We start from the raw sequence: 57,671 nt of genomic DNA on the forward strand, positions 1-57,671 counted from the left end.
CCCCCCCCCGCCTCGCTATGTATCGCTATGAGAGCAAGCGTTGTCAGTTTTAGGACAGCATGGTGAGGGTGCCGAGCAGACCCAGCAGGCTCAGACCCGAGATGATGTACGCCAGAATGTTGAAGGTCGTCATCTTCGAGGTGTACTTGGTGACGTGACCGGCGTTCACCTTCGCCGAGTAGATGGCAAGCCAAATGGAAACACCGACCGGGATCAGGCCCACGAGCAGCAGAGCAATCACCATGATGTTGGGGCTCAAACCGGAGCTATACGCAGAGGAGCTATAGCCGCGGGAGTTGAGCGTTGCTTCAGAGTGGAGTGCCGCTACCTGAACCCACGCGTAGAGGGTCAGCGCCAGGGCGCCCAGGGAAGCGCCGAACGCGCCGATGGAGTAGAAGTAGCCGGGGCCGCGGAAATCACCGGTGGTCTCGCCGTAGGGGCGGCGGTGCTCAGCCGGCACCCGGTAGATGTCCGGGATGCGCTGGTAGCTGTCGTCGCGGTCGCGCACGTTAGCGGGTGCCACGCCCAGGGCGGGTGCGGGTGCTGCGCCGAGGGGAGCGCCGGGTGCTACGCCAGCAGGTACCGGCTGCGGGGAGTTTGCGTTGTTCTGCTCCGGGAAGGAGGGGGCGGGAATCTGGTTTTCCATGGTGTGTCCTTGAGTGGTCGTCATAGCGGGTATGTAGCTACCGCGTCGTAGCGGTGGCGTCCCTATGACCGGCTATTCTGTGGCTCGTTTGGTGGCTCTGTGGTTGCTCTCGAATGTTGCCGGTGAGATTGAATGAACAATCAACGCCGAACAACGATATTTACCCTTCGATACTACGCCATAGGGTGCGTTTTCGTCTTCTCTGATGACGTTCTCATTACAATGCGGTCACCTGAGCACCCTCCAAGCACGCAGGCACGCCCCGAGTGACACCGAAATTGGGCATAAAAATACCCGGCAGGTGACACCGTGGGGCGTCCTGCCGGGTGGTAGAAACCTACCGCGGTTCTTCCTCTTAGAAACTTCTAAGCGATGTTTTACACACTAGGTCCTTTAGGGGGTCCCTTAGGGAACTTTGAATCACTCTCAATCGTCCTTCTGGCTGCAAAAGTGACCAAAAGACCTCCTAAAATTGCACTTAGAATTGATACTGGATTAAAGAACTCCCCGTCTCTGGCAAATGAGATAATCACCCAGAACACCGGAACAATAGTGAGAAAAAATCCTAGTGTAAATATATTCTTCGTACGCATTGGACCTCTCCCAGGTTAAAGAGTGAGAGTGCAGGACACTGCTGCAACAGCTAGCGCAGCGGCAACTGGACGGCTCCAATTGGTGCCGCTGATTGTGTCGCTGTGGAGGTGCTGGGCGTCGCATCCCGCGTCGAGCAACGCCTCGCGCTGGGTCTCGAGCGGCTGGCCCTGGCGGGCGGTTGAGACGCGGGAGTATCCAATCTTCATGGGTGGTCACCTTACTTCCACGCTGATGAGATGGCTCAGCGTTTCCTTGCTCGTGTCCAAGATGTCCTGCATGTAGGAGTCCATGTAGTCCCAGTCGGGCTTGCCGTCGGAGGTGGCGGGGAGTTGCATCTCATCGTCGACGATTCGCTTCATCGAGATCGAGTCCGACCAGGAGTATTTCTGACGCAGTGATGCCCTGAGCGCCGCGATGAGGAACAGGTGTACACACTCGCTGACCTGTTTCTCGCCTTTGACGTACAGAGCGATGTTGTGGCTATCGTTCGAGCAGAAGTTCTGCTCCTGATAGGTGAAAGTCAGCGTTTTGCCGCCGATCATGATGCACCCGCCCTTGTCGAGCCACTCGGGTGGGCACGAGATGTACGTCAATACGCCGTTGTTCTTCTCAGATGCGGTGACATATGGTGTCGTTCCGCTATCGGGAATGATGTCCCTCTGCACGATGCTCTTTGTGTTCGACATTTCGAACACGTCGACGAGAGGGAACGTCCTCCAGTTTGTGGTCTCAATTGAGTTCATCATGACCGCCATCCTGATTCATAGAAACCTGATTCATAGAAACCTGAACTCGCCCATGCTCCGCGCTCACCGAGCTCGAGTACATGACCGTCTCGAGGAGCTTCTCGCCGAACTCCTTGGCGTCGATGCCCTGCTGGAACATGAGGTAGTTCAGGGCCGTCCGTTTGAAGTCCTCCTCGAAGATCTCGAAGGGCTTCTGCGGGAGCTGGTAGGACAGGTGCTCGGTGGGATCGACCCACTGGCAGGTGTCGTCGCCCGATTGCTTCTCGACCACGTCGATCCAGTGGTCCTCGATGGAGGCCCATCGGCCGTACACGTCGTGTCGGCCCTTGTTCTTGACCGTGGCGAGGCCGTCGCTCTCCATGTGACAAGCGAAGATCTCCTTGCCATCCTGCGGGATGCCCGTCTCGAACACGAAGATGCTCGTCGTGATGCCAACCTTGAAGAACAGGTCCTCGGGGAGCTTGATGATCTTGCGCAGACGGTGGTGGGCGAGGATGCGCCTCATCTGCGCCTTCGACGCCTTCTCGAGCTTCTTGTCGGGCAGGATGAAGGCGCAGGCGGTGCGGGCGGGCACGCTGTCGAGCACGTTCTCGACGATCTGCATGCACCCGTACTTTTTCTCGAAGGGCGGGTTCATGAGCACTTTGGTGATGTCCTGGCGGGCGATCCACTTGGCGGCATCCTCGTAGCGGGCGTCGAGCAGCTGGAGGTTGGTCTTTCCATCCTTGTGGATGAGCATGTTCGCGCAGGCCAGGGCGTAGATCTCGCGGTCGTTCTCGATGCCGAAGAGCTGGCTCTGCTTGATCTGCGTGGCCTTGTCGGTCTTGGTGCCGCCGGCCTCCTGGATCATGTTGGCCATCGCCTTGACTAGGAAGCCGCCGGACCCGCAGGTGGCGTCGAGCACGCGGTCGTCCTGGTTGACCTCGAGGATGCGGTACATGAAGTCCGTGATGTGCTCGGGGGTGAAGACCTGCCCCTGCTCGGACTTCCCCTTGTATCGGTTGAACTCATTGAAGAAGATGCCCATGACGTCCTCGCCTCGCCACTCGGAGGAGTTGACGCACTCAGAGATCTCGACGACCCAGCCGATGAAGGCGTTGATCGCGGCCTGGTTGTCCGTTGTGTTCATCTTGATGGTGGAGTATTCCTCCAGCAGGATGTTGATCTTGAAGTTTTGGTTGCGGCTGTCCTCCAGCGACTTGGAAAGCGTCGAGATGATCACCGCCTGGAATGCCTCATATCCCATGTCGACGCAGCGTGACAGCCCCCCGCCGTAGCGCTCGGCGACGAGCGCGCAGGCGGTGAAGATCATGCGGTGGTAGAGGTTCTTGACGCCGAACTCGAAGTGCAGGCAGTTGTTGATCCTTGAGGTGAGCTCGTAGATCCGTTGCTTGTCGATCGCCTCGGCGTTGAACAGGTCGAGGTAGTACTCGACGTTGTGCAGGATGTTGCTGCCCTGTGCCTTGTACTCCTCCTGACCCTTGAACACGCGCGTGTCGTCGCCGTTGTAGAGCACGCCCACGACGTTCTTGTATCTGCGCTGGAGGATGCGTATGTTCTTGAGCAGTTCATCGACGTGGCCTGTTTTGAGCACGATACGGCTGGCCTTGGTCTCCAGCACGACGGCGGGGTCGTTCACGTTGTCGGGCAGATACCACCCGTCCGGCTTGTCCGCCACACCCTTGAAGCCCAGCTGGTTGAACGTCGTGAGCTGCCCGACGCCAGAGACGACCCCCGGCCTGTCCTCGAAGTCGAGGATTCCCCTGGCCTTGTCGCGCACCTGATCTTCGGTAAGGCCCTCCGCCATCGCCACTCCTTTGCTACCAATGTCAATAAATCGGTCGATTTCGAACCCCTAGGAACAATGTAGGCTGCTGGGTTCAGTAAGACTCAGAACCTGTTCCATAATCGGTGTCCGACCACCTGAGTGTATCATCATTGACAACATTATCGATATCAAATACTTCTAGCGGGGAAGCCAGACCCAAATCACCATGTGGGTGACGGATATCGGGCTGAAGTTCATAGCAATGCAAAGATGAAAACCTTACTATCCGGGACATCGACGGTGCTGTACTCGAAGCGTGCATTTCGCTCATAGACAGCCCCATCGAAATAGCACACATCCTTGTCGAGTCAGCTGTGTCTTTTATCCTCGAGTTCGTCAGGGAGGTAGTCTCTGAATGAGGACCAGCTACCCCAATATCAACCCTCTAACGAATGGGGAGAGATAGATCAGCCCTCGAAATCAACGACATGTGAGTCGTCATTCTCTGATGACATTCTCATTACAATGCGGTCACCTGAGCACCCTCGGGCACACCGGTACACCCCAGAACAGACCGACAATACAGACCGACAATTGGGCATAAAAATACCCGGCAGGTGACGCCGTGGGGCGTCCTGCCGGGTGGTAGAAACCTACCGCGGTTCTTCCTCTGGATTGGAACCGATAATCACCGCCGCACCCCATACGGGATAGCGGACGGTTGGGAGATCGTGGAGATGCGGGGAATCGAACCCCGGTCCGATGTGGCGTCAACGGGGCTTCTCCGTGCGCAGTTTATGCGAACGCTACTTTTCGGCTCCGGTACTTGCATAAACACATATACCGACGAACCTAGTCACGTAAAAGTCCCGCTAACCCCCGCAACAAGGGCTAGCAGCAGTGGCCTTTTAAGTCGATGCCGGTAACTGAGCCAAAGGCATGCTCAGGCCGACAGACGGCAACTCGCGCTTAGGCAGCGAGTGCGAAGTCAGTGCGCTTAGATTCTGCACTTAATTTTTTGCAGAGGGCGTTAACGAGATAACCCTGCATCCTCGGCACGCTTCACCCATCTCAACTCACATCGTCGAAACCGATCATCCCCCTATGCTTTTATCAAAAAGCCCACCGTCTTCTGAAAGTTTTCCTCGACATACCTTGATGCCGCGGTGCCATTCAAACACGGTAGAGATTCAGTATATCTAAGATGTTTAACGGCGTGCAAGTCCCCCACCCACGCAGGTACACCCTCCGCTAGAGGCGAATAAAGCGAACAGATCAGCGCAGCAGCAACACCATAGCCTGACACAGCGCATAAAAAACAGGGTGAGGCTCCCCAGATCATCTGGGAGCCCCACCCCGTTCGCGTACCGCACCGGGTAGCCAAAATTAGGCAGTCAAAATTAGGCGGTCAAACCTTAGCGGTGAGCCGGAACAGTCATGCGGTTGTTCGGGTTGTCACCAATCTGGCAGACCACGTTACCGTGACCGTCCTCGGTACCAACCTCAAGGCATTTCTCAGCGGTCTGGAAGAAAGAAATGTATACGAAAAGCATGCAAATCGAAATCAGGACAGACACCGCACCGGTGATAATACCGGTCAGCGCGAATGCCTTACCCGCGCCAACTTCCTTAGTCTTCTTCAGGGACAGCGCACCCAGAATAATCGCGGCAATACCCAGCAGAATACCAAATACGAGGAAACCGGTCAGCACAGCCGCAATACCGAGGATCATCGCAGCCAGCGCCATGCCGGGAGCCTTCTTCGTCACGGGAGCCGCATACGGGTAACCCGCGGGCTGGCCGTAACCGTAAGCATCCTGCTGGGGCTGCTGCTGGTAAGAGTTCTGCTGGTAGTTGTAGTCAGCGGGCTGCGCCTGGTAGGAAGCCTCCTGGCCGTAACCGTACTGGTTCTGCTGAGCGGGCTGCGCCTGGTAGGAAGCGTCCTGACCATAGCCGTACTGCTGCTGAGCCTGACCGTAGGTGTTCTGAGTCGCAGCGCCCTGGGCGGAGGTACCCTGAGCTGCGTTCTGGCCGTAAGCATTCTGCGAAGAAGACTGCGCACCGAACTGACCGTACTGGTTCTGCTGGGCCGAGTTCTGCGGAGTAGCGTTCTGTTGCTGTGCCTGGCCGTAGGTGTTCTGAGCGGATGCGCTCTGACCGTAATCCTGGCCGTAGGTGTTCTGTGCCGAAGGAGCCTGGCCGTAATCCTGACCGTACGAGCTCTGGGCGGAAGAATTAGGCTGCTGAGCAGCGTAGGGGTTCTGTGCGTTCCCCTGGTTGTTTCCGTAGTTATTCTCAGACATCCGTCGTTCTTTCCTTCACAGTTGCAGCGAACAATTTATACTCGCCCAACGCACCATTGCGCGCTGAGTTCGGTTCCATTATATAAATAAGCCGCCATTTGGGTCATCTATGAAGTCCAAGATTCCAGAATCATCCCCCAGAATCCACCAATCGGGCAGAATCAGCGCAGAAACAGAGCAAGGGACCGAATAGTTCAACACTATTCGGTCCCTTCACGTCTCTATATGCTCAACGCGGCTTAGCGGCGGGCAGCGTCGTAGTCCTCGGGAGTCAGGGTCATGGTCTGACCGGCCATGGTGCACACGTAGTTACCGTTCGAATCCTGCACCGCGTTCTCAACGCACTGGCTCGCGAGAACAATGCCGAGCACCATCATAGCAGCAGCAGCAATCATGCCCAGCGCGCCGGTAACAATACCACCAATCGCCATGCCCTTACCGGATGCGGTACCGTTCTTCACCTTCACCAGAGCAACAATACCCAGGATCACGCCGACCAGGCCCAGAACAGCACCAAAAAACATCAAGCCAGTGAGCAGACCAATAATACCCAGAATCAGCGAAGCAATCGCCAGAGCCGAGCTCGGGGTCGGCTGGTAGCCGGGGTAACCACCCTGCATGTTGTATGCCGGTGCCTGCTGCGGTGCGGGGATGAACTCGCCCGGGTTCTGCTGGTAGTTCGGGTTCTCAGACATGTGTCTCCTCAAAAATGTATGGTGCTCACGGTACACCGCGAATTTTCAACCATTATACGCGAGGAACCGCACCCGGGCCCCAGCCGCAGACCCCAACGAGATAGGGACCAGCTGATAGGGACCGGATAATTAGCTCCCCGCCGTTGCCTCAGCCCTAGCCGAGGTTGCGGTAACGCATCGCGCGGCGCGCCTCCAGGTCATCCTGACGCTCACGCAAAGCCTGACGCTTATCGTACTCACGCTTACCGGTCGCCAAAGCAATCTCAACCTTCGCACGACCATTCGAGAAGTACAGCTTCAAAGGAACCACCGTGTAACCAGTCTCCTTCAGCTTCTGCGCCAACTTATTAATCTCAGAACGATGCAGTAGCAGCTTACGGCGACGACGAGCCGCATGGTTCGTCCACGTACCGTAACCATACTCCGCAATATGAATGCCCTCGAGCCACATCTCGTTATCGGTCACCTGGCAGAAACCATCCACAATGGACGCCCCACCATCACGCAGAGACTTCACCTCGGTACCCAGCAGAACAATGCCCGCCTCATAGGTATCCACAATGTTGTAGTTGTGGCGAGCCTTCTTATTCTGGGCAATAATCGCGTTATTCGGGTCCTTCTTCGCGTCTTTCTTCTTTTTCTGAGCCATCACTCATTCCTTATACGTCTTAGCTCTCTTCAGCCGCGCGCCCCGAAGCACGCCAGCGAATACCAGCATCAATAAAGGCGTTCAAACCGCCATCCAAAACATTAGAGGTATTACCCTCCTCATAGCCGGTACGCAGATCCTTCACCATCTGGTACGGATGCAGAACATAGGAGCGCATCTGGTCACCCCAGCTTGCCTTAATATCACCGGCAAGCTCCTTCTTCTTCGCGTCCTCCTGCTCCTTACGCAACAGCAACAGGCGAGACTGCAGCACACGCAAAGCCGCCGCACGGTTCTGCAACTGCGACTTCTCATTCTGCATCGACACCACAATACCGGTCGGCAAGTGAGTCATACGCACCGCCGAATCCGTCGTATTCACCGACTGACCACCCGGGCCCGACGAGCGGAACACATCCACCTTAATCTCAGACTCGGGAATCTCAATAGCATCCGTCTGCTCAATCAGAGGGATCACCTCAACCGCCGCGAACGAGGTCTGGCGGCGGCCCTGATTATCGAACGGCGAAATACGCACCAGACGGTGAGTACCCGCCTCCACCGACAGGCGGCCAAAAGCGTACGGCGCGTTCACCTCAAAGGTCACCGATTTTAGGCCCGCCTCCTCAGCGTAGGAGGTGTCCAGAACCTTCGTCGGGTAGCCATTCTTCTCCGCCCACCGCAGGTACATGCGCAGCAGCATCTCCGCGAAATCAGCAGCATCCACGCCGCCGGCGCCCGAACGAATCGTCACCACAGCCTCACGCTGATCGTACTCACCCGACAGCAGCACCAGCACCTCAAGCTCCTCCAGCTTGGCGCGGATCTCACCGCACTCACGCTCAGCATCAGCGAGCAGCTCGGCGGCAGTTTCCTCATCCTCCGCTTCGGCAAGCTCCACCATCACCTCAACATCATCAATGCGAGAAGACAGCGAACGCAGACGATTCAGCTCCGACTGCTTATACGACAGGGCGCTCGTCACCTTCTGCGCGTTCTCCACGTCATCCCACAAATCGGGTGCGGCAGCCTGCGCAGACAGGTCTTCAATGGCGCGCTCAATCCCCTCAATATCGCTCACAGCAGCAATAGAGGTGAAAATCGCGCGAAGCTCTTTAATCTCAGCAGAAAAGTCGAAGGATGCCATAGCCTTTAACACTATCGCGAAAATGCCAGAAAGTCCCGCCGTTACAGCCCGCAACAGCCCACAGCGCAGAAGGATGATGCAGGCAGAGGGCAGAACCCGCGCAACGAAGACCTAAAAAGGGCATAAAACGAGGGCGCATCCGCTAGCCGTTACACTACCTTGCGGATGCACCCTCGCAGTCTAAGGGGCTCACAACACGCCAATAAGCGGGTAAGTCGATATGCCCGTGCGCCGTTGATGGACGCACTAATCGGTGGACGGGCCCTGATTCATCTTCAAACGCGACGAACCGTGAGCGGTTACCTCAATACCATCAGGCACCAGAATCGACAGCAGCGGCGGACGAATACGAGCCGACAGGTACACGTGCACACTGTGATCAGAATCTACGGACACGTTCTCCAGGCGCAACGCCTGAAAATCCTGCCCCGGCTGAACCTCAGCCAGGTACGCACTCGCGTACTCCCACGCCGCCGAACCACTCGCTTCATCCGGAGTGCGCATCGTGCGGGTAATCGAGTTCGCCTGAGCGTCCGCCACATCCTGCAGATGCTGAGTCTGCAGATACGCGCCCGTAATCGCCACAGTCACCGAACCGATGAGCAACAGCAACGCCAGCATGCCCACAATCAGCGGGGCAATGCTGCCCTCTTCCGGGTTTGAGGCGAGGCGGCCTGATGCGAGCGGGTCAGAGTCGAGGCGGCCTGAGGCGAGCGCCCGCCTCTGCGCACGGGCACGAGCCTGCATGTGGGCACGAGCCCGACGGTGTGCGTTAGCGTATCGCTCCCACACAGAGGAAAGCAGGCGAGCCGGCGATAACAGGCGAGCGGGCGAACCATTAGGAATCAGCATGACCAGACCCCCAACTCGTCGCATGAGAACTCACCGGAATCACGCCGCCACCCATAAACGAAGGCAGCAGCGGCAGACGCGCCTGAACCGTCACCGTGGCGTACGCCTTCGTACCCGAGACGCACTCCCCCGACGAACAGCTCAACGACACGCTCACATCGGACGGGTCAACCCCGTAATCCGCTGCGGCGTGCACCGCCAGACGCTTAGCCAAATCCGGGCCCACCGACGAATCCTGCGGCTGCTCCTGCACATACAGCACCACCTGGGCGCTCGCCGCATGAGCCGCCATCACCGAAGACTGCAGGCTAAAAATCGTCAGAATGCCGTAGAGCACCGGGATGAGCAGAGTAATACCCAAACCCAGGAACTCCACAATGGCGCTACCCTCTTCAGGATTGTGCTGGTTAGAAAGAGGCCGGTCAGAGCGGCTCATCAGGCGTTCCTTCACCCGCTGCCGAAGCGAAAAGCCACTAATCACCGGAACGATGCTCCGCATAAATCGCATGCCCCTTCACCTCAATAGAATCCGGAAAACCCCACGGGCCCAACACCGGCAACGGAGACTTCACCGTCACCTCCAAAGTGCGCACGCCCGTAGAATCACTACTCTGACGGTACGAAATATTCTCAGCATACGAAGACGGAAGAACCCCCTCAATCATCTGACGGGTACGCTCCATGCCCTCCTGCGGAGTGCGGTCACGCATCGTACCGTACCGTGCCCCAGCCGCCGCAGCATCCACCAACATGGTTCGTGCATACAGAGCGAAAGAAACCTGCAGAATCGCCATGGTCAGCAACACCAGCAGGGCACCGACCATGACGAACTCCGTGCTGGCATCACCGCGCTCGCTATCCTCCACAGAATGTTCCGCGGAGGATAGATCAGCGGCAGTCAGCTCAGAAGCGATGCGGGGCTTACGCATCACTGGTGAACCAGAGCGATTGCGTCGTTGAACATCTTGGTCAGAGCGGGCTGAGCAATCGCCAGGATAGCTGCAACCAGCACGGCGCTCATCATGGTGATCATGACCCAGCCGGGCACGTCGCCGCGCTCGGGGTCGTCCTGCTTGTTCTTCAGGCGCAGAGCCAGCACGGATGCGATAGCCAGGGCGATCAGCACGGTCAGGGTGGTGCGGAAACGACGGAACATTGTATTCTCCTTCTCTCAAAGGGTGTAGTGTGTGGTTGGTGCGGCACGCCGGGCAATCAGCCCAGCCCACCGCGGTGCAGCCGGTACGGTGTGTACCCGCCGCAAAATCTAAAAGTTCAAACGCATGAGCGACAAGCCGGGGAATACCGCGAAAATCACCGTCAGCGGCAGGATGAAAAACACCACCGGGGCGAGCATCGCAATCTCCTTCTTACCGGCTGTTTCCATCAGCTCACGCTTAGCGTTATCGCGCACATCCTGAGCCTGCGCACGCAACACATCAGCTAGAGGGGTGCCGCGCTCAATCGCCACGGCAATACCCTCAACGAAGCGGCTCAGCGCCGGAACGCGAGTACGCTCCGCAAACTCCTGCAGCGCGCTCAACAGCGAAACGCCGGTGCGGGTCTGCGCCAAAATCTCCGAAAACTCGCGAGCCAACTCGCCGCGCGAAGTCAGACAGATACGCTCCAGTGCCGCCAGCGCCGACTCGCCCGCCGTCACCGACAGAGCCATCATCTCCGCCAGCGCAGGGAACTCAGCAACCAGCTGCTTCTCACGCTTAGTCACTACCTCGCCCAGCCACCAGTCACGCGCCAGAAAGCCGCTCAAACCGCTCACCAGCACCAGTACAAGAGCCACCAGGATGGAGAAACGCTCCTGCACCACACCGATAACGGTCAGGGCGCTCATGACGGTCACACCGGCAAGCGCCCACAGCAGTTGCTCAGCACGAAACGCGCTCACACTCTGCGAAGAACCAGCACGGCGCAGACGCTCCTGCACCGAACTATCACTCAGCGACGAACCGCTCAACGACGAAGATAGCGAACGAAGCAGCGGCGCACAGAACGCCGAAATCGCCTCCAACAGGCTCGGCTCACGACGCTCCTGCTCCTTCAACAGCGACTCACGCAAAGTCTCACCGCGCAGCTGCGATGCCACACGATCAGAGAACGAAATACTGCGAGTATTCAGCACCGAGGAAAGAATCAGACCCACGCCGGTCGCCAACAGCAGACCAAAAATCAGAGGCAGGTTCATCCGAAAACCCTCCGTTCACGCGGCAACTCACCAATACGCAGCATCAGACGGTACGCCGCCAAAGAAATAGCGGCACCGGCAATCATCAGCATCGCACCGGCAAACGAGTTATACACCATACGCGCGGCAGGCTGAGTCGCCATCAGACACAGCACAAACCACGGCGCCACGCAGGAGAGGCGAGCCGCATTCACAGTCCACGACTGACGCGCCAGAAGCTCCGAACGGGTACGCGCATTCTCACGCAGAAAATCGCTCAGCGTGCCCAGCAGCTTACCCAGGTCCGAGCCGCCCACCTCGCGGGCAATCTTCAAAGCCTCAATGATGGTGTCCGCCACCGGGTCAGAAAGGTACTCCTTCAGCCGGTTCAGCGAGGGCACGAACTCACCCGAGGCGCGGTAATCACGCGAGAAATGGGCGAAGGCGTCACGCAGCTCTTCCGGGCCGCGGTAGGAGAGCTGAATCAGCGCCTCCGGCAGGGACAGACCCGCACGAATCGCCGAACGCAGGTGGTCCACCGCATCCGGCCACAACTGCCAAATACGGGCATCCGCCGCGCGAGCACGATGATTCACGACCACGCGAGGCGCCACAAAACCACCAATCAGACCCAGCAGACCCAGCGGCAGCAGCTGAGTGACCATCAGCAACAAAACCGAGGCAGTCACACCGCTGGCAACGCTCACCCACATGAACGTGCGAGGGGTCAACGAATGCATGCCCGCCTTACGAAGAGCAATCACCAGCGCCGGGTCATTACTCGGCTTCGGCGGCTTGCCGTTATCAGGAAAGCAAGAGAGGTAAATCAGGCAGACGCCCAACCCCAAAATTAGGCTCAGAAACAGAGGCATTACTGGCCCGCCTTCGCCGCAGCCAGCACCTGCTCGGGGCGGTGACCGGCACGAACCCAACGATCCGGGTTCGGCAACTCCAACGCCACGCACACCATCCGGCCATCACGGCGCACAAACAGCGGGGACATCTCAATCACGCCGTCCTCAACGCGACCGCCCAGCATGCTGATCTCTTCGACCTGACGCTGACCGCGCGAATCACGACCGCAATGCACCACAATGTCAAAGCAGGACGCCACGGTCGGCACCACGAACGCCGAGGAAATATTCTCGCCCGCCAACAGCGGCAGGGTGCAAATCTTCGTCACCGCGTCACGTGCCGAGTTCGCGTGAATCGTGCACATACCCGGCAGACCCGCGTTGAGCGCAATGAGCATGTCCAGGGATTCCGCCTCGCGCACCTCACCAATGAGGATGCGGTCCGGGCGCATACGCAGCGCCTCCTTGACCAGGCGGCGCAGCTCAATCGCGCCGGTGCCTTCAAGGTTCGGCTGGCGGCACTGCAGACCCACCACATCGCGCAACGGAACCGCGAGCTCAAAAATTTCTTCGCAGGTAATCACACGCTCACGCGGCGGAATGGATGCCGACAGGCAGTTCAGCATCGTGGTCTTACCCGCCTGGGTTGCGCCCGAAACGAGGATGTTCATGCCGCTCTCCACCGCCGCGTGCAGCAGGGACGCCGCGCCGGCACTCAGCGAGTTCATACGCACAAGGTCGGGCAGGCGGCGGGCACGCACCACGAACTTACGGATATTGATGCTCGTGTGCCTGCGAGTAATATCCGGAATCACCGCGTGCAGGCGGGAGCCATCCGGCAGGGATGCATCAACAAACGGGGAAGAAAGGTCCACGCGGCGACCCGAAGGCTTGAGCATGCGCTCCAGCAAGCTATTGATCGCCTCGGCGCTCAGGTGCAGACCGGTCAATTCGCTTTCGCCGTTACGGGCGATAAAGATTTCGTCGGGAGAGTTGATCCAGATTTCTTCAACGCTCTCGTCATCGAGAAACGGCTGAATCACGCCAAAGCCGCAGATTTCATCGTGCAGGCGCTGAATCACGGATTCGCGGTCACCCAAATCCGGCAGGGAAATGCGGGTGCGCCGCTGCTCATAATCGTTCAGGTGCTCGTCAATGAGCCCACGCACCGCATGCTGGTCCTCGTGCGGATCCAGGCTGCGGTAGCGCATTGCCTCACGGATATTCTCCTCGAGCAGACTTAGATGCTCCGCCCGGGTATCCAGTACGGTGTTCTCCATTGAAATGATCCGATGCTGTGTGTGGTGTGGTTGTGTGGAATACGGTGAGGCATTGATACATCAATGCCACCATCACCCTACCCTCAGCGCATCAAATTTATCAAAATGTAATAAAACACCCCTTAATATTTACAAGTATAGTATTTGACTATTTTTGATACATGGAACTGCACATATCGTTACCTAATGTGCACCAACATTCAAAACGCCTAGTCAGCTGTGACTCACAGAACAGTTGCAGGTACGCACCTCGAACCGCTCACCGCTAATCACTGCCATATTGCACTCGGTGCACACGTAACATTTCGTCTTAAAAGCCGCAGCCTCCCCTGCTAAAACGCAAGAACCCTACCCAGCAGCACATTCCCGGGCACAACTTTCGGGCGCTCCTTCCCGGGCACAGCAAAGGGGCGTGCACTCCCCCATCGGGAATACACGCCCCATCACCAGCAATCATCTAGCGGTTAGTCGCCGCCTCGAATCACTTTCACGGCTTCCTTAATCGGACCGTCAAAACGCAGGTTACCGTGCTCCAGCACCACGCCGCGGTCACAAATCTTAGACACCAAATCCAGGTCGTGGCTCACCACGGCAAGAGTCTTACCGGCAGAGCACAGCTCCTGAATCTTCGCAATACACTTCTTCTGGAATGGCTCATCGCCCACCGCAAGAATCTCATCCACCAGGAAGATATCCGGGTTCGTATGCACCGCAACCGAGAAGGCCAGACGCAGATACATACCCGAAGAGTAGAACTTCACCTCGGTATCGATAAAGTCGTGAATCTCAGCGAAATCCACAATCGAATCGAAGGAAGCCTCAATCTCATCCTTGGTCATACCCAAGATTGCGCCGTTGAGGTACACGTTATCGCGGCCGGTCAGATCCGGGTGGAAACCAGCGCCCACCTCAATCAGACCCGCAATATTGCCGCGAGTAAGAACCTCACCCTCATCAGCGCGCATCACACCAGAAATCATCTTCAGCAGCGTGGACTTACCCGAGCCGTTCAGACCCAGAAGAGCCACACGCTCGCCCTGACGAATATCCAGGCTCACGCCATTGAGCGCATTGAACTTCTCCGAAAGATCACCCTTGCGGCCCTTAATCAGCCAGACAAAAGCTTCCTTCATCGAACGAGTGTGGCGCAGAACGAAGCGCTTCACCAAATTCTCCACGTGAATCACCACGGGAGCGTCCGGGCTCACCGGCGGGAACTCAAGCTTCTTAATATCCACAGAATCAGAGCTCCTGGGCGAAGTTGCCCTCAAACTTACGGAAGAGCAAATCACCAATCAAAACGGTCAGCAGAGAAATACCAATGGCAATCGGAGTCCAGAAGCTGAAGAGATGCGGAACCACCTGCGAAGCAGGAAGCGCCAAATCCTCAGGACGGAGCGTCGGATGCCAGAAGCCATAGTGGAACAGCTCCACCGCCACAGTCAACGGGTTCATCATGAACACGTTGAACACCCACGGGTAGAGAGTGTCACGCACCATGGTCCATGAGTACAGCACCGGGGCGAACCAGGTAGCCACCATCAGCAGCATGTCCACGATGTTCTCCGAATCTCGGAAGAACACGTTAGCCACACCGAAAATCAGACCCAGACCGTAGGACAGCAGCATCACAATCAGCATGCCCGCCAGAATCGACTCAAAAGCCAACAAGGACGGATGCCAGCCCACCGCAAAGCACGCCAGGAGCATGACCACAATCTGCGGCACAAAATGCACCAGAGCCACCCACACCGTCGACAGCGAGAACAGCTCACGCGGCAGATAAATCTTGCGAATCAGAGCGCTGTTAACCACCATGGCGCGAGCACCATTACCAAAACCCTCCGAGAAGAAGTTAATGGCAATCATGCCCGAGAAAAGATACACAGCATAGTTGTGCATACCGCGTTCCAGGCCAAGGAAAAGACCCATGGCAATGTAGAACACCAGGAACTGCACACCCGGCTTGATGTAGGACCACAGAATACCCAGCACCGAGCCGCGGTAGCGGACCTGGATTTCCTTATCGACCAGAAGTCGAAGCAGGTAGCGATTCTTCACCGCATCCAGAATGCCGCGGCCGCGACCGGGCGCCTTCAGGGGAACAGACTTCAAATCGCTCATCGGGTCAGCTCAGAATCCGTATGCTCAGCGAAGGTCTTAGCCCACGCATCGTAGGACGCAACCTCAGCAGCCTTCGAACGGTACTGCTCACGCAGCTTCTCCCAGCCGGTCACCAGCTGGACGTGCAGCTTAGCAGCCTGAGCCAGCTTCGACTTGAGCTGCTCCGGGTCGCGGCGGTACCAGAACAGGCCGGTACCCTCAGCGTTAGTCGCCAGAGCCGAATCGAACTTCGACAGGGTCCACCAGTTGGTCTCACCGTAGTTCAGCTGAATCTGCGGGTGAGCCTTCGCCTCTTCGCTCACCGGCTTGAACAGCTGACGAGCAACAGTCTTCGCGGTCCAAGAAGCAAGCTTCTTGTAACCGGGAGACGCGAAGGAACGGCGGCCACGGAACGGAGGCTTCTTCGTCTGAATAGCCGGGAAGTCATCCACGTTCGGCTTCACCTGAGACTCCGGGTACTCCTTAGCCATCGCACGAATCACCGGCAGACGCTGCGAGAGCGAGGGATGCAGGTGATCGGGGCCGGAGAGCAGATCCTCCAGCGCCATCAGGCGGCCAGCCTCGGTGTAGTACTGCATGGACAGGGTGTGCTTGACATCCAAGAACAGGGACTCCAGCAGCACGCGGCCACCCTTATCGAAGGGCGAGTGCAGCAGTGCGGTAATGAGGCGGTTGCGCTCGTGGTAGTACGCCTGCCAGCCGACGGAGTCGTCCTTATCGGTCCAGGAAACGTGCCACACGCCCGCGCCGGGGAAGGACACGGTAGCGAAGCCCGCAGCCTTAGCGCGCAGACCGTACTCAGCGTCATCCCACTTCAGGAACAGGGGCAGGGACAGACCGATTTCCTTGATGACGGCGGTCGGGATGAGGCACATCCACCAGCCGTTGTAGTCAACGTCCACGCGGCGGTGCAGCCACGGGGTGTTACGCAGGTTGTGGTGGCCCAGGTTGTGGCCCATCGCCATGTCTTCGTGCGGCTTAGCGTAGAAGTTACGCCACGGGTCAACGACCTCACCGAACGCGTGCAGGACCGAGCGGTCGAACATGTCGAACATGTGCGCACCCACGATGGTGGGTTCCTTGCAGTAGTTCGCGAAGGTCACCATACGCAGGATCGACTCGGGCTCCACGATGACGTCGTCATCGAGCAACAGCACGTAATCGGAGCCGTTGTTGACGGCCTCAAACATGCCGCGCGAGAAGCCACCGGAACCGCCCAGGTTACCCTGGTTAATGATGCGGAACTTACCGGAGAGAGGCTTCACGACCTCTTCAAAGTCCTCGTGGTCCTGCACCTTCTGGGTGCCCTGATCCACAATCAGGAACTCGTGCACAGCATCGAAAATCTCGGGGCTCTCACCCAGAGCACGAATGTTGTTGATGCAGTACTCTACCTTGTTCATGGTGGTAATCTGCACGGTCGCCTGACCAGCCTTCACGTCTGCGCGGGGCTCAATGTCGCCCAACCAGTTCGCTTCAACCAGCTCAAGGTCAGTAGTGCCCGCCAGGTCGAACCAGTACCAGCCACCGTCACCGAACGGTGCCAGGGGCAGGGTGAAGGTGTTGGTCTCCTCGCCGGAGAGCAGCTTCGCATCCACGCGCTGAATCACGCCACGGCCATTGGACTTATACACAATGACCATGCCCTCGCCGCGAGTCTGAACGCTCAGAGTGACCTTCTTCAGGTCAGTCCAACGGCGCCAGTACGAGGCGGGGAACGCGTTGAAGTACGTACCGAAAGACAGGCTCTGACCCGCGCTCACGGTGATGGAACGGCGGCTGTTCAGGTTATTAGCGGCATCACGGTTTGCGCTGGCGCTCGACACAGACTGACCGGAGGTGTTCATCGCCTCCGCAATGGAGGTCGAAGCATCGCCGTCAATACGGGTGGGCAGCTGAACGCCGGTCGCGACACTCGCGTCCACGTACAGGGGCACAACGTCAGTCTCAACCGCGCTCGGGAAAATAACCCGCTGCAGGTTCTTCAAAGTCTTATCAGCCATGGTTATGCGTCAACACCACCGGACTCGATCTTCGCACCGTTAGCGAAGTGCGGGCGGATCTTGTTGTCAAACATGGACAGTGCAGCACCGATAGCCATGTGCATATCCAGGTACTTGTAGGTACCCAGGCGGCCACCGAACAGCACGTTGTTCTCGCCCTTAGCCAGGTCGCGGTACGCCAGCAGCTTCTCACGGTCCACGGAGGTGTTGACCGGGTAGTACGGCTCGTCGCCCTTGTTCGCGAAGCGAGAGTACTCGCGCATGATGACGGTTGCGTCCTTGGTGTAGTCACGCTCGGGGTGGAAGTGACGGAACTCGTGGATGCGGGTGAAGGGAACATCAGCATCGGGGTAGTTCATCACGGAGCAGCCCTGGAAGTCCTCAATCGGCAGAACTTCTTCTTCCAGGTCGATGGTACGCCAGGACAGGTCGCCCTCAGCGTAGTCGAAGTAGCGGTCAACCGGACCGGTGTAGACCACGGGAATCTGACCCAGAACGTTCTCGCGAGAGTACTGGTGACCGGGCTCGAAGAAGTCAGTGTTCAGGTGCACCTCAATGTTCGGGTGCGCCGCCATGCGCTCCAGCCACGCTGCGTAGCCGTCAACGGGCAGACCCTCGTACTTGTCGTTGAAGTAGCGGTTGTCGTAGTTGTAGCGAACCGGCAGGCGGGAAATGATGGATGCGGGCAGCTCTTCCGGCGGGGTCTGCCACTGCTTAGCGGTGTAGTGCTTGATGAACGCCTCGTACAGGGGGCGGCCAATCAGGGAGATACCCTTATCGTTCAGGTTCTGCGGGTCGGTACCAGCCAGCTCGCCAGCCTGCTCAGCGATAAGCGCCTTTGCCTCTGCCGGAGAGTAAGCTGCGTTGAAGAACTGGTTGATGGTACCCAGGTTAATCGGCATGGGGTAGACAATGCCGTTATGGCGGGTGTACACGCGGTGTACGTAGTTGGTGAAGTCAGTGAAACGGTTCACGTACTCCCAGACACGCTCGTTGGAGGTGTGGAACAGGTGCGCACCGTAGCGGTGCACCTCGATACCGGTCTGCTTCTCCTTCTCGCTGTATGCGTTACCACCGATGTGGGAACGGCGGTCCAGCAGGGCAACCTTCAGGCCCAGCTCAGTGGCAGCCTGTTCTGCGATGGTCAGACCGAAGAGGCCCGAACCGACTACTACGAGGTCAGCGGTCAATGTTTTCTCCTGTATTATCACGGCGCACCACCCCTTCTGCGAGGGCGGTATTCACCTACCAGATTGGACACATCCGAGTGTTCTCAGTCGCGCCGCAATCCGCACGGGTGGGCGTAAAAAGCCCCTCCCGTGATGGATATAGTCATAATCTAAGATACCCGTTTATCATGCGTCACGCATACTTATGACGTGTTTTTAGTGGCTTTTGGACTATTGTTCGCGCGCTCTTTCTCAGGGTGAATATTCTTCACGAACCCCGAGGTCAAGCGGGTCTGCGGGGGCTCATTTTTCTGTGGATTTTGTTGTTCCACCGGGGGTGAAGAATGTTGGTTTACGGGTAAATATTCATTGTGGTTAGCTATCGCGATTTTGCCGTGCCACCAAACAATCGATGGGGCGAGATCATGAAATACCTCGGGTGTTACGGTCCCACGCGGGCATCGATGAGGATGCGCGAGTGGACTTAACGTAGATGACCCAGTGGGCGTGGTGCGGGGCTTTTTGAGCGGTAATCCGGGCAGTATTTCGGCGGGTTATCCACAGTTTTTTGAAAAACAGAGCGAAAAATTCAAAAAATACGAATATTTTAGGTTGCGAATAACCTATTTGTTGAACTTTGATGCTTTTTAATGTTTTCTGAGGGTATGACTCTCTTCTTTCTCGACCACCACAACACCACCGACGCGCTCCCCTACCCCCGCGTCATCCGCCTCGACGGTGAGGCGGCACCCCACGGGGTACAGCTTCAGCCGGCACACGCGGGCGACGATTCCTCCCTGGAACAGGCACTCAACCAGGCTCTACAGCACTCTGAAACCGGTGCGCCCCTCACCGCGAAGGACACCCCGTTTCAGCTATTCCCCCTGCGCGAGGGCGCCGAACTGGAGACCCCGCAGAACACTTCTGAGAATGGTGTCTCTGAACGAATCGTGTCCGAATGTAATATTCTCGGCGGCAACGTTCCAAAGGGATTTCAGCACCCCAACGCACCCGCTGTCAGCGTGCTGCGCATCCTGCGTGGCCCCGACGCGGGCGCGTCCTTCCCCATCAGCCGCGGCCGAACCAGCCTCGGCAGGGCGGCGCTAGCTCCCCGCGGAGGAGAACAGCCGCGCCATATTCACCTGCAAGATCCCTTCCTCAAGCCGGTGCACGGTAGCTTCTACGCCGATAGCTCCGGCATCCGCTGGGTTGAGAAGCAATCAGCTGAGCGCACGAACGACGAGAAGGTACAAGGCGGCACGAAGGGGCAGGATTCCGAGCCGCGCGTCCTGCGCTGGGACGAGCCCTTCCGCCTCGGCTCCTCGCTCTGCGTGCTCACCTCCCCCACCGGTCACAGCAACCACACTGCAGAGAAGGCGAGTGCGCCCGCCGCTACCTCCTGTGAGCCCGCGCAGACGCTCGCTCCCCTGGGAGATGCGGGCAACCCCTTTGAGCCGGTGGTGGTGAACCCGCCCGCGCCGCGTAAGCTCAAGCAGATTCTGTTGAGCGTGTGCCTGCCGATTGTGGTGGGTCTGATTATTGCGCTGGTGACCGGCATGTGGTTCCTTCTGCTGATGTCTGCGGCGTCTTCGCTGCTGATGCTTCTGCATTTCTTTGGCGGTCGGGCGGAGAACCGTGCCGCCTCGCAGCAGACTCATCAGGCGGCGGCGCAGGAGAAGGAACGTGCCCTCGCCCTGGCGACTGCGGGCGACGTAGCACTTTCGGACACTTCGGGTCTGAGTGCTTCTCGGTACCCGGCGATTGTGCTCGGGTGCGGTCCCCGCCAGCCCTACCTGCGCGGCCGTAACCTCCCCCTGGGCTCCCTGGAAAAGCAGGATGCGCCCCACTATCTGCCCCTGCCTGCCCCGGCTCTCGGTCACTATCTGAGGCTGGAGGAGGCGCATCTGCGCGCCTACCTGGTGCAGCTGGTGGCTGGGTATCCCGGTGCGGTGCACGTTCTGCTGGCGGGTGTTCATCATGCTGAACAGAAGCGCATGAACGCCCTGTTGCAGACCCTTGCCGTGGTGCCGGGCGTGAGTGTGCACTGCCTGCCGGGTACGCAGCAGGAGAAGCACCTGCATTCCCTGCAGAGTAGCCTGCAGTCGGAGCTGTCCGCCTCTGTTCCGCCGTTGATTCTCATGCCGCAGCATGCGAGCGCGGTTTACGCTCCCCTGCTGACCGCACTAACCTCCGAGGCTACCACTGAGTCTTCGCAATCCCGCGCGTTCGTCTCCCCGCGTGAGCAGAAGATGAGCGCTCCGGCGCTCTGCGTGGTGGGCGGTACCGAGGCTGATAGCCCGGCCTCTGCACCCGGTGCGCTTTTTAGTTCCGCCTGGATTGAGTGTACGAGCGAGGGTAGCCACCGCCAAAGCATCCGCTACCGCGCGCAGGGTTATGCGGCACCTCCGGTGCAGCCCACCGAGGGTGTCTACCAGGTGCACCCGCTGGCGTGTGAGGGTCTGTGCCAGCACGCCGACGGCCTGGGCATTGAGGCGTTCTGTGCCGCTCTTGAGAACCTATACCGTGCCGGATGCGAGCAGGAACAGGGTGCGCTCGGTGAGGCTCAGGTGCACCAGTCGGCGCATCTATTCTCTTCCCTGCAGGTGCAGAGCGCGCGGCAGAAGAGCCGCACCGATGACATGGCGGTGGAGTCCGTTCTGCAGCGATGGTCGGCACAGCGTTACGCCTCCGATATTCGCTGCTACCTGGGTGTTTCTTCGGGTGGCTCGCTGAATATCGGTCTGTCTGAGCACGGACCCCACTGGTTGCTCGGTGGCACGACCGGTGCCGGTAAGTCGCAGCTTCTGCGTTCGCTGGTGCTCAGTGCCGCCCTGCGTTACCCGCCCGAGCGCCTCGGCCTGATTCTGGTGGATTTCAAGGGCTCCGCGGGTTTGGGTCCCCTAGCCCAGCTGCCACATGCGCTCAGCGTCTTGAGCAATTTTGATGTGTCCGCTGTGGAGCGTGCCCTCGAATTTTTGCGCGCCGATATTCACCGCCGCGAGGTGGATCTGCAGGCGCTCGGTGTGAACTCTTACCGCGACTACCTGGCGTCATGTCAGGCGGCGGGTACGACTCCGCGCTACCCCGAGCTGCTGATTGTGGTGGATGAGTTCCGCATGCTCATCGATTCCATGCCGGACGCTATGGCTGAGCTGATGCGCATCGCAACGATTGGTCGTTCGCTGGGTCTGCACCTGGTGTTGGCGACTCAGCGTCCGCAGGGCGCTATTTCGCAGGATATTCGCGCCAATATTGCCACGAGCATTTGCCTGCGTGTGGCGAGCGCGCAGGATTCCTATAACCTGCTGGAGCATGAGTCTGCGGCGTATATTTCGGCGGCGCATCCGGGTGCCGGGTACGTGCGCCTGCCCGATGGTCGTTCTCTGCCGTTCCGTGCCCCGCTGGTGGATGCGGTCCCCTCGACCAGCGATGCCCGCCCGGTACAGGTGCTGGGTCTTGAGGAGGGCGGCTGGCATGAGCTGACTGTCGCCTCCCCCGTTCAGCAATTGGGCGGGAATGAGGATGAGCTGCTGATTCGTTCGGCTCAGCAGATTCGTGCGCTCTATGAACGCGAGTACGCTCCGAGGGGTGCGCAGAAGAGTGCGGCGGTTCAGGATGAGTACTGCCCGATCCCGCCGGAGCTTCCCGAAAACACCCCGCTCCCGGTGTTGGAGGTGCAGGATAACGAGCCGGCTACGTACGGTATTGACTCGGCGGCCACCCCTCAGGAACCTGGTGAGCCCAACACCACCCCCGAAGGCTACCTGCTGGGCGAGCTGGAGATTGCCCGCTACGGCGTGCGCCGCCACATTAGCTGGTCGGGACATCAGGCACTGGCGCTGCTGGCGCAGAACGCCGAACGAGCCCCGATGCTTTACGGGCTCTTGGCTCAAGCGTTCGCCGCAGGCACACCAGTTATTCTGCTGACCTCCGACGGCGCGCTCCACCGCGACCTGGAGCCCTACGCCGGCGCCTTTGAGTCGCTCGTGGGCGCGCAGGAGCTTTCGCATCTGCGTTTCTGCCTGGAGGAGCTGCGCGTCCCGAACCTGTGGGGCACCGAGGCTTCCACCCGCCCGCTCATTGTCGTGGACGGCCTGGACAGCTGGCTGGAGGCACTGGTCCGCCAACCCGATACGGAGAATCTGCTCTACGACCTGCTCTCGCAGGGGTGCCGTCGCGGCTATTCGGTGGTGTTCACCTCCGCGTTGAACCCGCGCGGTCGTTTCGTTGCTGCGGCGCATTCCACGCTGTTGAGCCGCCGCTTCTTAGACGCCGACCTGATGCGTTCAACGAGCAAGGACTACCCGACCCCAGCGCAGAGCCACTACTGCGTGGAGGGTGCCATTAACGAGGAGTTGATCGGGGATCAGCCGCTGAGCGCTTCGATTCTTTCGCCCTGCGTTGCGGGTTTCCAGGAGCTGATTCAGATTCTGCGGGGTAACGCCGCGAGCGCTTCTAACGGTTCAGCCGCTCGCCCAGGCACACTGTTGAAGCAGTTCCCCGAGTACTACCGCATGCCCTCGACCGAGTATGTGACTGCTGCCCACGCCGCATGCAATCCGCAGGGCGCTAAGCTGCTGGTCGCGTTTGACCGTCGGCAGATGCCGGTGTGGATGAGCGCCCCGGCTGGCGCTGTGGTTCCGGTGCAGGGTTCCCGTTCAGCGGGTAAAACCACCCTGCTAGAGAGCATTGCTCAACTCAACCCCCAATTGGAAACCCTCGTCATTGAGGGTTCTGGCGGCACTTCGGGTGATGGCGGAGCGTCGGGCGAGCCGCCGAGCGTGGAGCGTACCCGTGCACTCCTGGACTCGGTGAAGAACCCCGCGCACACGCTCGTGCTCATTGACGACCTGCAGTACCTGCAGCCCGCCGTTCAGCAGCTGCTTCTGGAGCGTCGAGGTGAGTTCCGTGCCATGCTGGTCGCCTACACGCCCTGGCCGAGGCGCGCCTCCTCACCCCTGCTGGCTGCGCTCATGGGATGCTCGCGTGCGCTCCTGCTCGCGCCCACCTCCCTGGCGGACGCCGACATGTGCACGGTGACCGCGCTACCGCTGGATCGGTTCACGCAGGGTGAGCAGCCCGCAGGTCGCCTCGTGGTGGTGGACGGCGCCTCCGTCTATGCGGCGCAGGTTCCCCTGGCGCTGAGCCCGGTAGCGCAGGCGGCTACGCCCGTGCAGAAGGTGCCGGCAGCGGTCTAGGGTTTAGTGGTTTAGCGGCGTCGGCGGCTGTACTTCTCTGCTTCTTCGCCCGATGCTTCGGTGACCGCCTCAATATAGCGGCGGCTACTGGGCATGAGCACAAAGACGAAGGCAGCCGCCGCACCAATAACACCCGCAATCGTGATGGACTGGCTAATGTTCAGACCGTAAGCACTCACGTTCATAACGAGGGTACTTGCGGTGACCCACAGGGCGCAGAGGGTAATCAGGATCATGGGCAGGCGCGATCCGAAGCGGCCGCGGTAGAAACGCAGACCGAAGTAGGTCATGCCAGCGGCAATGAGTGCCTGGAGCACACCGCCCACAATCGCTTGGGCGGTAGACATTCCGCTGATGATAAAGGGGTAGAGGATGCCGCGAATCAGGATGTATGCCGCGAAGGTTTCGGTCAGGGCGAATGCATAGATGACGTTGAACGGGCGTGACGGCACGGTGGGCTCCTCATGGGTAGTGTCGGCGGCAGACCGGGATGTACTCAGCCCGATGTGCTGGTGCGTTAGCGGGTGGGTACTCCCCTGCCTCGGGTTCGCCTCGGGTTCACCGCCTCGTCGTCGGTGCGGCATTTCAGGGGTAGGTACCGCTTTATATTATGCCTGAGGCGCCACTCACCCAGCCGCCCGCGCCTCGCCCATGAGACGAGACGCAGGATATGTGTGTCAGCATGCGATTCCCCACCCTCTCAATTAGACAAAGGTTAGCCTAAGTGATAGATGCCTCAGCGTAATACTGAAGTTTTTAGAGAAAAGTACTTGTCACATCCGCTCCAACATGCGAAAGTTGATAAGTCAATTTTCACCCTAACGCTGGGTGAGCATCCCATCATCGGATGTATTTGACACGCGCACAGGAAAATAGATGTGTCTTGCCACCGCGTGAGACCGTAAATCATGAAGGAGGTCCACCGTGGATTGGCGTAGTCGTGCAGCTTGTTTGGATAAGGATCCGGAGCTGTTCTTCCCCGTAGGAAACACCGGACCTGCCCTGTTGCAAATTGAAGAGGCTAAGACTGTCTGCCGCTCTTGCGAGGTTGTAGACGTCTGCCTGAAGTGGGCCATCGAGACCGGCCAGGACTCCGGCGTATGGGGTGGCACCAGTGAAGACGAGCGTCGTGCGATGAAGCGTCGCGCAGCTCGTGCCCGCCGTGCATCCTAACTTCCGGAGTATTCAATAGGGCATCAAAAGCGTGGTGCAGTGACTTTATGTCGCTGCACCACGCTTTTGCCATATCCAGAACCTCTCTAGACAGCAAACTGCCGCCGCTCCCCTGATCGGAAGCGGCGGCAGTTCTATATGTCTTATGAGAAGGGGCTTAGACGAGCACCGCGGTAATCACCACGCGGGTGCCCTTCGGTTCGTTAGCCTCCCAGCGAATCGAGCCGTTCAGCTCGCTCGCCACCAGGGTACGCACAATCTGCATGCCCAGGCCTTCCTTACCGGTCACCGGGCGGTAGGCGTTCGGGCCGGACTCTTCAATCTTTTTATCGCCCATGCCCTTGCCGTCATCGGTAATCACGACGGTGAGGATGTTCTCGCCCTCATCATTGGTGCCGCGAATACCCTCGAGGGTTACGGTGCCGGTCTCGCCGTCCAGGCCGTGCTCCACAGCGTTCGCGACGACCTCGTTAATGACCAGCGCCAAAGGGGTGGCGAACTGGCTCGGCAAAGAACCGAAGGAGCCAATCAGCTTGGTGGACACGTGCTGACCGGGCGAAGCCAACTCAGCTGCAAGGTGGAACTGACGCTCAATTAGCTCGTCAAAGTCGACGTTCTGAGTCAGACCCTGCGAGAGCGCCTCGTGCACGGTCGCAATCGTTGCCACACGGCGCATCGCCTGCTCCAGGCCCTGACGAGCCTCGTCCGTGGTCATGCGGCGCGACTGCAAGCGCAGCAGAGCGGACACAGTCTGCAGGTTGTTCTTCACGCGGTGGTGAATCTCGCGAATGGTCGCGTCCTTGGTCATGAGCTCCAGCTCGCGGCGGCGCAGTTCGGTCACGTCGCGACAGAGAATCACGGCACCCTCACGCTCAATACGGGCACGCCTCTGCGCCAGCAGCGGGATGGAGCGCATGGTGACGCGAGCGCGGGCAATGACAAGTTCGGTGCGCAGGTCGCTGCGTCCGGCAAGGACGAGCTGCAGGGTTTCGTCTGCCTGCTCACCGGCAGGAAGCATGGCGCGGGTGACGTCGGCGAGGTTTCGCTTTTCAAGGTAACCACTCAGCCCCATGCGGTTGTACATCGAGTTCGCGTTCGGGGACGCAACGACCACGCGACCGGCGCGGTCGAGCACAATAATGCCGTCAATTACGCGGGGGTTGCCCTGGGTGTTGTTTCCCTGGGCGAGGGGGTCGGGCCACAGGCCGGAGTGCACCATGGAAAGCATGGTGTCGGCGGCGAATTCGTAGACCTCGTCGCTGATGGAGGGGTAGCCGTTGGGGGTGGCAATCTTGTGGCTGGTCAGCAACGCAATGGTGCGGTTGTTGCGCACAATGGGCACGAAGGTTACGTGTACGCGCGGGCGGGCACCGACGCCTTCGCCGCTGCCTTCGTCGGTGTAGGTGCTGATGTTCTGGTCAATCCAGACGCGGTATGCCTCGTCGCGGATTCCGTCTTCCATTTCCTGCTCAATGATGTCGTGGTGGAAGAGGGTGCGGACGTTGGAGGGGCGCACGTGCGCGAAGGCACGGAAAGTACTGGTTTCGCTGGGGCCAGATACGGCATCCGGGGAGCTGCCGTCGGCAACAACGTAGTCGGTGGGGAACCATAGAACCAGGTCACTCTGGGCGATGTCAGAGATGACCTGCCATTCACCCATGATGAGGTGAACGCGTTCAGTGTCGCCAGGACCGAAGTCGCAGGCGCTCATAATTCCTTCTGCAAAAGACATATGTTTGTGTGCTTCCCATGAGTTCGGGTAGATTCAACCATTTTACGGTTTGCTCGCCGCAAATCCCATTCAAACGGCAATATGTGGAATAGTTTACAGAGCATTTCTTGGAGCGCGCTTTTATTCGTAAATATGACGCAGTGAGATGAGATGCACCCCTCAGTTGGATAGTGAGACATTCGCACCACGTCTCTGCCTTGGCCCTGGGTGAAGATGCAGAAAACCCGGCGTATCGGCGCTCCTCGTTCCGGGAGGAATACCGATAAACCGGGCCTCTAGCAAGCGCTAATTTATGCGGAGGGATTTACGCGCCGGGACTGCTGTTAAGCGCCGGGGCGCACCGCGTACATGCCCTCAAGCATCGCCTCGAAGGACTGCACGACCGCGTGGCGGGGTGCCACCTCCAGCAGCGCTTCGCCGTTGCGGCGCAGACGGTCCATGACCTTACGCTCGTACGGAATCACGCCGGTGAGCGACACCGACAGGTAGCGTGCCCAGTTATCGCGCATCTTCGCCTCCGGGTTGAATCCGGCGGCTTCGCGGCGGCTGCGGTTGAGCCAGTACTGCACATCCGTTTGGGGTGCGAACAGGTCCGGGCGCGACTGCACCTCGCGGGCGAGGTTAATCAGACGCGGCAGCCCGATAACGTCCGCTTCACCGAGCGCAATCACGCGGTCGGCGCAGGCGAGCGCGGTGAGGGTCGCGGCGTTACGGCGCGGCGCCGGGCCGTCAAAGGTCAGCTCCTCATCCACCTCGATGGGTGCGGCAACATCGCAGATGACCAGGTCGTAGCGGTGCTTGAGCCATTCGAGCACCTCCGCGAAGGCGCGGGCGCGAACCTCGGGCCAACGCGAGGAGGAGGTGATGCCGCTCAAGAAGTCGAAGGTGCCGTTCTTGAGGGGCACACGCTCCATGATGGCGCCCGCTTTCTTCTCGTCGAGCTGGGCACGGTCGGCGTCCGAGCAGAGAATCGCCAGGCCGGAGCCGGTATCCTCGAGCGCCATGAGCGCATCCAGGCTGGGCGCGTAGGTGTCTGCGTCGATGAGGCAGACCTGCTGCCCCTGCTGTGCCGCGAGGGCTGCGAGGTTGAAGGCGATGGTGCTTCGACCGGGCGCGCCGTGAGTACCCCAGACGGTCACAATCTTGCCGAGGCGGTGGCCGGGCTGGTAGCGGGAGGGCGCGGCGGGATCCTGGTTGATGTCAGGGTGCTGCGGCAGGGTGCCGTCGTTGTTTTCGTTCTGCATGTGCACCGCGTAGTCACTGCCGGGTGCGAAGGAGTCGACGATGGCGGCGGCCTGGCTGAGCACGGATTCCTCGTTGCTGGGAGCGGTTGAGGAGGCTTCCGCCGGCTCAGGCGCACCGGGTGCCGGGGCGGCCGGTGCTGCGGGGTCGATTCCGTAGCTTCCGTAGTCGGCGCCGTAGGGCGCGCCGGCGTTTACAGCAGTACCCGCGGCGGGGTCGTAGCCGTAGCCGCCCGCCCCATGGCCAGCAGCTCCGTTATCGTAACCGTAACCGTAACCGCTGTATCCGCTGTCGTAGCCGTAGCCTGCATCATAGCCGTAACCAGCGTCCTGACCGTAGGCGGCCTCCGGCTGATGTACCGCGGGGGCGGGTGCCTGGTTCGGGGTCTGTGCGGGAATACCGTAGCCTACCGCGGGTCGGGCGAGCGCCGCATCCACCGCCTGTTCGAGCGAGCCCAAGATCTCTTCGAGGGCAGCTTCGGGGCGGATGCGGTGTGCCTGCGTGGGCAGGGGCAGGTTGTCCGGGGTGATGACGGCGAGGAGCACTTCGGAGGCCGCGAGCGCATCCACGGTGGAGGCGCTCATTTCGGCGGGCACGTGCACGCAGAGCAGCACGCGGGCGATGCCGGTGTGCGCCATGCCGACGGCTTCGCTGAAGTCCTGTACGGTGCGCGCCACGGAGACGCGGCCGCGCTGGGATTCGATGCGGTTCAGGAGCGAGCCGTCATCGCCGTAGAGGATGACGGGGATGTTCACTGGCCCTCCCCGTAGGTGCCGGGGATGAGGCTGATTTTGGAGTCGCTGTTGCTTTCCTTCACGAGGTCGGTGAGGGCTTCTTCCTTGACCCACAGCTGCACGGTTGCCTTGCCGTTGGCGCCGAGCACGCCCTCGTCGACCGTGATGGCGACGATTTCTGCGTTGGTGACGATGGCGCGGGCGCCGTTTTCGGTGCGGTTATCGCTCTTGGTGTCGGGATTGCGCGGGCCGGAGGTCCACACGTCCACACGCTCGCCCGCCTTCAGCGCGGAGGCTGCGGCACGGTCAATGCTGACGGTTGCAAGGCGGCGGCCCGGGGAAGTTTCGGTGCCTACGGATTCCTTGCTGATGAGGTTGCCGGCGGGGATGCGCTGAATCGCGATTTTGCCGTTCATCTGGGCGGCGTCGGCGCGGGTGAAGTACTTGTCCTTGGCGGAGTCGATGTTCGCTTCGACTCGGGCTAGTTTGTCTTCGGTGATCTTCTCACCGAGGCGGATCTCGCTTTTGGCGGTGTAGTACTCGGTTTTGCTGTTGTTTGCCTGCACGTAGAGCTGCACGCCGGTGATGGAGACGAGCACGAGCAGCACACCGAGGATGAATCGCCAGTCCTTGACGGTGGGCCTTTTGAGGCGTTTGGCATGGGGCTCGGTGAGGGTGGAACGCTTCGTCGCGTTCTGTCGTATGCGCATGATGTGGTTGTGCCTTTCGGTGCGGAAGCCGGCGGTGATTCCGGGTGTTGTTCAACTGACCGATGAGCGAGTGGTGTGTGTTCGTTAGTGCTTTGACTGGATTCTGGCACTAACCCTAACAGCATATTTCATTTAGTACTCGCTCTCAACAAGAGTCGTGTTTATGAAATATTTTTGAGTTTCGTCCCTTTTGAAGGGGCGATTAGATAACTTTTCAGCTCATATAAGGCTTTTTGCGGGCAAATTTCACGGTGATGGCATATACTGAAAGTACTCAATAGATGTTCACTACGAACTCTATCTGAAAGGCTACTAACGGTAGCTAGGGGCCCAGGATTTCACTCACGGAAAGGATCCAATTCGATGACTGCACCTCGTTTCCTCACTCTGAGCGACGTCGCCGAGGAGCTGCAGGTTTCGCTTTCGCAGGTACGCGCTCTGGTGCGTAGCGGCGAACTTCCCGCCATTCAGATTGGTGGGCGTAACCAGTGGCGTATTGAACGCTCTCGTTTCGAAGAGTACATTACCGAGCGCCACGAGCAGACTCTGGAGGCAATTGCTTCCGGCAAGCTCACTGCAAAGGCTAAGGCTGAGTAGCATTCGACATACACCTCACGGGCGTAACGCTCGAGTGTTTTAGAAAGGTCCGCTCCTCTCGTTGAGATTTCAACGGAGAGGGGCGGACCTTTTTGTATGTATTTGTTGCGTTGGTGCGGGCTTTTTAGCGTGAGATGCGGGCAATCACCGCGCTGACGCGAGCCAGCGGGATGGTGCGCACGCCGGCGCCGCGAGGTGCGCGGGAGTAGCCGGAGGCACCCTGACCATAACCAGCCTGACCGTAGACCCCCTGCGCACCGTAGGCTGCGCGCGCATACTGGTCGCGTTCGTAGATGCGCGGGTACTGGCCGCCGTTGAGCAGGCGCAATTCAAGGAAGTCTGCGCCGACACGTTCAATGACACCGTCGTAGCTGACGGTTCCACCCTCGAGGGAGAGGCGGACGGGTTCGCGCGCCATGGCGAGGGAGCGCAGTGCAAGCTGGATTTTCATGCGGTAGCGTTCGGGGCGAATATCGGCGCGCCCGGGGGCGATGCCGCCTTCCCACCAGAGCATTCCGCGCAGGGGGATGATAATGTTCTCGCCGCGCGCTTCGATGCTGACCCATTCTTCGCCGACCATTTCAAGCTTACCTTCGTAGGTTTGCATGTCGGTGGCGCAGATACGGATTGGGCCGCCGACCTGCGCTAGGAGGCGATCATCGAGGGTGATGGTGGAGTAGTGGACGCGGGCGACTTGGCGTGCGTCCTGTTCCATATCCCAGGCGCGTTCGGAGGCGAGGCGCGCCTCAATGTCTCGTAGGAACTTTTCCATGCTCATGGTATGACCCTACCTGAGGTTGGGTGCGGATACGAACCGGGGCATTTTCTGGTCAGATGGCGGTTGTCAAGCTTGATTTTTGAAGCAATTTCCACCAAATTACATGTTTTTCATGTATTTTGATACTTTTTGCTTCATTTTTGGTGTTACTTCCTGTATAAATGAAGCAATACCAAAACACATCAAACACACCGTTTGGAGGTCATTGTGGACCATCTTTCCACTCCGGGTCAGGCACCCGCAGCCTTCGCTTCACATCCCGTTACATCCGTTACGCCCCTGGCATCCGGCACTGATGCAGGTCACGAAACCAGCACCAAGGCAAACTACCAAGACGCGCTACTCTTTATCGCCCCTCCCCTGCTTTCCGCGGCGGTCCTGGGCGCGTTGAGCGTGAACCTGCACCGTATCCCCTCGGCGCATCCGCTGACAGACGCTTCGCTGCTCTGCGCGGGGGCTGCGGCAATCCTCATTACCGCGTGGTGGTTCGTCAGCTTTATCTGCGCGCTCTTCTACGCTCGTTCCCTGCAAGTTTCGAGCCGCAACGCTGACCGCGCGGTGCTAAAGGTTCCGGCGATTTTCCGTCCGCGCTTTATGCGCCGCATCGTTCTGACGCTCGGCGGCACGGCTCTTGGAGTGGGTGCGGTTCTGGCTCCCGCGCAGGCTACGGTGGCTACACCCAGTAGCGCCGGGCTGACCGGTACGGAGGGCATGCCGCAGACAACCGTTTCGGCTGTCATGATCGCAGGCACAACGAGCACCGCGGACTCAACGAACACCGCCGCAGATGCGGCACTGCCTGATACCGTCCCGGATCAGTCCACCGCTCCCCTGCAACTCTCCGCTGAGGTTCCCGATATTCCCCTGGCGCCTGAACCCACGGAGGCGGCAGGCTCTCTGCAGGACCGCAGCCCCTTCTTCTCTCCTCCCCGCACCGAGGCGGGCACCTACTCCTACACGGTTCAGGCGGGCGATACGCTCTGGTCAATTGCCGCCGATCAGCTGGGCGAAGGCACCGACGCCTCCACCATCTACAACTACACCCTCGATATTTACGAGGCGAATAAGGACGCCCTGGGCCAGAACGCCGAGCTGCTCTACGAGGGGCAGGTTCTACAGATTCCCGAGCAGCCCGTTCACTAGCCTCACACCGCGTCTTCCGCTACCCCTCTCCACCCCGACAGTCTTTCGTTCGCTCAACCCACCTCACATACCCCTGCACTGAAAGGAGCCGTCATGAGCTTCTCCAACCTTCTCCCCCGCGCCCCCTGGACCCCGCCGCATCAGCCGGCACAGCCCACCAGCCCGTATTCGAAGAGCCGCCCGTCCGCTCAGCCTGTGGTTCCGCAGCAGGTGACTCCGCTTCCCGAGCAGGGTCAGGGCACGATGGCTCTGGTGCAGAAGCGTAATAGCCCGTCGGTTTACTCGCTGTTGCCGCTGCCGCGTTACGAGCAGCATTCGGCGCAGCGTCCGCAGGTGATGAAGAAGGGCCGCCCGTTGCGTCCGGCGGATGCACTAGCTCGCCAGTTGGAGGGCCGTTGCGCGGGTGTGGCGATTGCTTACCTGGAGATTATGTCGGCTCGTCGTTCGCGTCAGCAGTTGGCGCAGTGGGTGTCTGCCGATTGTTTCCACCGTCTGCTGCCGTTCTTCCCGAAGAACCCGCGCCAGGTGCGCCAGGAGATGCTGTTGACTCTTCCGCCGGTTCTGCTGCGGGTGCGAGCGCAGAAGGTGCACGATGAGCTCTACGAGGTGGTTGCGTTGCTGCGTTGTGCGGATAGGGTGCGTGTGGTGACCATGCAGATGCGCCTGATTCACGGCATGTGGCTGATTACCTCCATCGAGCAGCCGCAGAGCCGGGTTGACGAAGACTAAGGCTTCCCCCGCTCTCCTCTACAAAACACACACAGACACACAGAGAGGGTGCGAATCCGGTCTTGGATTCGCACCCTCGCTGTTGTGCTTCATGCTCTTTTCACGCTTTGCGGTGCGTCAGCTTTTACGCTGAGGCTACTTGTCCTTCGAGCGTTCCACGTGAACCTGCTCGTGGCCGTCCTCATCCGGGGCGGAGTACTGCAGGAACTTCGGGCGCGAAGGCTCAGCCAGGCGCACGGCAGAAGCCTGGGTACGCTGCTTGGACAGGTCCAGGTTGAACAGGTAGGTCACGGTCTCTTCGCGGATCGCGCCGAGCATCGCCTGGTACATGTCGTAACCTTCACGCTGGTACTCGACCAGCGGGTCACGCTGAGCCATCGCACGCAGACCGATACCTTCCTTGAGGTATTCCATCTCGTACAGATGCTCGGGCCAGCGCTCACCGATGACGGACAGCATGACGCGGCGTTCGATTTCGCGCATGCTCTCTTCGCCGACACTCTTTTCACGCTCTTCGTAGATGAGGTGTGCGTCCGCCAAGACTTCCTTCACGATCTGGTCGCGAGTGATCTTGGTGCGGTCGCCGGCGTCCTCTGCGAGGTCGTCCACGGTAATGGAGATGGGGTACACCTGCTTGAGGGCGCTCCAGAGCTCGTCGAAGTCCCAGTCCTCGGCGTGGCCTTCAGAGACTCGGGCGTCAATGATGGTGGTCAGCACCTCGTCCACGAAACCGGAAATCTGTTCCTTCAGGTCGTCACCGTGCAGGATGCGGCCGCGGTCCTTGTAGATCGCTTCACGCTGGCGGTTGAGCACGTCGTCATACTTGAGCACGTTCTTACGCTGCTCAGCGTTACGGCCCTCAACGTTTGCCTGTGCGGTAGCGATAGCGCGGCTGACGATCTTGGAGTCCAGTGCGGAGTCCTCGGGGGCTGCCGCCATGAGGCGGGTTGCCATGCCGGTGTTGAACAGGCGCATCAGTTCGTCGGTCAGCGACAGGTAGAAGCGGGACTCGCCCGGGTCGCCCTGACGGCCGGAACGACCGCGCAGCTGGTTGTCGATACGGCGGGACTCGTGACGCTCAGTACCGAGCACGTACAGGCCACCGAGCTTGGTGACTTCATCGTGCTCTTCTTTAGCGGCGTCTTCGCAGGCCTTCAGAACCTCGGGCCAGCGTGCCTCGTACGCCTCAGAGTTGGTGTTCGGGTCCAGGCCGAGCTCACGCATCTTCTCGACGGCCTCAAATTCGGGGTTACCGCCGAGCATAATGTCGGTACCACGACCAGCCATGTTGGTTGCCACGGTGACGGCACCCTTACGGCCCGCCTGCGCAACAATAGCAGCCTCACGCTCGTTGTTCTTCGCGTTCAGCACCTCGTGGCGCACACCAGCCTTCGCCAGCTGGCGGGACAGGTACTCGGAGTTCTCCACGCTTGCGGTACCCACCAGAATCGGCTGGCCCTTTTCGTGGCGTTCCTTAATGTCCTTGACCACTGCCTTGAACTTGGCGATTTCGTCGCGGTACACCTTATCGGGGTTGTCGATGCGCTGCACACCCTTGTTGGTGGGGATGGGCACCACGCCGAGCTCGTAGGTGTTCATGAACTCTGCCGCTTCGGTTTCCGCGGTACCGGTCATGCCGGACAGCTTGTCGTACATGCGGAAGTAGTTCTGCAGGGTCACGGTCGCCATGGTCTGGTTCTCAGGCTTGATTTCGACGCCTTCCTTCGCCTCAATCGCCTGGTGGATGCCGTCGTTGTAGCGGCGGCCCGGCAGAATACGACCGGTGTGCTCGTCAACAATCAGGACCTCGCCGTCAATGACCACGTAGTCCTTGTTGTTGGTGAACAGCTCCTTCGCCTTGATGGAGTTGTTCAGGAAGCCAATGAGCGGGGTGTTCTTCGATTCGTAGAGGTTCTTCACACCCAGGTGGTCTTCCACCTTATCAATGCCGGATTCGAGGATGCCGACGGTGCGCTTCTTCTCGTCTACTTCGTAGTCTTCACCGCGCTTGAGCAGGGTTGCGGCAATGCGCGCGAACTCTGCGTACCAGCGGTTTGCCTCACCAGCGGCGGGGCCGGAAATAATCAGAGGGGTACGCGCCTCATCAATCAGAATGGAGTCGACCTCATCGATAATGGCGAAGTTGTGGCCACGCTGAACCTGCTCCTCCACGGTCCAGGCCATGTTGTCGCGCAGGTAGTCGAAGCCGAACTCGTTGTTCGTACCGTAGGTGATGTCCGCGGCGTACTGCTTACGACGCTCGTCCGGCTCCATGGAGGACAGAATCACGCCGCACTCCATACCGAGGAAGCGGAACACGCGACCCATGAGGTTCGCCTGGTACTCAGCCAGGTAGTCGTTCACGGTCACAATGTGCACACCCTTGCCGCTCAGGGCGTTCAGGTATGCGGGCAGGGTCGCGACGAGGGTCTTACCCTCACCGGTCTTCATTTCGGCAATATTGCCCAGGTGCAGTGCCGCGCCACCCATCAGCTGGACGTCGTAGTGGCGCTTGCCCAGGGTGCGCTTGGACGCTTCACGGACTACCGCGAAGGCCTCCGGCAGCAGAATATCGAGGGATTCGCCGTCCTTGACGCGCTCGCGGAACTTGTCGGTCTCTGCTCGCAGTTCCTCATCGGTCATCGATGCGAAGCTGTCCTCGAGCGAGTTCACCGCCTTAGTGTACGCTTCGAGCTGTCGCAGAACCCTCTTATCGCCGGTTCGGAGGATTTTCTCCAAGAAAGATGCCACTGAGCTTCTACTCCTTGCTTGTTTCGGTACCCTCACCAAGGGCGCGCGAAAGTGCGCGCGGTGAGGCCTTCCTACATATTGTATGGCAGAGCCGCCTAATTCGCCCGTCCGAGCTCTTTTTTACGCTGTGCGCCCACGAGGTGACATTTGGTGACACTCGAATCTTTCACCCTCCGGTTGAGGCGGAGCCGACCCATCCAGCGGAAGAAACGGTTGTGTGGAGGGCAAAGAAAACCCGGGGGCCTGGAGAAACACGGTGTGTATTCCCAGACCGCCCGGGTCTTGAGCCTGTTTGCTGAGCTATAGGCCCCAGGGGGCTTACGTCTCAGCAGTCAGCAGGTACGTTAGTTTTACTCGTTGTCCAGAGTAATGATGCCGTAGCTCCAACCCTTACGGCGGTATGCCGCAGCCGGTGCGCCGGTCTCGCTGTCAATGTACAGGTAGAAGTCGTGGCCGACCAGTTCCATACGGTCAACAGCTTCTGCGGGAGTCAGACGCTCGCCCTTGAAGCTCTTGTGGCGAATCTCGATGGGAGATGCGGCTTCGTCGGCGAGGGTGACCTCGCTGTTGTCGAATGCTGCTTCTTCAACCGGAACATCCGGCAACAGAATCTCGGTAATTGCTTCGGTAACCACGGGAATCGAGCCGGTAGCGTCCGCCACGGAGACGGGGTGCTTGCCACCGCGCTTGTGCAGCTTGCGGCGGTCACGTGCACGGCGCAGACGCTCCAGGAGCTTGCCGTAGGTTTCATCGAAGACCGCGAACTTGTCGTGACCCTGGGCTTCGGAACGGAGGACAGGGCCGGTACCAACAACGGTAATCTCAACGCGGATGGACTCGCCACCCAGGTGACCGTCCTTGCTGAACTTGACGTCGATGTCCTTCACGTTATCGCCGAGCTGCGCGAACTTCTGAACCTTGTCGTTCACGTATTCTTCCAGGCGTTCGGTGACCTTGATATTGCGGCCGTAGATGTTGACTTCCACGATCATTCCCTCCAGGTTGGGGGCTTATACCGCGTCCGGTTGGACCCGGTACGGGGGTTCGACTCCAATGCCGTTCCCTTGTATTTATTTTAGTACGAAACATGGTTTATATCACTAGATATGACAAATATTTAGCCCAAATAATAGCTATTCGTCGGTCTGTGAACTTTAACAGCTAAACATCGTGTATCTCTTGCAACTAACTACAGGAAACGCTATGTCTGAGCTTTTTTCGGTACCGCCGCCACAGCGCACACACCCAGCACCCGCGAACCCGCCTCCTGCAGCACGCGCACCATCTCGGAGGCAGTCGCACCGGTCGTCACCACGTCATCACAGATAATGCTCACCCGACCCGCGCACAGGGCAGGTTCCATGACGCGCAAGGCACCGTGCATCCGCTCGGCACGACCCACAGCGCCCAGGCCCTTCTGCTCGTTCTGCGCACCGGAAATCGCATCAGAAATAATGGAGGCGCCGCTCCCCCGCCGCGTGCGAGGAGCGTACCCGATAACGTCCACAGCGCGCACCCGCACCGAGGCGGGCAAACGCCGGTTGAGCTGACGCACCGCCTCCTGCACCAAAAGATTCGCCGGCGCATAGCCGCGGCGGCGCACACTCTGCGCAGACGACGGTGCCGGGACCAGCAGAACCTCAACAGGCTCAGAAGAACCGGGTTCAGCCTGAAGCTCCTCCCGGTGAGTGCGCAGAAGCTCATACACGCTACGCGCCAAGCCCTCGCCCAGCAGGGGCAGCAAATCAGTACGACCGGCGTTCTTCAACGCCAGCAGCGCACGCGGCATGATCCCCTCATAACGGGATGCCGCACGCACTTCAGGGGCACCTCCGCCAGTAGCGCAGTCGCCAGAAGACAGAGGCTGCAGAACCTGTACTTGTTCCACACGAGCCAACGCCGAATGCAGCTGCGGCAGACACGCCTCACACAGCGGCGAACCTGCACCATAGGCAACCGGCACCGCACAACACGGGCAGGTACGCGGCATCAGAACCTCACCCAAAGACCCGCCGGCGCTCTTGAGAGCGCCCGCAAGCCCGGTCAGAGACTTGCTCAGGGACCCGTTCACGGGCTCGTTCAAACCACGCTGTCCTGAACTCACCGAAAGCAACCTTTCCGCGCGCTATACCCGGTGCCCGAGGCTAACCGGCGTAACTAATCTCGTGCAGGGTCGTATCCAGACGGATCCAGCCGCGCTCCTCCATCAGGTAGCACGAACCGTCAGAACGGTGGGCAATAATGTTCGACGTATTATCCGCCGTCGAAATGGTCATCACACCATCCAGACGGTCCAGCTTCGTCTCTTCACCGCTGAGGGAAATCACCTCAGACTCACCGTTCTTCACGTTCACCACCACGACGCTCTGGTCGCCAGCCCAGCGGGCATTACGCGGAGTCACCGAAGAGCTCAGACGCACCATCTCCGTCAGGCGCAGAGGCTTGCCGGCATCATCACGCACAATACCGGAAATAATCACAGCCGACGCGCCCTCAGTAGACGCCACAATCGCCATGCGCGCACCATCGTGAGAGACGTTCACGCTCGTAAAGCTCAAATTACGCTGCCACGACAGACCAATATCCACGCCGCGCTCGCGCTCATTCGCGTCCTCAGAGTCCGGCTTGAACGCACGCACAACGCCCGTACCATCGGCAGCCCACACCCAACCGTACGCGTCAAAACTGGGGGCAGTCAGCGCGGTACTCTGCCACACGCGGCGGGCAGTACCCTGATACACCGTGTACAGGCTCGCGGCATCATTCGCCAAGCAGGCGTAAACATCCGCAGTGTAGCCCATCGCCGGGGAGCTCAACTGGCTCACGCCACGCAGAAGCAGCTGCTCGCCCGCATTGCTCATATAATCATCACGCGCCACCATCTGGCCGTTCGAATTAATAGCAACCGTGCGGGCAGGAACACCCGGGTTCAGCTTCACCGCAGAGAAGCCACTCGGCGCGTTCTCAGGAATCAGAGTGCCGTTATAGAAAACCTCAGTCTTGCCCAGACCCGAGAAGTTCTCCAAGCCGTGCATAATCTGCTCACGCACACGCGCCAAACGGTTATCGTCCAGGTGCTCACCCGAGAGGCGAACCAGCACATCCTGGTTATCGCTCATGGTCGCTGTCTCAAGGCTCATCGACTCGTTCAACGCCGAGAACGCAACATCCTTCAGGTAGGAGGCGGGGCCAGCCATCAGCGTACGCACCAGCAACTCAAAATAGCGGTCCGTATGCGGGAACCAACGAATATCCGGCACAGCATAACGGAACGCACGATCGTAGAAGTACAGGCGGCACGGGCTAAACACGCGCTCAAACTCGGCACCATCCAGCCACAGACCATCCGGGCAGGAGCTAATACGCCACTGGTTATCTTCCATAACCATGGTGAAGTCCTGAGTCTCAGTCTGAGCCTCAGGGAAGGTGCTCGTAATACCCTGACTATTTACAGTCGCCGTCTGCTGGAAACGCACATGGTAGGTACCCTCGGCAGCTCCACTATCGTCACTGCGAGGCTGCACCGTATTACGGTACACGCGAGTCGTGCCCATAGGATTCCAACGGCGCGCAAAAGAAGAACTCAAATACTGGCGCGCCACAGCATAATTCTCGATGCTATCCACACCAGCACGCACGAAGCCCTCAATAATCGCCTCGGGGGTAGCACCCGCCAGCGGTCCCGGCGCACGCGCCGGAGAAGTATTCACGCTCTTCACATCCAGACCGCTGCTGTGCTGAGTCACTCGATCATTCGAAGGAAGACCCGCGCAAGAGCTCACGAGCGTCGCCAAAGACACCGCACCCCAAGACAGCGCGGCGCGTCGAGAAACAATAGCCCTGTGAGCCATGGAGGTCTTAACCTTCCTCTACGAACAAAGACAAACAATCACCAACTACCGTTGCAGGCCATCGCAACATGGTGAAAAGATAACCACGACGAAATAGCAACACCGTGAAAACATATCTGCATTGATTGTACTGGGTGAACAGTGCAAATACGCAAGGATAAGCGCAAATACAATCACGCCCATCCCAATCCTCGGCCCCAATCTCCCGCTCTATGACAGATGCCTTAGGCAGGAACCGGAGCCCTCTCCTACCGACCTTTAGAGGGCATCCTCAATATTCGTTCGAGGAGCAATATTGGGCAGCGTATCCTTCGCGGTTGCCGAACGATGCGCACTCGCCTCAGGCTCACCCGTCACCAAAACCGGCGACTCACCCAAAGGCGCACCGTGAATTAGCGGCAGGTTTATCGTGAAGCAGGCACCGCGGCCCTTCTCGCCCCACGCCTCAATCGTGCCGCCGTGCAGACGCACATCCTCAGCAGCAATCGACAGACCCAGACCCGTACCGCCCAGGGTGCGCTTACGCGAAGTATCAGCACGCCAGAAACGGTTGAACACCTGAACAGCCTCATCCTCAGACAGACCGATACCGTGGTCACGCACCGCAACACCCAGGTTCGTGGCATTCGCACCCACGTACACGTCAATCGGGCGGGACTCGCCGTGCTCAATCGCGTTGTACAGCAGGTTACGGAGCACACGCTCAATACGCACGCGGTCCATATCCACCATGATGCTCTCATGGCTCGTATGCACGTTCAGCTTAGTATTCGTGCGCTCCAGGTGCGGCAGAGCCTCCTGCAGAATATTCGACAGCACACGCATGAAGTCTTCAGTGTCGATGGTCAGCATTGCGCTACCGGCATCGAAACGAGAAATCTCCAGCAGGTCAGAAAGCATCGACTGGAAACGATCCACCTGATCGTGCAGAAGCTCCACGGTGCGGCTCTGCGTGCGCTCCATCTCGTCACGCGTATCGTACAGAAGCTCAGTACCCAAACGCACCGTCGACAGCGGAGTACGCAACTCATGCGACACGTCAGACACAAAGCGCTGCTGCAGAGTCGACAGGCGCTCCAGCTGAACAATTTTCTCCTGCAGCGAGTCAGCCATCAGGTTGAAGGAATAGCCCAGACGCGCCGCCTGATGCTCACCGTGTACAGACACACGCTGATCCAGGTCGCCAGCAGCCAGCTTCTCCGCAGTAATAGCGGTCTGCGTAATCGGGCGGACCACAAAACGAGTCACAATCCACACCACAGAAAGCACCACAGCAAGCAGCGCGCAGAAACCACCAAAAAGAACAAAGTTAATATGCGCAATCGTGGCGGAAGAATCCGTCATATCGTACACAAGGAACAAACCGTAATTAGGGTTCTGAGAAATAGAAATATGTGTACCAACAATAAGCACCGGATAGGTACGCTCACGATTATTTTCGACAGTAGTCACCGTAGACGTCTGCCAGAAAATACCATCTTTATCGCGAACAGTTTGTTTGAAATCATTCGGAATACTCGAAGAATTCAAAGAATTATTACTGCTCTGCTCAGGAATAAAACCCTGCTTACCTTGACCTTCCAAAGGCACAAGAATCCAATTGCGCTTACCCGAACTACCCGCATCCAGCACGGTCAGGGTACGGCTCACATTACGGCGAATTTCGCTGTCACTACGGGCCTCAGAGGAGTCCAGCACGCTCTGAACGTTACGGAAACCACTCTCCGATTCCGCCAGCGCCTGACCCTTCTGATTCTCAAAAAGACTCGTCGCAATCTGGCTCGACAAGGACCAACCCACCATCAAGAAGCTCAGGAACATCATGATGCCCGCAGTACCCAAGGCACGGAACTGCAGAGATTCCTTCCACAGACGCTGAGCGCGCTGCATCAGGCTCCTACTACTCTGCTTTTTCGCCTTACGCGGCTTGGAAGTGCGGGTACGCGAAGAGGCGGAGGCTACCGCCTCCGCCGTCAAAGCGCCGTGCTCATGGCTCGACTTCGCAACAGACAATCAGGTTATCCCTTCGCCTATGAATAGGTTCCGATTAGCTACCGGAAGATCCCACCAGCTCGGTCGGAATCTTATAGCCAACGCCACGAACCGTCTGAATAAAACGATCCGCACCCAGCTCATCAAACTTAGCGCGCAAACGCTGGACGTGCACGTTTACCAGCGAATCGCTCACATCAGTGTAACCCCAGACCATGTCCAGCAGTTCCTGACGGCTCAAGGCCTGACCCGGGTGACGCACCAGCGCAGCCAACAGGTCAAACTCCAGAGGAGTCATCGGAACCTCAGTACTGTGGTACTTGACGGTACGACCGTCCATATCCATGACAATATCGCCAATAGACACCACCAGCTGGCGGCTCTCACGCGGACGCAAACGAGTACGAATACGCGCCAACAATTCAGCGTGCTTAAAAGGCTTCGCAATGTAATCATCAGCGCCAGCCTCAAGACCCTTAACAACATCTTCAGTGTCGCTTTTAGCGGTCAACATAATAATCGGCACATTAGAAGAACGACGAATTTGCTGGCACACTTCAATACCGTTCATGCCAGGAAGCATCAAATCCAAAAGCACCAAATCGGGAGTGGAACGCATAAAAGTTTCAAAAGCGCGTGCACCATTTTCACAGAAAACAGCGTTAAAGCCCTCTTGCGCGAGCACGAGGCCAATCATTTCCGCCAGAGCATCATCGTCATCAACCACCAAAATGGTGTGTGCATCGCTTGCGCTCACAGTACCTCCCTAAAGAATTGTCGTAAATACTTACATAAAAATGCTGATTATCTAATCATACCGCGCACTCAGCCAATGCACGGGCACACTCTGTCACACGAGCCAGGGAAGCTGTGGCATCCAGCACACTCACCGTACCCGAAGCCGCCCCAGCAGACGCGGAACCGCCCTGAATACGCTCATCAGGCATCAAACCCACCGCGCTCAGCTGAGCAGATTCAAGACCAACCTCACGCCACAGGCTGTACAGGCGACGAACCTGATCAGGTACCCGCACAGAGGTCACCACCGGAAGCCACAGCTGAGCATTCGCCTCCAGAAGCTGCGCCACGGGCTCCCATGAACGCGGGTCGCTCAGCGGCGGAACATGCAGCGTGCCAGGCCCCTTCGGGCGGGCGCGATCAGGATGCAACAGCAAAGCGCAGGGGGCGGCGCCCTCAACCTGCATCGCCTTCACCAGCGCCAAAGCATCAAGGGTAGGACGCGCCTGGCTCAGCAACTTCAGCTCCTGCACCGGCTTGAGCGCGGTGCCGTCCACATCAAGGATGAGCTGCAGGTTCAGCTCCGCGAAACGCTCCGCCACACGGCGGTACACCTGCTGATAGTAGTGAGGCTGCAACGCCGACAGGGAGCGGAAACCGCTCACGGTAGGGATAGAGCCCTCCAGCAGACGCTGAAACTCCGATTCATTCAGCTGTACGGCAATCAGTGCCCGCGGAGCCTGCAGAGCCTCGCGCAGAGACTCCACCCAGCGCTCCAGACCCTCCAGGAACGACTCCAGCAGGTCGCGGCTCGCCCCGGCATCGCTGATAGCACGCTCACCGCCGGGCAGGTAGATGCTCGCGGCAAGGGTCAGCGGGCCGACCAGCTGAATCTTATACACCGGGGCGGTGTCCTGTCCGGAGCCAAAACGTTTCTTCTGCGCGCCCACGCGATCAGCGAGAAGGTTAATATCCGAGAGCAGACGATCCTGTGCCAGGGCAGACTCGCGCGCTCCCCTGCCGCCGCTATGCACCATGCGCCAACCAAACGAGGCACCGTCAAAGGCGAGCCCCTCGCACACCGCCAGGGTGCGCGCCAGAGGAGTACTCCGCCAGCCCCGTGCCGGTAGATGCGGCAAGAACGGCAGGTGTGGAGAACCCAGCTCGCCCTCTACTCGGGCCATCGCTTCGCCCAAATCGTCACCGGGAAAATCGCCCAGGCCGCTAGCACGCACCAGCGGACGCTCAGTGGCGAGCGCGGCGAGGTCCTGTTCGGTCAGCTCGTCCCCCTCGGGGGCGCGGTACTCACCGGGCAGGAGCAGGCGCTCCGGCATCGGTTCGGTGCGGGCGTTCTGGCGGTTGGAAGATTGAGCGGGCATAGGGGTTTATCCAGAGGAATCAGATGGCGTACAGGTTCAAACGCAATGATGCGAAAGTAGCGCGGTACTAGTCTTCGGGCTTCTCGGCTTCAGTTGCCTCGCCGTCCTGTTCGGCGCGCTCGTTTGCGATGCGCACGTGGTGGCGAATCACCTCAGAAATAATGAAGTTCAGGAACTTCTCCGCGAACTCCGGGTCCAGGCTGGATTCCTTCGCCATGGCACGCAGGCGAGCGATCTGTGCCTCTTCACGGCCGGGGTCACCGGCGGGCAGGTTGTGCTTCGCCTTCAGGATGCCCACGCGCTTGGTCGCCTGAAAACGCTCCGCGAGGATGTGCACCAGCGCTGCGTCGAAGTTGTCGATGGAGCGGCGCATGGCGAAGAGCTCCTCGTAGACCTCCGGTGCGACTTCATCGCCCATGGAGGTGGCGTGGGGGTCAAATTCGCAGGACGTGTTCTCGGCGGTCATCGGTTTCTCCTCGGATCAAATATGGTCTTCTATGCGGTGCGGCTGCGGTGTGGTTGGGGCAAGCCGCGGGGGTGTCTACTGCTGGGAGTTGGCGCTCAGGGTTTCCTGAATGTCTTCGCGGTCCAGCGAGTAGGCGCGGGCAATGGTGGACTGGCCCAGCACGCGGGTGCCCTGGTAGAGCACCATGGTCTGTCCCGGTGCCACACCGGAGAGCGGATCCAGCAGGCGCACCACGGTTTCCAGGCGCAGCGCGCCTTCTTCTTCAGCTTCGGGGTCGGGCGCCCAGGTCATGTACGCCTTGGCGCGGACCGGGTCAGCGTGCGCACGCACCTGCGCGGTCACCTCGAACTCTTCACTGCGGGCGCCCAGCTGCGCGGGCTCTTCCAGGAAGCGTGCCGCCTGTTCCACGGGTACACCCGCCCAGGTGGCACGGATACCGCGGATTTCGTGCACGGCGAGCAGCTCGCGGGAGCCGACGATGACTTCGTTCTCCTTGGGGCGCACCTCCAACACGAAGCGGGGCTTGCCGTCGGCGGCGGGGCGGCCCAACGCCAGACCCTTGCGCTGGCCTACGGTGTATGCCTGCGCGCCGGGGTGCTCGCCGAGCACCTCACCGTGGGTGTCCTTGATGAGGCCGGGGCGCATTGTGATGTGGTCACCCAGCCAGGCGCGGGTGTCGCCTTCGGGGATGAAGCAGATGTCGTAGGAGTCCGGCTTCTTCGCCACGGAGAAGCCACGCTCTGCCGCCTCCGCACGTACCTGTGCCTTGGAGGGGGTGTCCGCCAGGGGGAACCAGGCGTGCTTGAGCTGTTCGTGGGTGAGCACGCCGAGCACGTAGGACTGGTCCTTAGCCCAGTCGGCGGCGCGGTGCAGTTCGCGGTTGCCGTCTTCGGTGGTGATGACGCGGGCGTAGTGGCCGGTCACCACGGCGTCGAAGCCGAGGGCGAGGGCGCGTTCGAGCAGCGCGGCGAACTTGATCTTTTCGTTGCAGCGCATGCAGGGGTTGGGGGTTCGTCCAGCTTCGTATTCGGAGATGAAGTCGTCGACCACGTCTTCCTTGAAGCGTTCGGAGAAGTCCCAGACGAAGAAGGGGATGCCCAGCTGGGAGCAGACGCGGCGGGCATCCATGGAGTCTTCGAGGGTGCAGCAGCCGCGGGAGCCGGTGCGTAGGGTACCGGGCATGCGGGATAGGGCGAGGTGAACGCCGACTACTTCGTGTCCTGCGTCTACGGCGCGGGCTGCGGCGACTGCGGAGTCAACGCCGCCACTCATAGCTGCAAGAATTTTCACTGCCTATCCTTCTGTTGTGTTGAGCCTCTAGGAACGTTCGGAGCGTGCCCTGTGTGGGCGCGCTTTCCGTTACTGTAGCTATCCATTGTACGCAGGGGCTCGGCGGGATATTGGGCAGTGCACCCTCAGCCCGCCCTCAGCGAACGCTGAGATTGCAGGCTGAGAGCGGTTCGGTATTTTCTCTTCTGCCTTTTAGTGCCAGCGGGAGGCGTCCGGCAGCTGCGAGGACAAACCAGCCTTAGCTGCCTGTTCGTAGGCGGCGGGTAGTGCCGCGATGAGGCGCGCAATATCGGCTCCGGTGGTGGAGTGGCCGAGGGTGAATCGCTGGGCGCTGCGGGCGGTGTCTTCGTCCATACCCATTGCCATGAGCACGTGGGAGGGGCGGGTCACCCCGGCGTTGCAGGCGGAGCCGGTGGAGCTGCTGATGCCCTGCATGTCCAGCAGGAAGAGCAGGGTGTCACCTTCGGCGTTTTCGAAGGTGAAGTGGGCGTTGCCGGGCAGTCGCTTCTGACCCGGGTACTCTTCGGTGAGCGGGTTTTCGCCGCTCAGGTGCGCCTGCGGGATGAGCGCGCTAATTGCCGCAACGAGTTCGTTGCGTAGCGCGGCAATGCGGGCGGATTCCTCGGGGAGGTTCTCGACCGAGTGCACGGCGGCCTCTGCGAATCCTGCGATGGCTGGCGCGTCGATGGTGCCGGAGCGTACGGAACGTTCCTGACCGCCTCCGTGAAGCACGGGGGTCAGCTGCACGGCGCGGGTGGCGACCAGCGCGCCAATACCCATAGGGCCGCCAATCTTGTGGCCAGAAATCGCGAGGGTCGCTACCCCGCTGGCGTGGAAGTCGATGGGCACCGCGCCGAACGCCTGGACCGCGTCCGAGTGCACGGGAATGCCGTATTCAGCGGCGATAGCGGCGATCTCAGGAATCGGCTGTACGGTGCCGACCTCATTGTTCGCCCACATGACGGTCACGAGCGCAACGTCTTCGGGGTTCTTCTCGATAAGCTCGCGCACGGTCTGCGGGTTGACGCTGCCGTGCTCATCCACGGGGATCCATTCGAGCTGCGCGCCTTCTGCCTTTTCGAGCCATTCGCAGGTTTCTTCCACGGCGTGGTGCTCAATGGATGAGACGAGAATTCGGGTGCGCTGCGGGTCTTCTTCGCGGCGCTTCCAGTAGATGCCCTTGACCGCGAGGTTGTCCGCCTCGGTGCCGCCGGAGGTGAAAATAACCTCGGCGGGGTCGGCGCCAATGGCGCGAGCGATGCGTTCGCGGGCGTACTCGACGGTGGCGCGGGCGTCGCGTCCTACGGCGTGCAGGGAGGAGGGGTTGCCGCCGTTGCGCATCTGTTCGACCATGGCGTCGATGGCGGCGGGCAGTACGTCGGTAGTGGCGGCGTGGTCGAGGTAGACGCGGCCGTTCTGACGGTTGGTTTCTGCGCTCATGGTTCCTCCTGCTGGGTTGTTTGGCGGTTTTTCGCCTCGCTTATTTTATCGCGCTCTATCTTGCCTCTTCTAGGCGTGTTCACCTGCGGTTCGGTCTGCGAGCGCTACTCCCGGTGCTGTTCGGGGACTGGTCAGGGCTATTCAGGGGGCTATTCGAGGGACGCTCGGTGGCTGCGCGGTACACTTAGGAACGTGTTCAAGATTCTTTTCTATACCCCTGAAATTCCCGGCAATACCGGCAACGCGATTCGCCTGTCGGCGATTACCGGCGCTGAGCTGCACCTGGTCAAGCCGCTGGGCTTCAACTTTGATGATGCGCACCTGCGCCGTGCCGGTCTGGACTACCACGACCTTGCTGTGGTGACGGTGCACGAGACCCTCGAAGACGCGTGGGAGGCTCTCGCTCCGGAGCGTGTTTTTGCGTTCACGACGACCGCCTCGACCTCGTACGCTGATATTGAGTACCACCCTGGTGACGTTTTCATGTTCGGTCCGGAGTCGGTGGGTCTGCCCGCCGAGGTTCAGCAGGACCCGCACGTGACCGAGCGCGTAAAGATTCCGATGAAGCCGGGCCGCCGTTCGCTGAACCTGGCGAACTCCGCGTCCATTGCGATTTTTGAGGCGTGGCGTCAGAACGGTTTTGAGGGAGGCGCCATCTAGCATGGTTGCAGCACACCATAATCTGCCGGAACCTCTGGTTCAGCAGATTCTGGAGACTACTCCTCCCCTGGCTGAGCAGATTCGCCTGGACCCGCAGAATAGGGAGTTCACGGAGCAGGGTTGGGAGCCGGTTTATTCGGCGTCGCCTCATGCTCGTATTGTGGTGATTGGTCAGGCGCCTGGGCGTGCCGCGCAGGAGAGCCGTATCCCGTGGAATGACCCGAGCGGCGTGAAGTTGCGCGAGTGGATGGGCGTGACGGATGAGCAGTTCTATAACCCCGACCTGATTTCGCTGTTGCCGATGGATTTCTATTACCCGGGTAAGGGCGCGCACGGCGATAACCCTCCGCGTAAGAATTTCGCGCAGAAGTGGCATCCGCAGCTTCTGGAGCTGATGCCGGATGTGCAGCTGATTCTGCTGGTGGGGGCTTACTCTCAGAAGCACTACCTGGATGGTGTGCACGCCCCAAAGGCGCAGAGGAACCTGACGGAGACGGTTCGTGCGTGGGAGTCTTATCTTCCTAAGTTTCTGCCGCTGGTGCATCCTTCGCCGCTGAATTTTAGGTGGCAGGCGAAGAACCCGTGGTTCGAGCAGGAGGTTGTCCCGGCTTTGCGGAAGCGCGTGGGTGAGGTTCTCGAGGGCGTCTAACCTGCCCCTATCTGCGACACCAATGTACTTTGCTGTACTAACGAAAGAAGCTCCCACCCCGCGTATGGGGTGGGAGCTTTCTTTGCGTACGCCGTGTTGCGTTCTTGCTGAACGTTAGAGCCAGCTGAGCGGGTGCTTCTCAGCCGTACCCCTTCAACGTTCAGGAGCGAGAGGCGTTTTACTTCTGGCTATTTACTTCTGGCTGTCGGCGTCGCCCAGGGTCACGGTGATGTCCTGGGTGGAGGAGCCACGCTTAATCTTCAGCTTCAGATCGGAGCCTGCCGCCGCGGCACGAACGGTACCGTTGAGCTCTTCGCTCTTGTTCACGGCGTGACCGTCGGCTTCAAGCACCACATCGCCGGCACGCAGACCTGCCTTTGCGGCGGGGCTATTAGACTCCACCGAGGCAATTTCAACGCCACCGGGGATGAGCTTGGAGGAGCCCGAACCGGTGTCTGCGGGGCTGTTCTTCACGCTCGCGCCCAGGTAGCCGTGAGTTGCTTTGCCCTTGGCGATGATCTCGGAGGAGATGCGCTTGGCGTAGTTGGAGGTAATGGAGAACGCCATACCGTCAGCGGCACCACCGTCCTGGCTTGCCTGGCCCTGTGCGTTGATGCCGACCAGTTCGCCCTTGAGGTTCACCAGCGGGCCACCGGAGTTACCGTGGTTGATGGGCACATCAACCTGAATCATGGGGATGTAGTTCTGGCCCTTTGCGTCAGCGGGCTGCACACGGTTGACGTTCGAGACTACGCCGGCGGTCACCGATTCGCTACGGCGATACGGCGCGCCGAGGGCAACCACGGCCTCGCCGGAGACCAGCTTGGAGGAGTCGCCCCAGGCGATGGGCTGCAGGTCCAGGCCGGAGGGGCTAATCTTCAGGACCGCCAGGTCAGCGGCTGCGTCCAGGCCCACCACGGATGCGGTGCGCACGGTGCCATCGCTCAGACGCACCTCAATGGTGGATGCTTCCCTGGAAGATTCGAGGGTGACCACGTGGTGGTTGGTGAGGATGTGGCCTTCCTTGTCGAGGATGACGCCACTACCGCCGCCGGAGGAGGAACCGTTCGAAGCAACAATAGTCACGGTAGAGGGCAGGACCTTCTTCGCGGTTTCTGCTACGCCTGCCACGGTGGAGGAGTTGCTGATATTGGAGCTAACGGAGCCGCGGGAGGAAGAGCTGGAGGAGCTGTTGTTCGACGCCGCGATACCGCCTCCGACGCCAGCACCGACGCCGCCGCCAACGAGGGCTGCTAGCAGAGCCGCGGTGAGCACAACACCGGCGCCGTAACGCTTGTTATTGTTGGTGTCCTGGGGTGCAGACTGTGCCGCAGCAACCTGAGCGGCAGCTGCCTGGGGGTAGGTGTAGCCGGGAGAAGCGTATGCCTGCGGGTATGCGTTCTGACCCTGCTGCTGGTTTGCAGACTGATAGCCTGCCTGTCCGCTGACGTTCTGCATGGGACGGGTTGCGTCCGTGACGCCATCATTGCCGCCGTAAGACCATCCGTTGTTTTGAGTCATGAGTTCTCCTAGAAGTCGTGCGTATGCGTCACCCTGGGCGCACGCTATCTTTCTACTGTAGAGGGTGTTTTAGGGCGTTCGATATCTTTTCGCTGTTGGTTTTCGGGGAGTTCCCTGGGAATTTTTCTCATCCCCCTTCATTTGGTACCGATTAGCCGGTCTGAGGTGCTCGGCGATTCACACGGCGGCTGGTTTATTTTGGGGCTTTATTCGCTATTTTTCGTCGCTCCCAGGCTTCTCTTTTAAAGCACTCGGTTTTTCTCCACGGTTTACACAGCATGATGCGTCCGCATACACAGCTTCAGCACAGAGTCGGTCCGTAATGTTGAAGACACGTAGGAACGAAAACCAATGCAAAGGACAAACACGAGGAGAAACCCATGATGATCGGAACCCTGATTTTCTGTGCGGTATTGGCAAGCTCCATCGGTATCGGTGCGGGTATTGTGGCTTGTTGCTCGGGAATGGTGTACCGCCGTCATCGTGCGGAGAAGGCCTCCGAGTTGGCGCAGCCGCTTGCCACCCACGCATTGACCGCCGGTAGGTAGCGCATAAAGTTTGATAGTTTTCCGGAGCAGGAGTTGAGAGCCCTGCACCGGAGGGGCGAGAATCCCCAGTATGTCCCGAAGGGTCGGTGTGAGGACCGACCCGGGTGTGATAGTGAGTTGAGTGATGATTGATGCGGCGTGAGCCCCGGCATGAGGGCTTGCGCCGCATCGTCTTTTAACTGTGACGCGGGTGCGGGAGGCGCTGGCGGAAAGCACTGGCGGAGAGTACCCGGCACCCCGGCTACTTCCCTTTTAGTATGCGGTAAGGCAACGGTACCGCGGGCGTTCAGGGGACAGCTGGGTTATGGTGAAGTTATGAGGATTATTTCTGCTGTTTTCGCTCTTCTTGGCGCATTGTCGACCCTACCGGCGGTGGGGTCTTCGCTGGACGGCGCAACCCGCCTGTACGCGCTACTTTTGTTTGTACTGATCTGCGCGGTGGTGGCATTGTTTGCGTCGTTGAGCCCGTCGCGCCGTCGCGCGCGTGAGATTAGGCGGCAGGTATTGCAGCAACAGCAGAACCAGGCGATGAATCAGCAAATGCCGCCTCAGCAGGCACCCGCTCAGCAGTCGCCTTCGCAGTCTGTGCCTCCTCAGCAGGTGCCCAATCAGCAAGTACAGGGCGCGGTGAGCTACCCGATGCACTACCAACCGAAACCGGCACAGCCCGGCAGCAGCAATCAGCAGCCGGCGCAGGGTCCTGTTCAGAACCAGGTACCGAACCCCACGCAGGCCCCGATATCTGCGACGCCCCAGAACCAGGCACAGTCCCCGCAGCAGGATCAGGCTGTCGAAGCTCAACAGGCTCAGGCACAGCAGACTCAGGCGCCCTCGCCTCAGCCTGCCTCACCTCAGCCTCCTCAGCCGGTGGCGGCGCCGTCCCCGCTGGAGCCGATGCAGGCGGGCGGTGCCTCCGGTTCTTCGGCGCAGACCCCTTCGGTGCAGAACCATTCAGCAGAAAGCCAGGAGCAACAGAGCATGCCCCAGAACACCCCGGCGCAGCCTGAAAAGCGCCCGCAACAGGAGGCCGCCCAGCAGACTCCCAAGAGTAACCCGGCACCCTCCGACCCATTCTCTTTGAGCACCAACTTCAAGCTCATTCCCCCTCTAGAGAACGCACAGCGCAGCCGCTACCCCATGGTGCTTTCTGCCAGTAAATCTGAGGATGAAGTCTTTGCGCTGCCGTCGATTAGCGGTGTGCCGCAGCATCTGCTGGTCGGTACGCAGGAGAATCATGTTCCGCTGAATCAGCGTCAGCGCTGGGAGCAGGTCAGGATTCTGGAGAACTACCTCATGCGTGCGGTAATGAACCTGCAGGCGCTGGAGCGTGCGCAGGTTTCTCCGCTGCACAGTTTCAAGGAGACGGCACAGGCTGACCGCGCGGTACTTGCCGCCGGGCTGGAAGAGACCATCCGGACGTCTCGGCTGAAGCTGAGCGGGGCGTTGGAGTTCTATACGTCCCTTCCTCGTCTGGCGGAGGTGCCGGGTTCTTTCGCTTTTGCCCGTGACCACGCGCTCTCTTTGAGCGCCACCGTCATTAGCCTGACGGAAGAGTTCTTTGAGCGTACCTTCCGGTGGCGTCTGCTGGAGGATGCCCTCCCGGATTCTTTGAGCGACCGCCTGTACGCGGTGCGTTATCTGCGTGAGAGCGCCCAGAAGCTGGCGGCTTTTGTGGAGCTGAGCGAATTTGACCGCGCTATGCAGCTTGCTGAGGCCTGGAAGAAGACTGTTCGTAAGGATTCGAAAATTGATGAGGGCAAGCTCTGGAATGAGATGGCCGAAGTCGCCTTTGATGTTCTGCCCGAGTTGCGAGAGCGGGCGTTGAAGGGTGTTCAGTCTGCGTTGGAGTATAGCGAGCTTTTCTACCGTCCCGGCGAGGACGGTACGCACCGTATGCTCCGCCCGGAACAGCTGAGCGAGTTTGAGCTCAAGGGCGTGCAGTCCACGTTGGAAGAGCGCCTGGAGAAGGTACGTCTTGAGCTTCAGGATGCGGAGTTCTGCGCCGCGGTCTTGAGCTTGCAGGCGAACGCTGTCATTGAGCTTCTTCAGGAGCTTCTGCAGGTTGAGCAGGATGGCGTTCTGGCGGAGGTTGTGACCGATTTGCGGGCGCTTGCTCATGACTCGCCCGACCTTGCCGAGCAGCCTATCCAGACGTTGATGTTCAGCCGCGAACAGTACGCCCCCGAGGGGGAGAATCTGCCGACCGTTGGCGAGCGCATCCGTTCCCTCTCGAGTGTTCCCGAGGTTCTGGCGTTCGTTCACTACGAGGGACCAGTGCTTCTGACGGGCGTCTCGGATCCGTATAAGGCGTTTTCCGGGGAAGGCTCCTTCGAGGGTCTGCTTTCGGAGGAGATGAAGTTATCTCCCATGCCACTGTCGGTGCTGCGCACTCATTCGCGGCTTCTGCAGCAGGTGCTTCGCCTGCAGAATCTGCGGTTGAAGCTGGCGTGGGTGAGTAGCTGTAGCGGTTACATGCCTTTGAGCCTGGTTGAGCGGTATTACGTCGGCCCCTCTGCCGGGGATGAGGATCTGAAGGAGCTGACCGAAAATATTGAGGCGCTCGCTGAGCTTCTGGAGGCTCGTGCTAGCTCTCGGGAGTATAGGGGCCGTGACGTGCCGGTCCCCCGCATCCTGTGGTCGCAGATGCGCAAGCAGGCAGAACGCAGTTCTAGGCTGCTGAATACGGTGCAGTTCTTGGGCTGGATGTTCGCCTCGTCGTCGCGGGTGCAGGTGGTGAACGGCGTGGCGCAGAGTATCCACGATGTTGATGCCGCGGAGGTAGTGGAGCACCTGATGAGCAATCTGAAGATTGCGCGTCGACGCTAATCGACTGAATAGCCGGTGAGCCGGGGTCTGGCATGAGGCTGGACCCTGGCTTTCCTGTATACCGGCTTTCCTGTATAAACCCTGGGAAGTCGGTAAACGGGTGGCAAACAGCGGCGCAATATTCTCGTATCTGTGCCGTTGTGCCCCTGTGCCACCGCTACACTAATAATGTGACCAGCACTAAGGTGTGCGATGAACAAGCACGCCGTGAAGTGCAGGTCCGTTCATACTTCACGACAACGGAGGAAAGACCATGACCGAGCACGCCTTTGCGCGTCAGATTCGTCCCGCACGCCCTCGCCTGCGCACTATCTTGGGTGCCACAGTGCTGGCGGCAGGTCTTTCTTGTGCCCCGGTGGTTTTGCCGGCTGGTTCTGCGTTTTTGAGTACGTCGGCGCAGGCTGCTGACCCGATGCAGATTACGGGCACCACCGTCTACGATTCCACGAACTCTTTGGGTGATACCGCTACCCTGAAGTCTAAGATTTCGGCTCTGTCGAAGAAGTACAACGTGGATTTGCATGTGGTGACCATCGATAAGTTTGAGAACCCGTCTACTTCTTCGAGCTGGACGAAGGCGCTGGCCACGAAGAATAACTGGGGTTCTGCCGATGTGGTGCTGGTGATTGCTACTGAGACTCGCCAGGCGTATTTCTTGGCGGGTAGCACGAAGACCCTCTCGAGCGATCAGCAGACGAAGGTGTACCAGAACTACATCAAGCCGAAGCTGCAGAACAGCGATTATTCGGGTGCGGCTCTTGCCGCGGTTGAGGGTATCGAGGCTCAGAAGGGCGGTAGCTCTTCGGGCGTGGTGACCGGTGTGCTCGGTGTGGGCGCGGCGGCGACTGTTGGTGCCGGCGGTTACGCGATGTACCGCCGCCGTAAGAAGAAGAACGCTCAGCAGCAGCCTCAGCGTTCCTACGGTGCGCCTCGTAACTACTCCCCCATTCCGGAGGTTCCGCTGGAGGAGCTGCGCACTCGCGCCGGTAGCGCCCTGCTGCAGGCTGATACGACGATGAGCCACGCGAAGCAGGAACTGGATTTTGCGCGCGCACAGTACAGCGAACAGCAGGTTGCTGAGTTCGCTCAGGAAATTGCGCGTGCTGAGGATCTGATGCGTAAATCCTTCCAGCGTCAGCAGCTTCTGACCGACAGCATCCCGGATACTGAGGCTGAGCAGCGTGCCTGGTTGACGGAGATTATTGATAACTCTCAGGAAGTCACCCGCATTGCTCAGGAACAGGACGCTAAGCTGGCTCAGCTGCGCAACCTGGAGCAGGAGGCACCTCAGGCTATTGAGGCTCTGGCTCAGCGTCTGCCGCAGCTGCGCGCCTCGGTGGAGGAAATTGCCGCCCAGTACCGTGCGTTGAAGGAACGTTACCTGCCCAGCGCTCTGGAGCCCATTTCGAAGACCCCCACCCTGCTGGACTCGAACATGGTGCTGTGCGCTGCGGAGCTTGAGAAGGCTCAGGCGACCGTTAATACCGCCCGTTCGGAGGCGGTTGCTCACCTGCGTACCGCTGAGGAAGCCGCCTCGCAGATTCAGGCTCTGGGTGCTGCGGTCAATACCCGCGCGCAGGAGCTGGAGCAGGCTCAGCTGGGCCTGAGCACCGACCTGCTGAGCATTCAGCGTGACGTGGCGGAGGCGAAGAGCCTCGCTGCCTCTCAGCGTCGCGATGATTTGGGTGCGGTTGCCGCCGGTATGGAGGCGGTGCTCAACCAGGTCAACCAGAGCGCTTCGGCTCGCCCGAATGACCCGCTGACTCTGGCGAACCAGCTGCGTCAGCTCTCTGCCGAGCTGGATAAGGCGATGACGAATATGCGTGCTACCCGCGAGCGTTCTCGCGCGGCGGAGCAGAACCTGGACCGTACGATGCGTTCCGCATACGCTGCGGTGAACGGCGCGCGTAGCTACATCAATAACCGCCGCGCCGCGGTGGGTCCGATGACTTTGACCGCTGTCTCTGAGGCGGAGCGTCACCTGGGTCAGGCTCAGCGCCTGGCTTCTTCGGATCCGCTGAACGCGATGAAGGAAGCCAACATGGCGATCCAGAAGGCGACCGACGCGCAGAACCGCGCCCAGAGCGAGGTCGGCAACTACTACAACAACCAGAACGACCGAGGCGGTAGCGGCTTCGGTGGTGACCTGGCGAAGGGCCTGCTGCTGGGCGCTCTGATGACCGCCATTAACTCCGGCACCAGTAGCTGGGGTAGCAGCGGCGGCCACAGCAGTGGCGGTAGTAGCGGCGGCAGCTGGGGCGGCGGTGGCTTCAGCGGAGGCGGCGATTGGGGTAGCGGCGGCGGTGACGGCGGTAGCTTCTAACCGCCTCCACGCTACAAATCCTGCCGGTCGGTTTTTCGCAGGTTTTTCTACAGTCTGACCGGCGGGGTGCGTAGCTCACCTCACCGCTTTCTTCCCCAGTCGGAAAGTACCCGAGGCAATTTACCAAAAGTTTAGGTTGCAGAAATCAGGCGTGCATCATTTTCACAGCATGCACCCAGAAATCTGCCACATAATTAGTTATACGGGCACGGCTCACGAGGAGCGTAGTGCTCCCCCGCAGCCCGTGGAACAGAAAGTAGGAGATTATGGCTAAGCAGACCATCTTCGGCCGTATTGCACAGCTCGCTAAGGCAAACATCAACGCTCTGATTGATGCAGCCGAGGACCCGGAGAAGATGCTGGACCAGATGGTTCGTGACTACACCAACAACATCCGCGAGGCGGAGGCTGCAGTAGCACAGACCATCGGCAACCTGCGACTGCTCGAAAAGGACCACGCTGAGGACGTCAAGACCGCTCAGGAGTGGGGCACCAAGGCTCTGGCAGCATCTAACAAGGCTGATGAGTTCCGCGCAGCTGGCGACGTTGCCAACGCTGACAAGTTCGACAACCTCGCCAAGATTGCGCTGAACAAGCAGCTGCTGGCTGAGAAGGCTGCACAGGCTGTTGAGCCTCAGCTGGCTTCTCAGACTCAGGTTGTCAACCAGCTCAAGGACGGCCTGGAGAAGATGCGCTCCAAGCTTGAAGAGGTCAAGTACAAGCGCGATGAGCTGACCGCCCGTCAGAAGACCGCAGCAGCTCAGACCCAGGTGAACGACGCTCTGAAGGCGTTCGACGTTCTGGACCCGACCAGCGAGATGAGCCGCTTCGAAGAGAAGGTTCGCCGCGAAGAGGCACGCGTCATCGGTCAGCAGGAGCTGGCAGCTTCCTCCCTGGACGCTCAGTTCAACACCCTGGACCAGATGGAGCGCGACACCGAGCTGGACGCTCGCCTGGCAGCTCTGAAGGCAAAGAACGCTCCGGCAGCTCCGGAGCCCCTGGCCGTGGAATACCCCACCCAGACCCTCTAAGCCTAGGACCTTCTAAGCCTGGTCTAGCGTTGAGCTAAACCTATAAAGATCCGCCCCGTTCCTGAACCTCAGGAACGGGGCGGTTCTTTTTGCGTTAAGGGGTGCGAGCCTAGTTCGCGTAAATGTACAGGTAGCCTGCCATTGCGTCGCGGGTGATGGCTGCCGAGGAGGTCGAGCCGGTACCGATGCCGTTGGAGGCAGCCCATGCCAGGGCCTGGGACGCGTAGCCGCCCTGAGCCTGTGCCGGGGAGCCGGCCGCACGGTACATGAACTCAGCCATGGTGGACTCGGTGACGGCCTCCAGGGGGCGGAAGTCGCTACCGCTGATGCCCTGCTGGCTCAGCCAGTAAATCTCCTTGTACGCGGGGTGGTTGGTCGGAACGTCGCTGAACGGCGAAACAGCCGGTGCGTTCACTGCGGGGCGACCAGCCACGCGGTACAGGTAGGTTGCCAGCTGCGCACGGTTGACCGATGCGTTCGGGCGGAAGGTGCCGTCCGCGAAGCCGAGCATGATGCGGTGGTCAGAGTTCCAGCTGATCTCGTTGTAGTTCGGGTTCGAGTCGGACAGGTCGCTGTAGCCCAGTGCGGGGGTCTTGCCGGCGAAGTCCAGGGAGGACGCCAGGATGTGCGGCAGGTCGTAGTCGTGGTGGCTGAAGCCGTCAATCAGCTTCACGCGGGCGTCAGAGAAGCCTGCGCCAAGGTATGCGTTGTAGCCGGACTCGACGGCGCCTCGTGCGCTCCAGGTGACGGGGTAGGTGTTACCGGAGGTGTCCTTCGCGCCAACCCACCAGTACATCGGGGATGCCTTGGTGGTTGCGTCAGCGTCCACGGAGCCGTCGGAATCGCCACCGGCGACCATGATGGAGCCGCCGCCGTTACGCCAGGAGGTGTTGTGGTCGGTCAGCTCGTAGGTGATGAACTCAGCGCCACCGGAGTAGCCCATGGTCCACACCTGGGAAGCGTCCAGGTTGTTCTCGCTGACGAAGGACTTCGCGAAGGAGCGGAAGAACTCGCCATTAGCGTCCATGTCTTCCCACCAGGTGATGCCGTTGCCGGATGCGTTGGTGTCCGGGGAGATAATCGGTACGAAGACCATGTTGCGGGCGTTAGCAATCTTGCCCATCGCCGCGAGCATGCCCTCGTCGGGGGTGTAGACCTTGGACT

Annotated in this window: 47 protein-coding genes and 1 other RNA gene (1 of these 48 running past the window's edge); 11 read left to right on the plus strand and 37 right to left on the minus strand. The window is 59.8% G+C overall.

From position 1 onward, the window contains the following. Nucleotides 1–49 precede the first annotated feature (49 nt). The 20 genes from HXO69_RS01465 to glf all read right to left on the minus strand — a co-directional run bounded on the left by HXO69_RS01465 (nucleotide 50) and on the right by glf (nucleotide 19,027). Complete coding sequence (locus tag HXO69_RS01465; RefSeq protein ID WP_070629388.1) at nucleotides 50–646, minus strand: hypothetical protein; 597 nt, start codon at nucleotides 644–646, stop codon at nucleotides 50–52. 608 nt (nucleotides 647–1,254) lie between these two features. Further along, a complete protein-coding gene (locus HXO69_RS08950) occupies nucleotides 1,255–1,446 on the minus strand; it encodes a recombinase family protein (protein WP_070738812.1) in 192 nt (63 codons plus the stop codon). Nucleotides 1,447–1,452: 6 nt separating this feature from the next. Further along, on the minus strand, nucleotides 1,453–1,986 hold the full coding sequence (locus HXO69_RS01470) for a restriction endonuclease subunit S (protein ID WP_168166576.1): 534 nt from the start codon (nucleotides 1,984–1,986) through the stop codon (nucleotides 1,453–1,455). After that, complete coding sequence (locus tag HXO69_RS01475; RefSeq protein ID WP_070738814.1) at nucleotides 1,970–3,793, minus strand: N-6 DNA methylase; 1,824 nt, start codon at nucleotides 3,791–3,793, stop codon at nucleotides 1,970–1,972. The genes HXO69_RS01470 and HXO69_RS01475 overlap by 17 nt, the downstream gene beginning before the upstream one ends. A gap of 690 nt (nucleotides 3,794–4,483) precedes the next feature. After that, nucleotides 4,484–4,856, minus strand: a transfer-messenger RNA (tmRNA) gene (gene ssrA / locus HXO69_RS01480). 313 nt (nucleotides 4,857–5,169) lie between these two features. Then, a complete protein-coding gene (locus HXO69_RS01485; protein ID WP_049345766.1) occupies nucleotides 5,170–6,057 on the minus strand; it encodes a DUF4190 domain-containing protein in 888 nt (295 codons plus the stop codon). A gap of 239 nt (nucleotides 6,058–6,296) precedes the next feature. Further along, nucleotides 6,297–6,752, minus strand: a complete 456-nt coding sequence (locus HXO69_RS01490; RefSeq protein ID WP_049345767.1) for a DUF4190 domain-containing protein — start codon at nucleotides 6,750–6,752, stop codon at nucleotides 6,297–6,299. A gap of 154 nt (nucleotides 6,753–6,906) precedes the next feature. After that, on the minus strand, nucleotides 6,907–7,401 hold the full coding sequence (smpB, locus tag HXO69_RS01495; RefSeq protein ID WP_005505423.1) for an SsrA-binding protein SmpB: 495 nt from the start codon (nucleotides 7,399–7,401) through the stop codon (nucleotides 6,907–6,909). A gap of 19 nt (nucleotides 7,402–7,420) precedes the next feature. Beyond that, nucleotides 7,421–8,548, minus strand: coding sequence for a peptide chain release factor 2 (gene prfB / locus HXO69_RS01500; protein WP_049327697.1), 1,128 nt, complete (start codon nucleotides 8,546–8,548; stop codon nucleotides 7,421–7,423). A 246-nt stretch (nucleotides 8,549–8,794) separates the two neighbouring features. Beyond that, on the minus strand, nucleotides 8,795–9,424 hold the full coding sequence (locus tag HXO69_RS01505) for a pilus assembly protein TadG-related protein (RefSeq protein ID WP_296544891.1): 630 nt from the start codon (nucleotides 9,422–9,424) through the stop codon (nucleotides 8,795–8,797). Then, on the minus strand, nucleotides 9,387–9,836 hold the full coding sequence (locus HXO69_RS01510; RefSeq protein WP_239663307.1) for a pilus assembly protein TadE: 450 nt from the start codon (nucleotides 9,834–9,836) through the stop codon (nucleotides 9,387–9,389). Before HXO69_RS01510 ends, HXO69_RS01505 begins: the two co-directional genes overlap by 38 nt. Nucleotides 9,837–9,873: 37 nt before the next feature. Continuing rightward, nucleotides 9,874–10,329 carry a TadE family protein gene (locus HXO69_RS01515; RefSeq protein ID WP_296544928.1) on the minus strand — a complete coding sequence of 152 codons (456 nt, stop codon included), beginning with the start codon at nucleotides 10,327–10,329 and terminating at the stop codon, nucleotides 9,874–9,876. Beyond that, nucleotides 10,329–10,556: a hypothetical protein gene (locus HXO69_RS01520; RefSeq protein WP_005505403.1), complete on the minus strand. Its 228-nt coding sequence runs from the start codon at nucleotides 10,554–10,556 to the stop codon at nucleotides 10,329–10,331. Before HXO69_RS01520 ends, HXO69_RS01515 begins: the two co-directional genes overlap by 1 nt. Nucleotides 10,557–10,664: 108 nt before the next feature. Continuing rightward, nucleotides 10,665–11,597: a type II secretion system F family protein gene (locus HXO69_RS01525; RefSeq protein WP_296544892.1), complete on the minus strand. Its 933-nt coding sequence runs from the start codon at nucleotides 11,595–11,597 to the stop codon at nucleotides 10,665–10,667. Then, the gene (locus HXO69_RS01530; protein WP_049354294.1) at nucleotides 11,594–12,448 is read right to left on the minus strand and encodes a type II secretion system F family protein; all 855 of its coding nucleotides are present in this window, start codon (nucleotides 12,446–12,448) and stop codon (nucleotides 11,594–11,596) included. Before HXO69_RS01530 ends, HXO69_RS01525 begins: the two co-directional genes overlap by 4 nt. Next, complete coding sequence (locus HXO69_RS01535) at nucleotides 12,448–13,710, minus strand: CpaF family protein (protein ID WP_296544893.1); 1,263 nt, start codon at nucleotides 13,708–13,710, stop codon at nucleotides 12,448–12,450. The genes HXO69_RS01530 and HXO69_RS01535 overlap by 1 nt, the downstream gene beginning before the upstream one ends. A gap of 464 nt (nucleotides 13,711–14,174) precedes the next feature. Beyond that, nucleotides 14,175–14,948: an ABC transporter ATP-binding protein gene (locus HXO69_RS01540; RefSeq protein ID WP_005505398.1), complete on the minus strand. Its 774-nt coding sequence runs from the start codon at nucleotides 14,946–14,948 to the stop codon at nucleotides 14,175–14,177. A 4-nt stretch (nucleotides 14,949–14,952) separates the two neighbouring features. Next, a complete protein-coding gene (locus HXO69_RS01545; protein ID WP_296544894.1) occupies nucleotides 14,953–15,834 on the minus strand; it encodes an ABC transporter permease in 882 nt (293 codons plus the stop codon). Further along, the gene (locus HXO69_RS01550) at nucleotides 15,831–17,837 is read right to left on the minus strand and encodes a glycosyltransferase (RefSeq protein ID WP_296544896.1); all 2,007 of its coding nucleotides are present in this window, start codon (nucleotides 17,835–17,837) and stop codon (nucleotides 15,831–15,833) included. The genes HXO69_RS01545 and HXO69_RS01550 overlap by 4 nt, the downstream gene beginning before the upstream one ends. Before the next feature lie 2 nt (nucleotides 17,838–17,839). Beyond that, the gene (gene glf, locus HXO69_RS01555) at nucleotides 17,840–19,027 is read right to left on the minus strand and encodes a UDP-galactopyranose mutase (protein WP_070848099.1); all 1,188 of its coding nucleotides are present in this window, start codon (nucleotides 19,025–19,027) and stop codon (nucleotides 17,840–17,842) included. A gap of 644 nt (nucleotides 19,028–19,671) precedes the next feature. Here glf and HXO69_RS01560 point away from each other — a divergent pair. Beyond that, nucleotides 19,672–24,204 carry an FtsK/SpoIIIE domain-containing protein gene (locus HXO69_RS01560; RefSeq protein ID WP_296544898.1) on the plus strand — a complete coding sequence of 1,511 codons (4,533 nt, stop codon included), beginning with the start codon at nucleotides 19,672–19,674 and terminating at the stop codon, nucleotides 24,202–24,204. 11 nt (nucleotides 24,205–24,215) lie between these two features. Here HXO69_RS01560 and HXO69_RS01565 read toward each other — a convergent pair whose 3' ends face one another. Continuing rightward, on the minus strand, nucleotides 24,216–24,656 hold the full coding sequence (locus HXO69_RS01565; protein ID WP_296544900.1) for an alpha-N-acetylglucosamine transferase: 441 nt from the start codon (nucleotides 24,654–24,656) through the stop codon (nucleotides 24,216–24,218). Nucleotides 24,657–25,128: 472 nt separating this feature from the next. On the opposite strand from HXO69_RS01565, the gene HXO69_RS01570 reads away from it, so the two are divergent. After that, nucleotides 25,129–25,377, plus strand: coding sequence for a WhiB family transcriptional regulator (locus HXO69_RS01570; protein WP_005505386.1), 249 nt, complete (start codon nucleotides 25,129–25,131; stop codon nucleotides 25,375–25,377). A 157-nt stretch (nucleotides 25,378–25,534) separates the two neighbouring features. Here the strand turns inward: HXO69_RS01570 and HXO69_RS01575 are convergent, their stop codons facing one another. From HXO69_RS01575 to HXO69_RS01585, 3 genes are all read right to left on the minus strand, one after another. Next, nucleotides 25,535–27,109: a sensor histidine kinase gene (locus tag HXO69_RS01575; RefSeq protein WP_296544901.1), complete on the minus strand. Its 1,575-nt coding sequence runs from the start codon at nucleotides 27,107–27,109 to the stop codon at nucleotides 25,535–25,537. A 323-nt stretch (nucleotides 27,110–27,432) separates the two neighbouring features. Then, entirely contained in the window at nucleotides 27,433–29,106 is a 1,674-nt protein-coding gene (locus HXO69_RS01580) for a P-loop NTPase (protein ID WP_296544902.1), read from the minus strand. Beyond that, the gene (locus HXO69_RS01585; RefSeq protein ID WP_049356534.1) at nucleotides 29,103–29,795 is read right to left on the minus strand and encodes an SAF domain-containing protein; all 693 of its coding nucleotides are present in this window, start codon (nucleotides 29,793–29,795) and stop codon (nucleotides 29,103–29,105) included. Before HXO69_RS01585 ends, HXO69_RS01580 begins: the two co-directional genes overlap by 4 nt. Nucleotides 29,796–30,158: 363 nt before the next feature. Here HXO69_RS01585 and HXO69_RS01590 point away from each other — a divergent pair, with 363 nt between their 5' ends. Then, nucleotides 30,159–30,392, plus strand: coding sequence for a helix-turn-helix domain-containing protein (locus HXO69_RS01590; RefSeq protein ID WP_044150292.1), 234 nt, complete (start codon nucleotides 30,159–30,161; stop codon nucleotides 30,390–30,392). A 124-nt stretch (nucleotides 30,393–30,516) separates the two neighbouring features. On the opposite strand, the gene HXO69_RS01595 is transcribed toward HXO69_RS01590, so the two are convergent. Further along, the gene (locus tag HXO69_RS01595; RefSeq protein ID WP_296544904.1) at nucleotides 30,517–31,170 is read right to left on the minus strand and encodes a histidine kinase; all 654 of its coding nucleotides are present in this window, start codon (nucleotides 31,168–31,170) and stop codon (nucleotides 30,517–30,519) included. Nucleotides 31,171–31,377: 207 nt separating this feature from the next. Between HXO69_RS01595 and HXO69_RS01600 the strand changes: the two genes are divergently transcribed. Further along, nucleotides 31,378–32,313: a LysM peptidoglycan-binding domain-containing protein gene (locus HXO69_RS01600; RefSeq protein ID WP_296544906.1), complete on the plus strand. Its 936-nt coding sequence runs from the start codon at nucleotides 31,378–31,380 to the stop codon at nucleotides 32,311–32,313. Between the two features lie 93 nt (nucleotides 32,314–32,406). Further along, on the plus strand, nucleotides 32,407–33,042 hold the full coding sequence (locus tag HXO69_RS01605) for an Rv3235 family protein (RefSeq protein ID WP_296544907.1): 636 nt from the start codon (nucleotides 32,407–32,409) through the stop codon (nucleotides 33,040–33,042). Nucleotides 33,043–33,177: 135 nt separating this feature from the next. Here the strand turns inward: HXO69_RS01605 and secA are convergent, their stop codons facing one another. The 10 genes from secA to HXO69_RS01655 form a co-directional block, all read right to left on the minus strand. After that, on the minus strand, nucleotides 33,178–35,793 hold the full coding sequence (secA, locus tag HXO69_RS01610; RefSeq protein ID WP_296544909.1) for a preprotein translocase subunit SecA: 2,616 nt from the start codon (nucleotides 35,791–35,793) through the stop codon (nucleotides 33,178–33,180). Between the two features lie 350 nt (nucleotides 35,794–36,143). Next, the gene (gene hpf / locus HXO69_RS01615; RefSeq protein WP_012903212.1) at nucleotides 36,144–36,785 is read right to left on the minus strand and encodes a ribosome hibernation-promoting factor, HPF/YfiA family; all 642 of its coding nucleotides are present in this window, start codon (nucleotides 36,783–36,785) and stop codon (nucleotides 36,144–36,146) included. 209 nt (nucleotides 36,786–36,994) lie between these two features. Further along, on the minus strand, nucleotides 36,995–37,897 hold the full coding sequence (locus HXO69_RS01620; protein WP_296544911.1) for a ComF family protein: 903 nt from the start codon (nucleotides 37,895–37,897) through the stop codon (nucleotides 36,995–36,997). A gap of 40 nt (nucleotides 37,898–37,937) precedes the next feature. Beyond that, entirely contained in the window at nucleotides 37,938–39,644 is a 1,707-nt protein-coding gene (locus tag HXO69_RS01625) for an LpqB family beta-propeller domain-containing protein (protein ID WP_049354277.1), read from the minus strand. A 258-nt stretch (nucleotides 39,645–39,902) separates the two neighbouring features. Next, the gene (gene mtrB, locus HXO69_RS01630) at nucleotides 39,903–41,657 is read right to left on the minus strand and encodes an MtrAB system histidine kinase MtrB (protein ID WP_296544913.1); all 1,755 of its coding nucleotides are present in this window, start codon (nucleotides 41,655–41,657) and stop codon (nucleotides 39,903–39,905) included. Between the two features lie 34 nt (nucleotides 41,658–41,691). Then, nucleotides 41,692–42,393, minus strand: coding sequence for an MtrAB system response regulator MtrA (gene mtrA, locus HXO69_RS01635; protein WP_012903206.1), 702 nt, complete (start codon nucleotides 42,391–42,393; stop codon nucleotides 41,692–41,694). A 55-nt stretch (nucleotides 42,394–42,448) separates the two neighbouring features. Further along, on the minus strand, nucleotides 42,449–43,753 hold the full coding sequence (locus HXO69_RS01640; protein ID WP_296544914.1) for a methionine synthase: 1,305 nt from the start codon (nucleotides 43,751–43,753) through the stop codon (nucleotides 42,449–42,451). Nucleotides 43,754–43,820: 67 nt separating this feature from the next. Beyond that, on the minus strand, nucleotides 43,821–44,219 hold the full coding sequence (locus HXO69_RS01645; protein WP_296544916.1) for a chorismate mutase: 399 nt from the start codon (nucleotides 44,217–44,219) through the stop codon (nucleotides 43,821–43,823). Between the two features lie 75 nt (nucleotides 44,220–44,294). Beyond that, on the minus strand, nucleotides 44,295–45,509 hold the full coding sequence (mnmA, locus tag HXO69_RS01650) for a tRNA 2-thiouridine(34) synthase MnmA (protein ID WP_296544917.1): 1,215 nt from the start codon (nucleotides 45,507–45,509) through the stop codon (nucleotides 44,295–44,297). 192 nt (nucleotides 45,510–45,701) lie between these two features. Further along, the gene (locus HXO69_RS01655; RefSeq protein WP_296544918.1) at nucleotides 45,702–46,949 is read right to left on the minus strand and encodes a cysteine desulfurase family protein; all 1,248 of its coding nucleotides are present in this window, start codon (nucleotides 46,947–46,949) and stop codon (nucleotides 45,702–45,704) included. A 192-nt stretch (nucleotides 46,950–47,141) separates the two neighbouring features. On the opposite strand from HXO69_RS01655, the gene HXO69_RS01660 reads away from it, so the two are divergent. Beyond that, nucleotides 47,142–47,609, plus strand: coding sequence for a tRNA (cytidine(34)-2'-O)-methyltransferase (locus HXO69_RS01660; protein WP_296544919.1), 468 nt, complete (start codon nucleotides 47,142–47,144; stop codon nucleotides 47,607–47,609). A gap of 1 nt (nucleotide 47,610) precedes the next feature. After that, on the plus strand, nucleotides 47,611–48,258 hold the full coding sequence (locus HXO69_RS01665; RefSeq protein WP_296544921.1) for a uracil-DNA glycosylase family protein: 648 nt from the start codon (nucleotides 47,611–47,613) through the stop codon (nucleotides 48,256–48,258). Between the two features lie 192 nt (nucleotides 48,259–48,450). On the opposite strand, the gene HXO69_RS01670 is transcribed toward HXO69_RS01665, so the two are convergent. Then, nucleotides 48,451–49,779, minus strand: a complete 1,329-nt coding sequence (locus tag HXO69_RS01670; protein WP_296544922.1) for a S1C family serine protease — start codon at nucleotides 49,777–49,779, stop codon at nucleotides 48,451–48,453. A 380-nt stretch (nucleotides 49,780–50,159) separates the two neighbouring features. On the opposite strand from HXO69_RS01670, the gene HXO69_RS01675 reads away from it, so the two are divergent. From HXO69_RS01675 to HXO69_RS01690, 4 genes are all read left to right on the plus strand, one after another. Further along, a complete protein-coding gene (locus tag HXO69_RS01675) occupies nucleotides 50,160–50,327 on the plus strand; it encodes a hypothetical protein (RefSeq protein WP_168167599.1) in 168 nt (55 codons plus the stop codon). 315 nt (nucleotides 50,328–50,642) lie between these two features. Then, nucleotides 50,643–53,153, plus strand: coding sequence for a non-ribosomal peptide synthetase subunit (locus tag HXO69_RS01680; protein ID WP_296544924.1), 2,511 nt, complete (start codon nucleotides 50,643–50,645; stop codon nucleotides 53,151–53,153). A gap of 253 nt (nucleotides 53,154–53,406) precedes the next feature. Next, the gene (locus HXO69_RS01685; RefSeq protein ID WP_296544925.1) at nucleotides 53,407–55,476 is read left to right on the plus strand and encodes a TPM domain-containing protein; all 2,070 of its coding nucleotides are present in this window, start codon (nucleotides 53,407–53,409) and stop codon (nucleotides 55,474–55,476) included. A 266-nt stretch (nucleotides 55,477–55,742) separates the two neighbouring features. Continuing rightward, entirely contained in the window at nucleotides 55,743–56,507 is a 765-nt protein-coding gene (locus HXO69_RS01690) for a PspA/IM30 family protein (protein WP_070831539.1), read from the plus strand. A gap of 109 nt (nucleotides 56,508–56,616) precedes the next feature. Here the strand turns inward: HXO69_RS01690 and HXO69_RS01695 are convergent, their stop codons facing one another. Further along, nucleotides 56,617–57,671, minus strand: partial view of an S-layer homology domain-containing protein gene (locus HXO69_RS01695; RefSeq protein ID WP_296544926.1) — the final stretch only. 1,414 nt of this gene lie beyond the right edge of the window; only the last 1,055 of its 2,469 coding nucleotides appear in the window; the start codon falls outside the window, past its right edge; the stop codon is at nucleotides 56,617–56,619.

Origin of the sequence: Rothia sp. (in: high G+C Gram-positive bacteria), from assembly GCF_015265375.1 — a bacterium.
Lineage (GTDB): Bacteria > Actinomycetota > Actinomycetes > Actinomycetales > Micrococcaceae > Rothia.

Coding starts and splice junctions, on each gene's coding strand:
- HXO69_RS01470 (WP_168166576.1), bottom strand. CDS start 1,986: ATGATGAACTCAATTGAGACCACAAACTGGAGGACGTTCCCTCTCGTC.
- HXO69_RS01535 (WP_296544893.1), bottom strand. CDS start 13,710: ATGGAGAACACCGTACTGGATACCCGGGCGGAGCATCTAAGTCTGCTC.
- HXO69_RS01590 (WP_044150292.1), top strand. CDS start 30,159: ATGACTGCACCTCGTTTCCTCACTCTGAGCGACGTCGCCGAGGAGCTG.
- HXO69_RS01665 (WP_296544921.1), top strand. CDS start 47,611: ATGGTTGCAGCACACCATAATCTGCCGGAACCTCTGGTTCAGCAGATT.
- prfB (WP_049327697.1), bottom strand. CDS start 8,548: ATGGCATCCTTCGACTTTTCTGCTGAGATTAAAGAGCTTCGCGCGATT.
- HXO69_RS01675 (WP_168167599.1), top strand. CDS start 50,160: ATGATGATCGGAACCCTGATTTTCTGTGCGGTATTGGCAAGCTCCATC.
- HXO69_RS01475 (WP_070738814.1), bottom strand. CDS start 3,793: ATGGCGGAGGGCCTTACCGAAGATCAGGTGCGCGACAAGGCCAGGGGA.
- HXO69_RS01560 (WP_296544898.1), top strand. CDS start 19,672: ATGACTCTCTTCTTTCTCGACCACCACAACACCACCGACGCGCTCCCC.
- HXO69_RS01640 (WP_296544914.1), bottom strand. CDS start 43,753: ATGCCCGCTCAATCTTCCAACCGCCAGAACGCCCGCACCGAACCGATG.
- HXO69_RS01685 (WP_296544925.1), top strand. CDS start 53,407: ATGACCGAGCACGCCTTTGCGCGTCAGATTCGTCCCGCACGCCCTCGC.
- HXO69_RS01655 (WP_296544918.1), bottom strand. CDS start 46,949: ATGAGCGCAGAAACCAACCGTCAGAACGGCCGCGTCTACCTCGACCAC.
- hpf (WP_012903212.1), bottom strand. CDS start 36,785: ATGATCGTGGAAGTCAACATCTACGGCCGCAATATCAAGGTCACCGAA.
- HXO69_RS01625 (WP_049354277.1), bottom strand. CDS start 39,644: ATGGCTCACAGGGCTATTGTTTCTCGACGCGCCGCGCTGTCTTGGGGT.
- HXO69_RS01645 (WP_296544916.1), bottom strand. CDS start 44,219: ATGACCGCCGAGAACACGTCCTGCGAATTTGACCCCCACGCCACCTCC.
- HXO69_RS01605 (WP_296544907.1), top strand. CDS start 32,407: ATGAGCTTCTCCAACCTTCTCCCCCGCGCCCCCTGGACCCCGCCGCAT.
- HXO69_RS01680 (WP_296544924.1), top strand. CDS start 50,643: ATGAGGATTATTTCTGCTGTTTTCGCTCTTCTTGGCGCATTGTCGACC.
- HXO69_RS08950 (WP_070738812.1), bottom strand. CDS start 1,446: ATGAAGATTGGATACTCCCGCGTCTCAACCGCCCGCCAGGGCCAGCCG.
- HXO69_RS01490 (WP_049345767.1), bottom strand. CDS start 6,752: ATGTCTGAGAACCCGAACTACCAGCAGAACCCGGGCGAGTTCATCCCC.
- HXO69_RS01505 (WP_296544891.1), bottom strand. CDS start 9,424: ATGCGACGAGTTGGGGGTCTGGTCATGCTGATTCCTAATGGTTCGCCC.
- HXO69_RS01525 (WP_296544892.1), bottom strand. CDS start 11,597: ATGAACCTGCCTCTGATTTTTGGTCTGCTGTTGGCGACCGGCGTGGGT.
- HXO69_RS01545 (WP_296544894.1), bottom strand. CDS start 15,834: ATGAGCGATTTGAAGTCTGTTCCCCTGAAGGCGCCCGGTCGCGGCCGC.
- HXO69_RS01670 (WP_296544922.1), bottom strand. CDS start 49,779: ATGACTCAAAACAACGGATGGTCTTACGGCGGCAATGATGGCGTCACG.
- HXO69_RS01510 (WP_239663307.1), bottom strand. CDS start 9,836: ATGAGCCGCTCTGACCGGCCTCTTTCTAACCAGCACAATCCTGAAGAG.
- HXO69_RS01485 (WP_049345766.1), bottom strand. CDS start 6,057: ATGTCTGAGAATAACTACGGAAACAACCAGGGGAACGCACAGAACCCC.
- HXO69_RS01585 (WP_049356534.1), bottom strand. CDS start 29,795: ATGCGCATACGACAGAACGCGACGAAGCGTTCCACCCTCACCGAGCCC.
- HXO69_RS01550 (WP_296544896.1), bottom strand. CDS start 17,837: ATGGCTGATAAGACTTTGAAGAACCTGCAGCGGGTTATTTTCCCGAGC.
- HXO69_RS01530 (WP_049354294.1), bottom strand. CDS start 12,448: ATGCCTCTGTTTCTGAGCCTAATTTTGGGGTTGGGCGTCTGCCTGATT.
- HXO69_RS01690 (WP_070831539.1), top strand. CDS start 55,743: ATGGCTAAGCAGACCATCTTCGGCCGTATTGCACAGCTCGCTAAGGCA.
- HXO69_RS01595 (WP_296544904.1), bottom strand. CDS start 31,170: ATGAGCATGGAAAAGTTCCTACGAGACATTGAGGCGCGCCTCGCCTCC.
- HXO69_RS01465 (WP_070629388.1), bottom strand. CDS start 646: ATGGAAAACCAGATTCCCGCCCCCTCCTTCCCGGAGCAGAACAACGCA.
- HXO69_RS01575 (WP_296544901.1), bottom strand. CDS start 27,109: ATGTCTTTTGCAGAAGGAATTATGAGCGCCTGCGACTTCGGTCCTGGC.
- HXO69_RS01520 (WP_005505403.1), bottom strand. CDS start 10,556: ATGTTCCGTCGTTTCCGCACCACCCTGACCGTGCTGATCGCCCTGGCT.
- smpB (WP_005505423.1), bottom strand. CDS start 7,401: ATGGCTCAGAAAAAGAAGAAAGACGCGAAGAAGGACCCGAATAACGCG.
- HXO69_RS01515 (WP_296544928.1), bottom strand. CDS start 10,329: ATGCGTAAGCCCCGCATCGCTTCTGAGCTGACTGCCGCTGATCTATCC.